Origin of the sequence: Saccharopolyspora ipomoeae (assembly GCF_029952525.1) — a bacterium.
GTDB classification, from domain to species: domain Bacteria; phylum Actinomycetota; class Actinomycetes; order Mycobacteriales; family Pseudonocardiaceae; genus Saccharopolyspora; species Saccharopolyspora ipomoeae.
On the sequence record NZ_JASAOF010000006.1, the window covers coordinates 57672 to 115342 of the forward strand.

The following is a 57671-nucleotide window of genomic DNA, read 5'->3' on the forward strand; positions in this document are numbered from 1 at the left end:
CGACGCGGGCGGCCAGGTCTACGTCGACGGCGCGAACCTCAACGCGCTGATCGGCCTGGCCCGGATGGGCAAGTTCGGCTCCGACGTCTCGCACCTGAACCTGCACAAGACGTTCTGCATCCCGCACGGCGGAGGCGGTCCGGGCGTCGGCCCGATCGGGGTGCGCGAGCACCTGGCGCCGTTCCTGCCCAACCACCCGCTGCAGCCCGCGGCCGGTCCGGAGACCGGTGTCGGCCCGATCAGCGCCGCCCCGTGGGGCAGCGCCTCGATCCTGCCGATCTCCTGGGCCTACGTGCGGATGATGGGCGCCGAAGGCCTGCGCCGCGCGACGCTGACCGCGGTCGCCTCGGCCAACTACGTGGCCCGCAGGCTCGGTGAGTACTTCCCGGTGCTCTACACGGGTGCGGGCGGCTTCGTCGCCCACGAGTGCATCCTGGACCTGCGGCAGATCAGCAAGACCAGCGGCATCACCGTCGACGACGTGGCCAAGCGGCTCGCCGACTACGGCATCCACGCCCCGACCATGTCGTTCCCGGTCGCGGGCACGCTGATGGTCGAGCCGACCGAGAGCGAGAACCTCGCCGAGCTGGACCGCTTCTGCGAGGCGATGATCGCGATTCGCGCCGAGATCGACAAGGTCGTCGCCGGTCAGTGGCCGGCCGACGACAACCCGCTGGTCGGGGCTCCGCACACGGCGGCCAGCCTCGCCCAGGAGTGGCGCCACTCCTACTCCCGCGAGGAGGCCGCCTACCCGCTGGGCACCGACGCGATCAAGGTGTTCCCGCCGGTCCGCCGGATCGACGGGGCCAAGGGCGACCGGAACCTGGTGTGCTCGTGCCCTCCGTTGGAGGCCTACCAGAGTTGAGTCGGCGGGTCGGTTTGCGCGCGCGGTCGCGGCGGTGACACGGTGGCCACTTCAACCGACCGGCTCCGAGAGGAGTTGAGCACCATGCTCACCATCAGTGAGAGCGCCGTGGAGGTCATCAAGCTCGTCCTCGTCGGCGGCGACTCTCCGGCCAGCTCGGGCTTGCGCATCGCGCCGGCCGGCGAGGGGCTGCAGGCGTCGATCGCCGAGGCACCCCAGGAGGGTGACGAGGTGATCGAGGAGAACGGGGTCCGGGTCTTCCTGGAGAAGGAGGTCGCCGAGCTCCTCGGTGACAAGACGCTCGACGCCGAGAAGGACAGCAGCGGCGAACTCGCGCTTGCCGTGCGCGACTGATCTGCTCGCGGGACGGGCCCGCAGAGGGCCTCAGTCCGGTTCTTGAGCCGTCGACCCGGGTGGTATGCCCGGGTCGACGGCTTTTTCGCACAGGATTGCGACGAGCGCCTCTTGCCAGCACCTGGTGATAGCGGGTGATCGGCAACTACCCTGGACCGGCGGTAGTCCCGGCGGGGGACGTCCGGTTCGGGGAGAGGATGGCCAGTGCCGACCACGACGCTCGCGATGCACATGAGCGACGGGCTGCTCAACGCTCGGACGGCGGTGCTGTTCGCCGTCGTGGCGATAGCCGGCCTCGCGGTGGCGCTGGTGCGCGCGCGGGCCGATCTCGACGACCGCACGGCCCCGATGGCCGGGCTGGTGGCGGCGTTCGTGTTCGCCGCCCAGATGATCAACTTCCCGGTGCTGCCGGGCGTCAGCGGGCACCTGCTGGGCGGGGCGCTCGCCGCGATCCTGGCCGGACCGTGGGTCGGCGCGCTGTGCGTGGCGATCGTGCTGGTCGTGCAATCGCTGCTGTTCGCCGACGGCGGCCTGACGATGCTCGGCGCGAACATCACCAACATGGCGCTGATCGGCACCGCGGTGGGCTACCTGGTCGCGCTGGCGCTGCGCCGCTTCGCCGCGCGCAGCCGGGCCGGGCTGCTGACCACCGCGTTCGTCGCCGCCTGGGTCAACACCGTGCTCGCCTCCTGCGGTTTCCTCGTCGAGTACGCCATCGGCGGTGACGCCGGGTTCAGCCTGCCCGCGGTGTCGGTGGCGATCGTCGGCGTGCACTGCCTGATCGGACTCGGCGAGGGGCTGATCACCGCGGCCACCGTCGGCGCCGTGGCCGCCGCCCGCCCTGATCTCGTGCACCTGCTGCGCGGTGCCCGCACCCAGGAGGTCGTCCGATGAAGCGGTTCCTGCTGATCTTCGCCCTGGTCGTGCTGGTCGTCGCCGGTGGCGTGGCCTACTTCGCCGACTCCGACCCGGACGGCCTCGACTCGGTCACCCAGCAGGGCTGCTCGGTCGTGCGGACCGAGCAGGGCGAGTCGCTGGAGGGCAAGTGCATCGCCCAGCACGCGGGCGACCACGCGCTCGGCGACGGCCCGCTGGCCGACTACACCGTGGGCGGCGACGACCGGTTCACCGGCGTCGCCGGGATCATCGGGGCCGCGGTCACGCTGGCCGCGGCCGGAGGCCTGTTCTGGGGGCTGCGCCGCCGATCCGGGTCGGGGGAGGCCTGAGATGGGTGCCGGGCACACCCACGCCCTGCACCTGCCCGGTGCCACGGCGCTGCACCGGCTCGACCCGCACGTCAAGATCACCGCCGCGTTCCTGCTGGTCCTGTGCGTGGTGGCGACCCCGCGCGAGCACTTCTGGGCCTTCGGCGGTTACGCGGTCGTGCTGGCCGCGCTGGCGGCCGCCGCCCGGATCCCACCGCGCTGGATGCTGACTCGGCTGCTCATCGAGGTCCCGTTCGTGGTGCTGGCGCTGCTGCTGCCGTTCACCGCGGGCGGTCCGACCACCGACTTCGCCGGGTTGGGGCTGTCCACCGAGGGGCTGCTGGCCGGGTTCAACATCCTGGTCAAGGGCACGCTCGGCCTGGGCACCTCGCTGCTGCTGGCGGCCACCACCGCGCCCCGCGAGATCGTGCTGGGCCTGCAGCGGCTGCGCGCGCCGAAGCTGGTGATCACCATCATCACGCTGATGCTGCGCTACGCCGAGGTGATCGTCGCCGAGGCCGGGCGGATGCGCGTCGCCCGGATCTCCCGGGGGCACGACCCGCGCTTCGCCTGGCAGGTCGGGGCGACCGCCCGGGGTGTGGGTAGCCTGTTCATCCGCTCCTACGAGCGCGGCGAGCGCGTGCACCTGGCGATGCTCTCGCGCGGCTGGAGCGGCGAGATGCCCGAGCTCGAACCGGCTCGCCGCACCTCGTGGAAGACGTGGAGCCTCGGTCTGACCGCGCCCGCCGCGGCGGCCGTCGTCCTGGGGGTGTCGTGGTGGACCGCGTGACCGAGCAGCCCGCTGCCGCGGAGCAGCCCGCCGTCGCGGGCGGATCGCCGGCCGCACCGGCCCTGGAGATCAGCGGCCTGGCCCACTCCTACCCGGACGGGCACCGCGCGCTGCGCGGCGTGGACCTGCGGGTGGAGCCGGGGGAGCGGGTCGCCGTGCTGGGGCCCAACGGCGCGGGCAAGACGACCCTGACGCTGCACCTCAACGGGGTGCTGCGACCCACCTCCGGGAGCATCCGCGTCGGCGGTCTGCCGGTGGAGACCCGGCACCTCAAGGAGATCCGGCGCCGGGTGGGCCTGGTGTTCCAGGATCCCGACGACCAGTTGTTCATGCCCACGGTCCGCGAGGACGTCGCGTTCGGGCCCGCCAACTTCGGCGCCCGGGGAGCCGAGCTGGAGCAGCGCGTCCAGCAGGCCCTCGACGCCGTCGGGATGGCCGAGCACGCGCACCGCTCGCCGCTGCACCTCTCCGGCGGCCAGCGCAAGCGGGTCGCGCTGGCGGCGGTGCTGGCCTGCGAGCCGGAGCTGCTGGTGCTCGACGAGCCCTCGGCGAACCTGGAACCGGTGGCGCGCCGCGAGCTCGCGGAGGTCCTGCTCTCGGTCGGCCGGACGATGCTCATGGTGACCCACGACCTGCCCTACGCGCTGCAGCTGTGCCCGCGCAGCGTGATCATCGACGACGGCCGGGTCGTCGCCGACGCACCCACCGCCGAGCTGCTGGCCGACGAGGACCTGCTCGCCGAGCACCGGCTGGAGCTGCCGTTCGGGTTCCGGGTGCCGTGAGCGCTTGACCCGAATCATCCGGCGGGCGACCGTGATCGCGGTCGCACCCGACGGGGAGGTCAGGCGATGTTCGACAAGTCCGGCATCGAACGCGACGAGCGGGGCATCGCCCACTACACCGGGCTGCCGGACTCGCTGGTCGACATGCTGCGCGAGAGCGTCGAGCGGTTCGGCGACCGCGAAGCGCTGGTGGAGGTCGGCGGCGGACGGCTGACCTACCGCGAGCTGTGGCGCCGGTCCGCCCGGGTCGCCGGCGGGTTGCGCGCCGCCGGGATCTCGCGCGGGGACCGGGTCGCCAACCTGCTTCCCGCGGGCGTGGACTGGGTGCTGGCCTTCCTCGGCACCCAGCTCGCCGGGGCGGTCGCGGTGCCGGTCAACACCCGCTTCGCCCCGCCCGAGGTCGACTACGTGCTCACCGATTCCGGTGCGGCGTTCACCTTCCGGCCCGAGGAGCCGCTCCCGGACGGCGAGCCGCACGTCGTCGACGACCTCTCCCGCGACGAGGTCGCGGCGATCTTCTACACCAGCGGCACCACCGGGCTGCCCAAGGGGGCGATGACCACCCACGAGAACTTCCTGTCCAACGTGGAGAACGTCTGCCGGGTCAAGGGAATCGATGCTGAAACCGGTTGGCAGACGCGCAATCTCGTGTCGGTGCCGCTGTTCCACGTCACGGGCTGCAACACGCAGCTGCTGCTGCAGCTGTCCTTCGGCGGGGCGACCGTGGTCATGCCCAGGTTCGACGTGCGGCAGTTCCTGGAGGTGATCGCGGCCGAGCGGATCACCATGTTCACCACCGTGCCCGCGATCTACGCGCTGGCGCTCAAGCAGCCCGACTTCGCCGAGTTCGACCTCAGCCAGGTCCGCCACGTCTCCTACGGCGGCGCGCCGATGGCGCCCGCGCTGGTCGAGCGGATCAAGGCCGCGTTCCCGCAGGCCCGCGTGGGGAACGGGTTCGGGCTCACCGAGACCTCGTCGATCTCCACGTTCCTGCCGCACGAGCACTCGGTGGAGCACGCCGACTCGGTCGGGTTCCCGGCGCCGGTGGTCGACGTGGCGGTGCGCGAACCCGACCCGGACACCGGCGTCGGCGAGCTGCTGATCCGCGGCCCCAACGTGGTGGCCGGCTACTGGAACAAGCCGGAGGCCACCGCGGCGACGTTCGTCGACGGCTGGCTGCACACCGGAGACCTCGCGCGCGTGTCCGACGACGGGCTGGTGCACCTGGTCGACCGCGCCAAGGACGTCATCAACCGCGGCGGCGAGAACGTCTACTCCGTCGAGGTCGAGAACGCGCTGGCCGCGGTGCCGGGCGTGGTGGAGGCCGCCGTGGTCGGCGTCCCGGACGACGTGATGGGGGAGAAGGTAGGTGCGGTGATCGTCGCCGACGAGTCCTTCGACGCCGCGCAGCTGCCCGCACGCCTGGCCGACCGGCTCGCGGACTTCAAGATCCCGCAGTTCGTTCACCTCAGCGACCAGCCGCTGCCGCGCAACCCCGGCGGCAAGCTGCTCAAGCGCGACCTCCGCGGCACCACCGACTGGCAGGGCCCGCTCTGGGGCCGCTGATCGTCTCGTGCGACGAACGACTCATCGCCGTCGTCGTCGGCCCCGGGTTACCGTGACAGTGGTTTGCGGGGCGAACGATCGAGGGTGGGGATGGCTGAGTCGTCGCGGGCGAAGTTCGCGCTGATCCTGGGCGGGATGTCGGCCTTCGGGCCGTTGTCGATGGACATGTACCTGCCCGCGCTCCCGGCGATCGCCGGTGACCTGCACGCCGGGGCCTCCCAGGTGCAGCTCTCGCTGATGGCCTGCACGACCGGTCTCGCGCTGGGGCAGCTGGTCATGGGCCCGCTGTCGGACACCTACGGCCGCCGCCGCCCGCTGCTGATCGGCGTCGTCGTGTTCGCCCTCGCCTCGCTCGCCTGCGCGCTGGCGCCGTCGGCCTACGCGCTGGCCGCGTTGCGGCTCGTGCAGGGGTTCGGCGGGGCGGCGGGCATCGTCATCGCTCGCGCCGTGGTGCGCGACCTGTTCTCCGGGGTCGCCCTCGCCAAGTTCTTCTCGCTGCTGATGCTGGTCAACGGCGTGGTCCCGGTGCTCGCGCCGGTGCTCGGCGGGCAGCTGCTGCGGATCACCTCCTGGCGCGGGGTGTTCGTGACGCTGTGCGCGATCGGCGCCGCGCTGCTGCTGGCCGCCCTGCTCGCGCTGCCCGAGACGCTGCCGCGCGAGCAGCGCAGGCCCGGCAGCCTCCCGCAGACGCTGCGCACCTTCGGGAGCCTGGTGCGCGACCGGGTGTTCATCGGCTTCGCCCTGTCCGCGTCCCTGGCCTTCGCCGCCATGTTCGCCTACATCTCCGGCTCGTCGTTCGTGCTGCAGGAGGTCCACGACCTCTCACCGCAGATGTTCAGCCTGGTCTTCGGCGTCAACTCGATCGGCATCGTGACGATGGGCCAGGTCAACGGCCTGCTGGTGGGCAAGGTCGACTCGCGGCGGCTGCTGGCGATCGGCCTGGCGGCCAACGCCGTCGGCGGGGTCTCGGTGGCGGTCTCGACCGTGCTGGGGCTGGGGCTCCCGGCGCTGCTGCCCGCGCTGTTCGTGACCGTGGCCAGCATCGGCCTGGTGTTCCCCAACGCCACCGCCCTGGCCCTGTCCGGTCATCGCGAGACGGCGGGGAGCGCCTCGGCGCTGCTGGGCGTGCTGCAGTTCATGATCGGCGGTCTCGTCTCGCCGCTGGTCGGCATCGCGGGCTCGGACACCGAGGTCCCGATGGGCCTGGTGATGGGAACGCTGTCGCTGTCGGCGGTCCTGGTCTTCCTCGTGCTGACCCGGCGCCGCAGCCCGGAGGCGCACCCGGTCGCACGCGCCGGCTGACCGTCCTGCCGGGCCGAGGTCACGCGGCCTGTCGCGAGCCCCAGGCGAGCAGGTCGCGGCAGGTGTCGATCAGGCGGGAGCGCAGGACCGACGCCTCGTCGGCGAACTCGCGCTGACGGCGGACGTACTCGGCGCGGCCCTGCGGGGTCTCGATCGCCACCGGCTCGTAGCCCAGCTCGCCGAGGTCGTAGGGGCTCGCGCACATGTCCAGCTCGCGCACCCGCACCGCCAGCTCGAAGCAGTCCGCGAGCAGCTCGCCCGGCACGAACGGGTCGAGCTTGTAGGCCCACTTGAACAGGTCCATGTTCGCGTGCAGGCAGCCCGGCTGCTCCAGCCGGACCTGATCGGCGCGCGAGGGCTGCAGCGCGTTGAGCGGGCGCGCCTGCGGGGTGAAGAACCGGAACGCGTCGTGGTGCGTGCAGCTGATCGGCATCGACTCCACGACCTCGTCGGTGCCCCGGTGCCCGAGCCGCAGCGGCCACCCGGCGTGCCGGACGTCGCCGGGCTCGGTCCGGTAGACCATCGCCCACTCGTGCAGTCCGAAGCAGCCCAACCGGGCCGGTCGGGACGCGGTGGCGCTGAGCAGGCCGAGGATGAACTCCGCCGAGTCGCGGCGCTTGTCGGTCAGCGCCGCCGGATCCAGCGCCACGCCCTCAGGTGTCTCGGCGAAACCCTTGCGGGACAAGAACTCCCGACCGTTCTCCAGCGCCACGCCCACCCCGGGCTGCCAGCGCTCCAGGCGGGCCGGGCGGAACGAGTAGTAGGTGAACAGGAAGTCCAGCACCGGGTGCTTGCGCTGGTGGTGCTGCCGTTGCCGGTGCGGTGCCGTCCACTGCGACACCCGCTCCCGGTGGGCGCTCCGCCGCTCCCGCCACTCCTGCTCGCTCAGCACCAACATCGCTGGTCAGGGTAGCGGTCTGCGCTCAGTAGTCGAACTGGACCCAGTCCAGCTTCAGCACCTCCTGGCCACCGACCTCCGAGCTGACGACGAAGTACACCGTGTGGAGTCCGGTGACCGGGTGGTCGAGGTCGAACGTGCGGATCTGCCAATCCTCCGCCCCCTCCGGGGAGGACGCCTTGAACTGGCCGATCTTCGTGCCGCTGGTGGAGTCCAGCCGGATCGAGACCGTCGTGTTGGCCGACTCGGGCTGCGCGGGGTAGAAGCGCGCGTTGATCTTGCGAGCGGATACCGGACCGAAATCCACCGCGTCGAACCTCAGCGCTTGCCCGGACACCAGCGGTCCGAGGAAGTTGACCCCGCGCTGGCTCGCCGTGCCGATCTCGGTGCCCACCCACCCCGCGGCCTCGGCCTGCATCACCTGGTAAGCACTGCCCATCGGGCGGCTGCGCTTGATCGTCCCGGAACCGCTGCTGTCGCCGAGCGTGTACCCGAACACCGCCGCCCCGAACACCGCCGCCCCGGTGGTCAGCACCACAGCCACCGCGCCCACGATGAGCGCGGTCCGCGCGCGGCGGCGTTGCGGCGCCGGAGATTCCTGCGATGGGCGGGCCGAATCGGGCCCGCTCGCGGGGTCCGGCCCCTGCCAGAGGCCGGACTGCGCGGGCAGGTTCGGTTGCGCGGCCCGCACCTGCTGGGGCGGGATCCACGGCCGGGAGCGCGGTTCTCCCGCCACCGGCCGCGGCTGGGACGGCGGTGCGGGGGTCACGCGCGGGATGGATTGACGCCGCTCGGCGGGCCGCGAGAACTCGCGTGGAATCACCGACGGGGGAGGGGGCGTGGGGTGGAACCGCTCGGTTGCCCCCGCGGTGTTGGGGTCCAGCAGCGGCTCGAACGGTTCCTCACCGGCCGAGCGGACGATCTCGTGCAGCCTGCGGCGCACCTCCACCAGCGGCATCCGCCGCTCCGGCTCCTTGACCAGCAGGCCGCCGAGGACCTCGCCGATCGGGCCGGTCTGGTGGTGGCGGGGGAGCGGGCCGTGCACGATCGCGCTGATGGTGATCAGCGGGTCGTTGCTCTTGTCGTAGGGCGGGCGGCCCTCCGCGGCCGAGTACAGCGTGGCGCCGAGCCCCCACAGGTCGGCCCAGGCGTCGAGGGTGCCCCGGCGGGCGATCTCCGGCGGCAGGTACGCGGGAGTGCCCAGGAGCACCTCGGAGCGGGTCATGGTCGTCTCGGCGACGTTGCGGGACAGCCCGAAGTCGGCCAGCTTGACCTGCCCGCGCGGCCCGAGCAGCACGTTGCCGGGCTTGACGTCGCGGTGCACGATCCCCACCTGGTGCGCGGCGTCCAGCGCGGCGGCGACCCCGTCGATCATCACGGCCAGCTGGTAGTGGTTGAGCGCGCGGTGCCGCTTGAGGATCGCCGACAGGCTCTGGCCCGGGACCAGCTCCATCACCACGTACGGGCTTCCGCCCTCGCGCGCCACGTCGTAGAGCATCACGGTGTTGGGGTGGTTCAGGGTGGCCATCGCGCGGGCCTCGCGCAGGGCGCGTTCGCGCAGGTCGGCGGCTTCTTCTTCGGGCACGTTCGCGGGCAGGTGGAGCTCCTTGACCGCCACCGGTCGTTCCAGGAGCTCGTCAGTCCCGGACCAGACGTAGCCCATCCCGCCCTTGCCGATGGTGCGGTCCAGCCGGTATCTGCCGCCGATCACGCGGCCCGAAGTCGATGTGTCCGCGTGGGACGGCGAGAGCTGATCATCTCGCACGCATGGACACTACCCAGTGAGCTCTCCCGCCCGCGCCGGGGGCATCCCCGGCGCGAACTGGGAAAACGGGATTTCGCGGCCGTTCGGGCGGGCCCGCTGCACCGGGGTTTCCGCCGAAGTTGGGCCATCTGGGCGAGGCGCGGTCCGCCGCGCCTCGCCCAGATGCGCCTCCGGCCGTCAGTGGACGTGCGTGCCGTCGCGGACCGTGCCGACGTACTCCTCGACGAGGTCCTCCAGCGCCACGACGCCGACCGCCGCGCCCCCGGCGTCCACGGCCGCGGCCAGGTGGCTGCCGGCCCGCCGCAGCGAGGTCATCGCCTCGTCCAGCCGCGCGGTGACCGGCACCGTCGGCAGATCGCGCCTGCGCGCGTCGGCGATCGGCGTGCGCGGGTCGTCGCCCGCCTGGTCCAGCACGTCCTTGATGTGCAGGTAGCCCAGCAGCCTGCCGTCGTCGCCGCGCACCGGGAAGCGCGAGAAGCCGGTGTCGGCCACCAGCCGCTCCACGTCGCCCAGCGTCGGCCGCCCCGGCAGCGTCGTGACCTCCCGCAACGGCACCAGCACGTCGGCGACGGTGTGCTCCGCCGACGACAGCGTCTGGGCGAGCCTGCGGTGCTCGGACTGCTCCAGCAGCCCCTCGCGCCGCGACTCCACCAGCAGCTCGGCCAGCTCGGTCGAGGTGTAGGCCGTCTCCAGCTCGTCCTTCGGCTCGATCCGCAGCAGCTTGAGCACCGCGTTGGCCATCATGTTGAACAGCGCGATGAGCGGTCGCGCCAGCTGCACGAAACCGACCAGCGGGGGCACCAGCCACAGCGCCATCCGCTCCGGCTCGGCCAGCGCCAGGTTCTTCGGCACCATCTCGCCGACCAGCACGTGCAGCACCACCACGATCGCCAGCGCGATCGCGAACGCCACCGCGTGCGTGATGGCAGCCGGGATGCCCAGCGCGGTGAACGGGCCCTCCAGGAGGTGGGCGACGGCGGGTTCGCCGATGCGGCCCAGACCCAGCGAGCACAGCGTGATGCCCAGCTGCGCGCTGGTGAGCATCAGCGAGCCCTCCTGGCTCGCCTTGATCACCGTGCGGGCCCGGCCCACGCCCTGGGCCAGCAGCGCCTCGAGCCGGTCGCGTCGGGACGACAGCAGGGAGAACTCCGCGCCCACGAACAGCGCGTTGAGCGCCAGCAGGACGACGCCGAGCAGCAGTGCGAAGGAGTCGCTCATCGGTTCGCCTCCGTCGCGTCGGCGTGCGCGGGCTGCTTGTTCAGGCGCAGCTCGGCGATGCGGTGCTTGTCCATGCGCATGACGGTCAGCCGCCAGCCGCCGGTGTCGAGCTGGTCCCCGACGGTCGGGATGCGGCCCAGCCGCCACAGCAGCAGTCCGGCGACCGTCTCGTAGTCGCCCTCGGGCATCGCGAAACCGGTGGCCTCGGCGAGCTCGTCGGGGCGCAGCAGGCCGGAGATCAGCCAGGAGTCGTCGCCGAGCCTGCGCACGGCGGCGATCTCCAGCCGGTCGTGCTCGTCGCGGACGTCGCCGATGATCTCCTCGACCACGTCCTCCAGGCTCACGATGCCTGCGGTGCCGCCGTACTCGTCGACGACCACCGCCAGCTGCAGGCCGGAACCGCGCAGCCGGTTGAGCAGCGCGTCACCGTCCAGAGTGGCCGGAACCGTCGGCACCGGGCGGGTCAGCGTCTCGACCCGCGCCGTCTCGCGGCGCTCGGCCGGGATGCCGAAGGCCTGCTTGACGTGCACGACGCCCTGGACGTCGTCGAGATCGCCGCCGTGCACCGGGAATCGCGAGAAACCGGTGCGGCGGGCCAGGTCCAGCAGGTCCACGACGGTCTCGCCGACCTGCAGCGAGGCGACCTTGACGCGCGGGGTCATCAGCTCCTCGGCGGTGCGATCGCCGAAGCGCAGCGAGCGGTCCATCAGCCGCGCCGTGGACTCGTCGAGCGTGCCGTGCGCGGCGCTGGAGCGCACGATCGAGCCGAGCTCGTCGGGGGAGCGCGCCGAGCGCAGCTCCTCCTGCGGCTCGATGCCGAGCCTGCGCACCACCCAGTTCGCGCTGTTGTTCATGGCGTCGATGAGCCACTTGAACACCTGCGAGAAGCGCGAGTGGTAGCCGGACACGGCGCGCGCGGTCGGCAGCGGGCGGGCGATGGCGAGGTTCTTCGGCACCATCTCGCCGAAGACCATCGACAGCGCCGTCGCCAGCAGGATCGCCAGCGCCAGCGAGATGCCCTCGGCCACGCCCAGCGGCATGCCCAGCACGGTCATCACCGGCTGGATCAGGTCGCCGATGAGCGGCTCGGCCACGTACCCGGTGATCAGCGTGGTCAGCGTGATCGCGACCTGCGCGCCGGAGAGCTGGAAGGAGAGGGTGCGGTGCGCTCGCTGCACGGCGCGGGCGCGCTTGTCGCCGACCGTGCGGACGTGGGAGTCCACGGTGGAGCGCTCCAGCGAGGTCAGCGAGAACTCCGCCGCCACCGCCAGACCCGTGCCCGTGGTGAGAACCGCGATGAACAAGAGGCCGGCAACGGCCAGCAGGACGTCGATCAACCCTCGGCCCGCCTCGTGCTCGCGACCGTGGGTCGGGGGGAGCCGGGTCTGCTACCCGGCTCGGTACTGCTTCCCTCAGGGGATTGTGCCGCAGGCACTGAAGTGCTCACTCCCGAAAATAGAGAAAGACCGCGTTGGAATTGGTCATAACGAGTATACCGGGAGTTCCGGTGTGCTCCCGGTAGCGCCACGATCACGATTCGCGGCTTTCCCGGAGTTGTCGGCAACGGTCAGGCGTGCGGCGCGACGTGGGTCGCGGCAGGCTCCTCACCAGGCGCGTTGGCGTCGCGGAGGGTCCGTTGTGGCCGGTCGGTGGCTGGTTCTCGCCCCGATGGTCTGATCCATCCTACCTCGAAGTAACCTGCGTCAAACGTCGTCGCGGCCACCGCCGCGCTGAACAATCACGAGAGGACGTGATCGTGAGCACACCCACGGTTGCGGACGCGCCGCAGAAGGGTTTCTTCGGACACCCGCGCGGTTTGTTGACGCTGTTCTTCACCGAGATGTGGGAGCGGTTCTCCTACTACGGCATGCGCGCCATCCTGGCGTACTACCTCTACTACGCGGTGTCCGAAGGTGGCCTGGGCATACCCGAGTCCACCGCGCTGTCGGTGGTCGGCGTCTACGGTGCCTCGGTTTACATGACCGGTGTCCTCGGCGGCTGGCTCGCCGACCGGATCATGGGTGCGCAGAAGGCGGTCCTCTACGGCGGCGTGATCATCATGCTCGGCCACATCGGACTGGCGCTGCCCGGTGGCATGACCACCGTGCTCATCGGTCTGGTGCTGCTGGTGATCGGTACCGGCCTGCTCAAGCCCAACGTCTCGGGCCTGGTCGGCACCCTCTACAGCGCCGACGACAACCGGCGCGACGCCGGTTTCTCGATCTACTACATGGGCATCAACCTCGGTGCCTTCGTCGCCCCGTTCGTCGTGGGCACGCTCGGCGAGAAGGTCAACTGGCACCTCGGCTTCGGCGTCGCCGCGGTCGGCATGGCGCTGGGCCTGATCCAGTACGTCGTCGGGCAGAAGCACCTCGGCAGCGGCGGCAGCGCCCCGGTCAACCCGCTGCCCGCCGAGCACAAGGGCCGCGTCCTGGGTCGCGCCGGCGGCATCGCGCTGGCGTTCGTGGTGGTGCTGATCGGACTGTCGGTCAGCGGCGTGATGGGCCTGGAGGGCCTGGTCAACCTGATCAGCATCATCTCGGCGGTGCTGCCGGTCGTCTACTTCGCGGTGATGCTCTCCAGCAAGGAGATCACCAAGGTCGAGCGGGACCGGCTGATCGCCTACATCCCGCTGTTCCTGGCGACCGCGCTGTTCTTCCTGCTATTCGAGCAGCAGCCGAACACGCTGGCGAACCTGGCCGAGGCCGACACCGATCTCAACGTCCTCGGTTTCGCGATCCCGGCGTCCTGGTTCCAGTCGGTGAACCCGCTGACGATCATCATCCTCGCGCCGGTCATGGCGACGTTGTGGATGAAGCTGGGCTCGCGCCAGCCGTCCACCCCGCAGAAGTTCGTCGGCGGCCTGTTCTTCGTGGCCGTGTCGTTCCTGTGGGTCGTGCTGTCGAAGTTCGTCGGTGCCGACGACGGCAAGCACCTGCCGATCATGCTGGCGCTGGTCTTCGTGATCATGACCGTGGGTGAGCTGATGCTCTCGCCGGTCGGCCTGTCGGCCACCACCAAGCTGGCGCCGAAGGTGTTCGCCTCGCAGATGATGGGCCTGTACTGGCTCGCCCCCGCGATGGGTCAGGGCCTGGGCGCCCAGGTGGTCAAGATGTACTCGGTGGAGAACCAGCAGATGTACTTCGCGATCATCGGTGTCGCCACGATCGCCTGCGCCGGACTGCTGCTGCTGTCGGCGCGCAGCATCAAGCGCTACATGCACGGCGTGCTCTGACGGTGCTCTAGCCACCAGGCGCCCGCGCGCGAAGGAGGCCGGTCCCCGAGCGGGACCGGCCTCCTCGCGTTCCGGCGGGGTCAGCGCAGGTCGTAGGTGCGGGACTCGCGCGTCTCCGGGGCCGACGGGTCGGGCTCCGGGTGGCCGGGGATCGCCACGTCCTCGCCCGGCAGCGTCCCGCGGACCAGGTAGTCGGCGCCGATCCGGTCGGCCTCGTCGTTGCCGGACAGCGCCCACACGCCGTGCTTGCCCGCGTCCCGCTCGGTGACCAGCACCGACGACGGCAGCGACCGGTGCATCTCGACGGCGCCGGCGTAGGGCGTGGCCACGTCGTGCTCCGAGTTGAACATGAGAACCGGGGGCAGTCCCTCGCCGGTGATCTTCGTGGGCTCCTGCCGGGGCGCCCGCCACGTGCGGCACGGGGCGACGGTCCAGCTGTTGAACCACGCGGCGAACGGGTGCTGGGCCGCGACCTGGCGGGAGTCGCGCTCCCACTCCGCGCGCCGGGCGGGCCACGGGGCGTCGGCGCACTCCACCGCGTTGTAGATGGCGTTGCCGTTCTCGGCCAGCGCGTCCTTCGGCACGACCATCGCCGCCAGCGCCCGGTCGTCGCCGCGCAGCTGGAAGTCCGCCAGCCCCTGGGCCAGCGGCTGCCAGTCGGACTCGCCGTAGAGGGCGTTGAAGCTGATCTCGATCAGCTCCGAGGGGCCCAGCGGGCCGCGCGGCGCCCGGCGCAGCTCGGCCTGCGTGCGCTGCCAGGCCGCCTTCACCTCGCGTCGGTCGGTGCCCAGGTGGAAGACCTGGTCGTGGCGGGCGACCCAGCCGAAGAAGTGGTCGAGGCGCTGCTGCGCGGCCACGTCCTGGGCGAGGTTGTTGCCGTACCAGATCTCCGAGGTGTCCGGGTTCACCGAGCTGTCCAGGACCATCCGGTCCACCCGCTGCGGGAACAGCTGCCCGTAGACCGCGCCCAGGTAGGTGCCGTAGGAGTAGCCCAGGAAGCTGATCTTCTGCTCGCCCAGCGCGGCCCGGATGGTGTCCATGTCGCGGGTGTTGGTGGGCGTGTTCAGGTGAGGCAGGTACTTGCCCGCGCGCTGCGCGCAGCCGTCGGCGTAGGTCTCGGCGCGCTGCCAGTTCGCCTCCCGGGCGGCGGGGGAGTCCGGGTCGGGCAACGGGTTGGTCCAGTAGCTCGCCGGGTCGACGCAGTGGATCGGGGCGCTGTGCGCGGTGTTGCGGGTGTCGAAGCCGATCAGGTCGTAGGAGTCGCGGACCTCCGGCGGGACCAGCCCGGCCAGCGTGCCCGCGAAGTCCACGCCCGGCCCGCCCGGGCCGCCGGGGTTGACCAGCAGCGATCCCTTGCGGGCCTGCGGGTTGCGGGCCGGCAGCTTGGAGACCAGCAGCGGGATCCGCTCACCGCCGGGGTTCGCGTGGTCCAGCGGGACCTCGACGGTGGCGCACGTCAGCTGCGGGTAGGGCGTGGCGACGTCCTGCGGGCACGGGCCGAACCGCGGGGCCGGTTGCGCGACGGCGGGGCCGGCCGTCGCGGGTGCGACGGCCAGCGCGGCCACCGCCGCCAGGCCGAGCGCGATCGAACGCTTCACGTGAGCTCCTCAGACGCGTGGAGGCAGTTGATCTCGCAGCCTAGGAGCGGCAGGGGAGGTGATCGGCGGACTCGGTGCCGTGTCGCCGGAAGGGGGTGTCAGCTTCGCCCGGCCAGGTGAGTCCCGGTGAGGTGGGAGTCGGTGCCCAGCTCGCGCGCCAGCTCGTCGAGGATCTGGGTCGTGCGGTCCAGGAACCGGACGCTGCGGTGCAGCGACGTGGGCCCGTCGGTGAGCGACTCGGACAGGTCGTGCAGCTCGTCGGAGCGGCGGTGCGCCGCGGCAAGCGCCTCGTCGAAGGGAACCTGGCCCTCGTCGGTGAGCGCGTCGGCGGCGTCGGCCAGCGCCCACAGGTGCTCGGCCAGCCGGTCCCGGGTGTCGGCGTCGACCATCTCGGCGGCGTCGCCCAGCGCCACCGACAGGTTGCGGACGTAGTACGCGCAGCCGCTGAGCTTGGCGGCCATCCGCTGGACCTGGCTGCGCCGCGACCGGAACCGGTAGACCGTCAGCGGGTTGGCGCTGGTGAGCACCTTCTGCAGCGCGTCGTCCAGGGCGCGGGTGGGTTCCTGCAGGCCGGAGGCGGTGCCGTGCTCGCTGAGCTCGGTGCCGGTGCTGCGCAGGAAGTCCCGCAGCGCTTCGAGGAACTCGGAGGTGTTGTTGCGGACGACCTCGCGGGTGCGGGTGGGCAGCACGAACACCGCCGCCAGCACCCCGGCCAGCGCGCCCACCGCGGTCTCGGCCAGCCGCGTCTCCAGCACCGAGGCGTCGAACGTGCCGAGCATCCCGTACAGCGCGCCGAGCAGCGTGGTGATGAAGAACGTCATCGCCGCGTAGGAGTAGCCGACGAAGTAGAACGCCAGGAACACGCACAGCAGGATCACCGACAGCTCCGCGGTGAGGTCGCCGCCGACCTGCGCGGCGACCAGGATCCCCGCCAGCACCCCGAAGATGGTGCCCGCCGTGCGCTGCCAGGCGCGCACCAGCAGCTCGCCCCGGCTGTTGGTGCTGATGAACACCACGAACGCGGTGATCACCGCCCAGTACCAGCGGTTCGGCGAGACGAGCTGGCCCAGCACGATCGCCAGCCCGGCCGCGACGGTGACCTGGATGGCGGTGCGCAGCTCCGGGCGGGCCAGCCCGGTCTGCTCGTCGGCGGGCTCCTCGGTCTCGTCGGCGACGTCGGCCTCGGTGTCGTCGGTGCGTTCGCCCAGCTCACCGGTCGCCTCGGCCAGCTCGGCCAGCTCGGTGCCGAGGCTGCGGATGGCCATCGCCACGTCGACCGAACCGCGGTCCTCGATCTGCTCGGAGACCCGGCGGGTCGTGTTGCGGATCTCGCGCGGACGGCTCTCCAGCACCGACAGCAGCGCGCCGACCGCGTGCGGCACCACACCACCACCGCTGGGGTGGTCGACCAGCCGCAGCAGCCGGGTCACCAGGTTCTCCGCGGCCAGCTCCACGTCGAGTATCCGCTGCCGCAGCACGGTGCGGCCGGCCTCGGAGAGCTCGTCCATCCGGCCGACGGTGCTCTCCAGCATCAGCGAGGTCTCGTTGAGCCGGGCGGAGCGGTTGTGCAGCTTGCGCCGCCGGGCCGCCGAGTCCGGCTGGTCGGCGACGTCGCGGACCGCGTGCAGCAACCCGTGCACCTGGGCGCGCAGCGTGCGCCGCCCGCGCGCGAGCACCCCTTCCGGGTCGTCGCGCAGCACCAGGAACCGCAGGCCCGCCGCGGCGAGCGTGCCCAGCAGCACGGCGACCACCAGCGCCGGGAACTGGGCGGGCTGCGGGCGCAGGAACATCGCGAAGAAGTAGCCCATGAACGCGACCATGCCCAGCGGGAAGAACCGGGGTCCGAACCGCCGCACGTAGACCGCGACGAAGATGACCGCCAGGAACACCGCGCTGTGCAGCGGTGGCGAGAACTGGGTGGCGATCGACAACCCGAGCGCCGCCAGCACCGGCAGCGGCAGCAGCGCGTAGGTGATCGCCTGGCCTCGCCGGTCCGGGTCGTTGACGCCCAGCGAGCCGTTGATCGCCACCACCGCGCCGATCATGGCGCTGGGCAGCGGCTGCTGCCACCAGGCCAGCAGCGGCACGGCGACCGCCAGCGTCAGGGCGACGGCCAGCGTCACGCGGATCGCGGTGCGCAGCCTTCGCAACGACGGGTCGGACGCGAGGAAGCGGTTCCACCACTCGCTGGCCACGCGCACTCCTTCACCTCGGCCGACCCGTGACGTGAGGCTACGCCGAACGGGACTCGCGCTGTGGGATCAGCGGCCCCGGTGGCGTCGCACGCTCTCCTCGACGACGTCGAGCACCGAGACCAGGTGCCGGTCGGGCAGACCCATCGCCAGGTGCGAGACCAGGCCCTCCAGAACCAGTTCCAGGTAGGCGGTGAGCACGTCGACGTCGACGTCGTCGCGCAGGTTGCCGGACTGGTGCTGCCACTGCAGACGTGCCCGGGTGGCGGCGGTGAGCGCCTCGGATCGCTGCGCCCACCGCTCCCGGAACTCGTGGTCGGTGCGCAGCCGGCGGGAGACCTCCAGCCGGGTTCCCAGCCAGTCCGCGCCTAGCGCGCGGGCTTCCGCACCGGCGGGTTCCTGGAGCAGGTTGCGCATCACCTGCACCAGGCCCTGCTCGGCGACGACGTCGGCCATCCGCGCCGCGTCGTCCTCCGCCAGGGCGAGGAACAGCGATTCCTTGTCCTTGAAGTGGTGGAAGATCGCGCCGCGCGACAGGCCGGTTGCTTCTTCCAGGCGCCGGACGGTGGCACCCTCGTACCCGAAGCGCGCGAAGCAGGACCGCGAACCGTCGAGGATCTGACGGCGTCGCGCGTCCAAGTGGTCCTGGCTGACCCGGGGCATGCCGTGAATCCTCGCAGGACGGTCCCGGCCATCGCAATCCGTACGTACGTTTTGTTGGCGTTTCGGGCGCATCGCACCCGAACAGGTCCGCTGTGGGCGGTTCTCGGCTCATCCGGACCGCCCGACGGCCGGGCGATAACAGCTGCGCGGGGGCAGAACAAGGCTCGCGACTGTCAGAGGTGGACGGTAGCGTCAGTAACCGGCCAATCACGGGCGGTGATCATCTTGCCGATATCTGCCGATCGTTCAGCCGATCCTTCAGCCGACGAGTTCCCGACCTCGCGAGTCCGCACCCGAGCGGAGGCCGAGGCCTACGTCGCCTCGGTGTGCTTCAAGCACGGCCCTCCGCGCCTGCTGGGCGTCGAACTCGAATGGACCGTGCACCACCGATCCGATCCGGGACGTGCCCTCGACGCCGCGACGCTGGTCGCCGCGCTCGGCCCGCACGCACCCCGCTCCCTGGTCCCCGACAGCCCCCAGCAGGCGCTGCCGAACGGCTCCGTGCTCACCGTTGAGCCGGGTGGCCAGGTCGAGATCTCCAGTCTTCCCACCACGTCGCTGCGCTCGCTGCTGAGCGTGGTCGCCGCCGACTCCGACTACCTGCGCCGCCTCGTCGAGCGCGCGGGCCTGGTCCTCGGCGACAGCGGCATCGACCCGCACCGGTACCCGCACCGGATCCTGCAGGTGCCGCGCTACCGGGCCATGGAGAACGCGTTCGACCGGATCGGCCTGGACGGCAGGCTGATGATGTGCAGCACCGCCGGCGTCCAGGTGTGCCTGGACGCCGGTGAACCCGACCGGATCGCCGCGCGCTGGAACGCGCTGCACGCCCTCGGCCCGGTGATGATCGCGGCCTTCGCGAACTCGCCCCGGCTGTTCGGCGAGGACACCGGTTGGGCCTCGACCCGCACCCGGGTGCTGCTCGACACCGACCCGCCGCGCACCAGACCCGGCCCCACCAAGGGCGACCCGGTCACCGGCTGGGCGCGGCGGATGCTGGACATGTCGCTGGTGTGCCGCAGGCGCGACGGCGACGACTGGTCGGCGCCGGCCGGGCTGAGCTTCGCCGAGTGGATCCACGGCGGGCTGCCGGACCCACCCACCCACGACGACCTCGACTACCACCTGACCACGGTGTTCCCGCCGGTCCGCGCCCGCGGCTACCTGGAGGTCCGCTACCTGGACGCGCAGTCCGGGACGAACTGGATGTTGCCGACGGCCGCGCTCGCCGCGCTGTTCGGCGACGAGTCCGTGGTGGACAAGGTGGCGGTGATGGCCGCACCCGCGGCTGGGCGTTGGGTGCACGCCGCCCGCTTCGGGCTCGCCGACCCGGTGCTGGCGCGCTGCGCCCGCGAGATCTTCGACCTGGCCTGCCGACTGCTCGACCGCCTCGGCGACGGTGTCGGCGACGGTTTGTCGGACCGCCTCGCCGAGCACCTGGCTCAACGGCTCGCCCGAGCCTGACCCGATCCCGTCACGACCTGGAGGAGTGCGCGGTGAAAGAACTGCAGGAACTGGGAACCGAAGACCTGCGCGAGCACGTCGCCACCGAGCTCGCCCGCACCCGCCGGCGCAGCGCTCGGCTCACCGACGCCGTCGACGACGAAGACCTCGTCAAGCAGCACTCGCCGCTGATGTCGCCGCTGGTGTGGGACCTCGCGCACGTCGGCAGCCAGGAGGAGCTGTGGCTGGTGCGCGACGTGGGAGGGCGCGAACCGATCCGGCCCGACATCGACGACCTCTACGACGCCTTCCAGCACCGCCGCGCCGACCGCCCCGAGCTGCCGCTGCTCGGCCCTCGCGAAGCGCGGGACTACATCGGCACCGTGCGCGAGAAGGTCTTCGACCTCCTCGACGACGCCCCGCTGGAGGGGCGCAGGCTCGTCGAGCAGGCGTTCGCGTTCGGCATGATCGTGCAGCACGAGCAGCAGCACGACGAGACCATGCTGGCCACCCACCAGCTCCGCGACGGCCCGCCCGCGCTGCACGCCGAACCGCCGACCGCCGCACCTGCCGAAGCGCTGCCCGGCGAGGTGTTCGTGCCCGGCGGACCGTTCACGATGGGAACCTCCACCGAGGCGTGGGCGCTGGACAACGAGCGCCCGGCGCACGAGGTGCACGTCGACGCGTTCTACCTGGACACCACGCCGGTCACCAACGCCGAGTTCGCGCGGTTCATCGACGCGGGCGGCTACCGGGATCCGCAGTGGTGGAGCGAAACCGGGTCGCGCTACCGCGCCAAGGCCTCGCTGGAGGCACCGAGGTTCTGGTTCCGCGACGGCGACCGGTGGTGGCGCCGCCGCTTCGGCCACGTCGAGGAGGTGCCCGGCGACGAACCCGTGGTGCACGTCAGCTTCCACGAGGCCGAGGCCTACGCGGCCTGGGCGGGCAAGCGCCTGCCCACCGAGGCCGAGTGGGAGAAGGCCGCCCGCTACGACCCCGCCACCGGCCGATCACGCCGCTACCCCTGGGGCGACGACGAACCCGACGAGACCCGGGCGAACCTCGGGCAGCGGCACCTGCGGCCGGCACCGGCCGGGGCCTACCCGCTGGGCGAGGCTCCGTGCGGGGCGCGGCAGCTCATCGGCGACGTGTGGGAGTGGACCTCCAGCGACTTCCTGCCGTACCCGGGCTTCGTCGCGTTCCCGTACCGCGAGTACTCGGAGGTGTTCTTCGGCTCCGATCACAAGGTGCTGCGCGGCGGCTCGTTCGGCACCGACCGCGCCGCGTGCCGGGGCACGTTCCGCAACTGGGACTTCCCGATCCGGCGGCAGATCTTCGCGGGCTTCCGCTGCGCCCGCACCCCGCTCCCGGACGAGCGCTGAGCATGTGCAGGCACCTGGGTTACCTCGGGACACCGGTGTCGCTGGCCGAGCTGCTGCTCGCCCCGGCGCACTCGCTGCTGGAGCAGTCGTGGGCGCCGAACGACATGCGCGGCGGCGGGACCGTCAACGCCGACGGCTTCGGCGCGGGCTGGTTCCGCCACGACGGCACCACCGGGACCTACCGCAACGGAGCGGCGATGTGGACCGATACGTCGTTCCCGGCCCTGGCCCGCGAACTGCGGGTCCCGGCGGTGGTGGCGGCGGTGCGCTCGGCGACCGTCGGCATGCCGGTCGGGCCCGAGCTGTGCGCGCCGCTGACCGACGGGCGGTGGCTGTTCAGCCACAACGGGAAGGTCGGCGGTTGGCCGGATACGCTGGCCAAGCTCGCGTCCCGGCTGGACCCCGCGGACCTGCTCACCGCCCAGCCCACCGATTCCGCCGTGCTGTGGGCGCTGCTGCGGCAGCTCCTCGACGACGGCGCCGCGCCCGAAGACGCCGTGCCCCGGCTGGTGCGGGAGGTGCACGCCGCCGCGCCCGAGTCGCGGCTGAACCTGCTGCTGTCCGACGGCACCCGGATCGTGGCCACCACCTGGACGCACTCGCTGTGGGTGCGCCGGGAACCGGGCGCGGTGACCGTCACGTCCGAACCCTTCGGCCCCGCGGACCCGTGGGTCGAGATCCCCGACCGCTGCCTGGTGGTCGCCGACGCCGAGCACACCGAAGTCGTCTCCCTGGGGGAGGATTCGTGCGACATCCCGAACTGACCGTGCGCTTCACCGAAGCCGACGCCGACCGCGAACTGCGGGCCGACGTGCGCGAAGGGCTCACCGATCACCCGAAGTGGCTGTCCCCCAAGTGGTTCTACGACGCCGAGGGCAGCGAGCTGTTCGAGCGCATCACCGAGCTCGACGAGTACTACCAGACCCGCGCCGAGCACCAGATCCTGCGGCGCACGGCGCTGACCATCGCCGAGCTCACCAACGCCGCGACCCTGGTGGAGCTCGGTTCCGGTTCGTCGGAGAAGACCCGGCTGCTGCTCGACGCACTCGGCAAGCACGGCACGCTGCGGCGGTTCGTGCCGCTGGACGTGTCCGAGTCGGCGCTGCGCGGCGCGGTCGCCGCGATCGAGGCGGATTACCCGGAGCTGGAGGTCTCCGGGGTCGTCGACGACTTCACCACCGGGCGCCTCGACGGGGGCGACGGGCGTCTGGTGGCGTTCCTGGGCGGCACCATCGGCAACCTGCTCCCGGAGGAGCGCGCCGGGTTCTTCGGAGCTCTGCACGCGGCGATGCGGCCGGGGGAGTGGCTGCTGCTGGGCACCGACCTGGTCAAGGAGCCTTCGCGGTTGATCCGCGCCTACGACGACGCCGAGGGCGTGACCGCCGAGTTCAACCGCAACGTGCTGCGGGTGCTCAACCGGCGGCTCGGCGCCGACTTCGACGCGGACTCGTTCGAGCACGTGGCGCGCTGGAACACCGATCAGGAGTGGATCGAGATGCGGCTGCGCGCGGTGCGCCCGATGCGGGTGCGGGTGCGCGAGCTGGCGCTGGACGTGGAGTTCGCCGAGGGCGAGGAGATCCGCACCGAGATCTCGGCGAAGTTCCGGCGTAATCGCATCGCCGACGAGCTGGCCGTGGCCGGGTTCGACCTGGGCAGCTGGTGGCTCGACGACGCGGCCGAGTTCGCGCTGTCGCTGTCGGTCGCGCGGTAGCCCGCCGCCCCGGCGCGGCGCAGCACCCGGGTCACCGCTCCAGCTCGGGGTCCGAGGGGCCGGGGAGTCGCGACATGCACCGCACGCACGGCATCCCGGCCGGCTGCTCGGACACCTCGGCCACGTACGAGGGGATCTGCAGGCCGCACAAGGTCCGCCACGCGGCCGGGAACGGCCCCTCCGGCCGGGCCGCCAGGTGCGTCTGACGGCGGGACTCCGCGACCACTCCTGCGGAGAACCGCACCGCGACCACTGTGCTCATCGTGTCGCCCCCGGTGGTTGTGCTGCGCCCGGCCGCAGGCTCGTGTCCACCGGGTCTCCCGGCAGGCCGTGGGCGGACGGGGCGTCGTGGTTCCGGTTGATCATTTTCCCCACCTCCGCGGACGGGACTCGTCCACGAGGCGGTCGTGACGCGAGGCTAGGCGGGTTGACCCGTTCGGCCCAACGGCCATGCGCGAAAACGACCAATTGATCACCCGAAGGGGTTGCCGGAGCGCTGGTGAGCACGCGTGGTGATCGGCATTCGGGGGAGCCGGGCCCGGAGAACGGGGCTGAAGCAGGGCCGGCCACGCGAGCGCCAGCTACTGGGGGGAGGTGCTGGTGCCGCGTGACCGGCGGGGCACAGGTTACACCCGGTGCCCGAGCGGTCATCGGGGGTAGCGGTGCGCGCCTCCTGCGGCGGGCTGATCGCACCCCATCGTGTTGATCACGTGGTCCGGACCGTGGCCGCGCGGCGCCCGACGCGACAGACTGGTCGGACCGCCACGAGGTCGCCTGAGCAGGAGGAAGAATGTCGGATTCGCTGTTGGCGCGGCACAAGGCCGTGATGCCGGACTGGCTGTCGCTGTACTACCAGGAGCCGATCGAGATCGTCAGCGGCTCGGGCCGTCACGTCACCGACGCGGACGGCAACACCTACCTGGACTTCTTCGCCGGCATCCTCACCAACGCCATCGGCTACGACATCGACGAGATCAGCGACGCGATCCGCCGCCAGGTCGACACCGGTGTGCTGCACACCTCGACGCTGTACCTGATCCGCCGGCAGGTCGAGCTGGCCGAGCGCATCGCCGAGCTGTCCGGGCTGCGCGACCCGAAGGTGTTCTTCACCAACTCCGGCACCGAGGCCAACGAGACCGCGCTGATGCTGGCCACCCAGAAGCGCCGCAGCAACCAGGTGCTGGCGCTGCGCAACTCCTACCACGGGCGCGCGTTCGCGACGCTGGCCGTGACCGGCAACCGGAGCTGGTCGGCGACGTCGCTGTCGCCGGTGAAGGTCAGCTACGTCCACGGCGGTTACCGCTACCGCAGCCCGTTCTCCGCGCTGTCCGACGCCGACTACATCGCGGCCTGCGTCGACGACCTGCGCGAGGTCATCGAGACCACCACCGCCGGGGACGTGGCCTGCATGATCGCCGAACCCATCCAGGGCGTCGGCGGGTTCGCCACCCCGCCCGACGGACTGCTGGGCGCGTTCGCCGAGGTGCTCGACGAGTACGGCATCCTGCTCATCTCCGACGAGGTGCAGACCGGCTGGGGCCGCACCGGCGAGCACTTCTGGGGCATCCAGGCCCACGGCGTCACCCCGGACGCCATGACCTTCGCCAAGGGGCTGGGCAACGGCCTGGCGATCGGCGGTGTCGTCGCCGAATCCGCGCTGATGGACGACATCGGCGCGAACTCCATCTCCACCTTCGGCGGCAACCCGGTCTCCACCGGCGGTGCGCACGCCGCGCTGGAGTACCTGCTGGCCCACGACCTGCAGGGCAACGCCGCCAAGCTCGGTTCCCAGCTGCTGCAGGGGTTGCGAACCCACGACAGCGCGCTGATCGGCGACGTGCGCGGCAAGGGCCTCATGATCGGCGTCGAACTCGTCGTGCCCGGCGGCAAGACCCCGGCGCCCGAGGCCGCCGCGCGGGTGATGGAACTGGCCAAGCAGCGGGGCCTGTTGATAGGGAAGGGCGGGTTGCACGGCAACGTCCTGCGCCTGGCGCCGCCGATGACGCTCACCGAGTCCGAAGCGGCGCACGCGCTGCAGGTGCTCACCGAAACCGTCTCGCTGGCCGAGCAGGAGCTGTTCTCATCATGACCGAGCTGATCGATCACTGGATCGCGGGCGCCCCGGCGGGCGCCACCCCGGAACGCACCGGGGCGGTGTTCAACCCGGCGACCGGGGAGCGGACCGGCACGGTCGCCTACGCCGACGGGTCCGATGTGGACGCCGCGGTGTCCGCGGCCGCCACGGCGCAGCGCGAGTGGAAGCGGGCGTCGCTGGCCAAGCGGTCCTCGGTGCTGTTCGCGTTCCGGGAACTGCTCAACGCCCACGCCGACGAGCTCGCCGCGATCGTCACCGCCGAGCACGGCAAGGTGCTCTCCGACGCGGCCGGGGAGGTGCAGCGCGGGCTGGAGAACGTCGAGTACGCCTGCGGCATCCCGAACCTGCTGCAGGGCGGGTTCTCGGAGAACGCCTCGACCAGCGTCGACGTGCACTCCACCCGGCAGCCGGTGGGCGTGGTCGGGGTGATCTCGCCGTTCAACTTCCCGGCCATGGTGCCGCTGTGGTTCGCGCCCAACGCGATCGCCTGCGGCAACTCGGTGGTGCTCAAGCCCAGCGAGAAGGACCCGTCGGCGGCGCTGTTCCTGGCCCGCCTGTGGCAGCGGGCCGGGCTGCCCGACGGGGTGTTCAACGTGGTCCAGGGCGACAAGGTCGCGGTCGACGCGCTGCTGGAGCACCGCGACGTCAAGGCGATCTCGTTCGTCGGTTCCACCCCGATCGCCCGCTACGTCTACGAGACCGGCACCGTGCACGGCAAGCGCGTGCAGGCGCTGGGCGGGGCGAAGAACCACATGGTGGTGCTGCCCGACGCCGACCTGGACCTGGCCGCCGACGCCGCGGTCTCGGCCGGCTTCGGTTCGGCGGGGGAGCGCTGCATGGCGGTCTCGGCGGTGGTGGCGGTCGACCCGGTGGGCGACGAGCTGGTCGCCAAGATCGCCGAGCGCATGGGCAAGCTCCAGGTCGGCGACGGCCACCGCTCCTGCGACATGGGCCCGCTGGTGACCGCCGCGCACCGGGACCGCGTCGCGTCCTACGTGGACGCCGGGCTGTCCGCCGGCGCGGAGCTGGTGGTCGACGGCCGGGGCGTCGATGTCGACGGCGCCGAGGGCGGATTCTGGCTCGGGCCCACGCTGTTCGACCACGTGCAACCCGAGATGTCGATCTACGCCGACGAGATCTTCGGGCCGGTGCTGTCGGTGCTGCGCGCGCCCACCTACGACGACGCTCTGACGCTCGTCAACGCCAACCCGTACGGCAACGGGACCGCGATCTTCACCGAGAACGGCGGCGCCGCCCGCAGGTTCGGCGAAGAGGTCGAGGTCGGGATGGTGGGCGTCAACGTCCCGATCCCGGTGCCGGTCGCCCAGTTCTCCTTCGGCGGCTGGAAGGACTCGCTGTTCGGCGACTCCCACGCCTACGGTCCGGACGGCATCCGGTTCTTCACCCGCACCAAGGTGATCACCACGCGCTGGCCCGATCCCTCGCACGGCGGTGTGAACCTGGGCTTCCCGCAGAACAGCTGACCCGCCCGCCGGTCGGCCCCGGGGACATTCCGGGGCTGGCCGGACGGGACCCCGGCGGATCTCCTACGCTGCCGGGCATGCCCGCACTGAGCCCGAAATCGGTTCTGGAAGGACGCAGCACCAACCGCGCGCCGGTGTCGCTGATCATCGGACTGGTGGTCTCCGGCGTCTGCCTGCTGCTGGCGCTGGCGTCCTACTTCGCGATGGACCCCGGTGCGCCGGGCAACGTCGTGATCGGCATGCTGCTGGCGCTGCCGACCGCGATCGTGCTGGTGGCGCTGATCCTGCTGGTCGACCGGCTGGAACCGGAACCGCGGCTGAACCTCCTGGTGGCCTTCGGCTGGGGAGCCGGGGTGGCGCTGCTGGGGGCGTTGATCGTCAACACGTTCGGCGAGTCGGTGCTGGCAGTCGTTCTGGGGCCGGAGCCCGCGACGGTGCTGACGGTGTCGGTGATCGCGCCGGTCGTCGAGGAGAGCTTCAAGGGTGCTCTGCTGCTGTTCCTGCTGCTGGTGCGGCGCAACGAGATCGACGGGCCGACCGACGGGATCGTCTACGCGGGGCTGTGCGGGCTGGGCTTCGCGCTCGTCGAGAACGTCCTCTACTACATGCAGGGCCTGGCATCGGTGCCCGGCGAGATCTGGGGCACCGTCCTGATCCGCGGCGTGGTGGCTCCGCTGGGACACCCGATGTACACGGCGATGACCGGTCTGGGCATCGCCTACGCCGCCACCCACCGCGGCGTCGGCCGGGTGTTCGCGCCGATCCTGGGCTGGTGCGCGGCGGTGTTCCTGCACGCGCTGTGGAACGGCGGCTCGGTGCTGTTCGGCTTCGGGGGCCTGGTGCTGGCCTACCTGATCGAGGCCGCGGTGCTGGTAGCACTGGTGATCGTGCTGGTCCGGGACCGCAGGCGCCTGGTGCACCTCATCGGCCGATACCTGCCCTCCTACATCCCCAGCGGGCTGGTGGCGCCCAACGACATCCAGATGCTCGGCACGATGCGGGGTCGCAGGCAGGCCCGGAACTGGGCCCGGCACCAGGCCGGTGCCGTGGGGGCGCAGGCGATGGGGGACTACCAGCTGGCGGCCACGGAACTGGCGCTGCTGCACGCCCAGGCCGAGCGCCGCACGATCGACCCGGAGAGGTTCTTCGCCCGCCGCGGGCAGATCGTGACCCTGATGGGCATGGCGCGCGAGGCGTTCTTCCGCCGCATGCCGCAGCCGAAACCCGCGCCGTGGGCGCGCAACCAGCAGTCGGGCTTCTTCACCGTGCCGCAGCAGCTCAACGACATGCCGACGCACAAGCTGCGCATCCCGCCCCAGCCGCCCCAGCCCCCGCAGCCGCCCCAGCCCCCAGGGCGGCCCGGTCCCTGGAGGTGAGGCGGTCGAGCGCTACAGCTCGGCGTTCTCGCGGGTGTCCTCGGACGCGGTGCGGCGCGCTCGCAGGAGATTGCGCACCAGCGGCAGGAGCACGACCACGGCCAGCAGAGCGAGCAGCGTGCCCGAGATGGGCCTGGTGAGGAAGCCGGTCGGGTCTCCTTCGAACAGCAGCAGCGACCGGCGCAGCGAGGTCTCCAGCAGCGAGCCCAGGACGAAGGCCAGCACCAGCGGTCCGGGTTCGAACGCGAACTTCTTCATCAGGTAGCCCAGCAGGCCGAAGGCGATGACCAGGGCGATGTCGAAGACGCTGTTGCGGACGGTGTAGACGCCGATGAGCGTGATCAGCACGGTGATCGGTGCCAGGATCGACTCGCGCACCCGCAGGATCTTCACGAACAGCCCGACCAGCGGGATGCTCATGATCAGCAGCAGGATGTTCCCGATGTACATCGAGTTCACCACGCCCCAGAACAGCTCGGGTTCCTCGTCCACGAGCTGAGGTCCCGGTGTGACGCCTTGGATCAGCAGGGCGCCGAAGATCATCGCCATCGTCGCGTTGGCCGGGATGCCCAGCGTCAGCAGCGGGATGAACGACGAGGTCGCGGCCGCGTTGTTGGCCGTCTCGGGCGCGGCGACGCCTTCGACGGCCCCGTTGCCGAAGCGCTCCGGCGTCTTCGACCGGCGCTTCTCCACCGCGTAGGCGGCCAGGGACGACAGCGTCGCGCCGCCGCCGGGCAGCACGCCCAGCACGAACCCGAGCACCGAGCCCCGCCCGATCGCCCCGGAGGACTGCCGCAGATCCGCTCGCGAGGGCCACACGTTGGCGACCCGGCCGGGCGCGGTCGCGGCCTTGTGGCGCTGTTCGAGGTTGTGCAGGATCTCGCCGAGCCCGAACAGTCCCATCGCGATGGGGACGAAGTCCAACCCGTCGGACAGCGACAGCACGTCGAAGGTGAACCGCTCGGAGCCGGTGAACGCGTCGCGGCCGACGGTGGCGAGCAGCAGCCCGAGGCACGCGGCGATGAGGGCCTTCACCTTGCCGCCGTTGCTGACGGTGGCGACCAGCAGGATGCCCAGCAGCGCCAGCGCGGTGTACTCGGGCGGGCCGAAGTCCAGCGCGAACCCGGCGATCAGCGGTGCCAGGAACGACAGCGCCACGATCGACAGGGTGCCGCCGGCGAACGACCCGATGGCGGCGATGCCCAGCGCGGTACCGGCTTTGCCCTGGCGTGCGAGGGCGTGCCCGTCGAAGACGGTCACCACCGAGGAGGCCTCGCCGGGCAGCCGAAGCAGCACCGAGGTGATGGTGCCGCCGTACTGCGCGCCGTAGAAGATGCCGGCGAGCATGATGATCGCGGTGACCGGCTCGACGTTGAACGTCAGCGGCAGCAGGATCGCTATCGTCGCCGCCGGTCCGAGCCCGGGCAGCACGCCGACGAGCATGCCGATGACGACGCCGAGGAAGCAGTACAGCAGGTTCGTGGGTTCGAGAACGACGCCGAACCCCTCGATGGCAGGGGTCAGGAAGTCCATCGCCGCTCCAAGGGATGCTGGTGGTGGGGAGCTCTAGAACATGTGGGGCACGGGCACGTTCAGCGCCCCGACGAAGATCGCGTAGAAGGCGACGACGATGCCGACGCTGCCCAGCGCCGAGACCCGCCACGACTCGCCGCCGAGGAACCGCAGCCACACGAACGCCAGCAGCGCGGACGGGATCTCGAACCCGATCACGCTGATCACGGCGACGAACCCGATCATGGTGGCGATCGCGGCGGCGACCCGCCAGGCCGCGGAGCTGAACAGCTCGGCATCGGTGGTGCGGCGGGACAGGACGGCGAGCGCGACGCCGAGCGCGGTGATCGCGACGCTGATCAGGAACGGCCAGGTTCCCGCGGCGGGCGCGGCGGCCGTGCCGAGCCCCAGCGCCAGCGAACCGACCAGCCCGCTGACGCCGACGGCCACCACGACCAGTGCCACCACGAGGTTCGACACCGCCCCGGCCGGAGCCGGGTGCTCGGCGGCCCTGGCTTCCGGCACGGCGCTCTCCTGCACGTTCCCGGGCTCGGTTCGGGTGTCGGGCGGGTTGCTCATTTCTCCCCGCCGAGATCGATCCCGTACTTCTGCACCATCGCCCGGTAGTTCTCGAGGGAGTCGGTCCACTCCTTGGCGACCTGCGGCCCGTCGATCTCGTGCGGCGTGAGCAGGTTCTCCTGGTTGAACGACTTGTAGGACTCGGTGGCGAAGGCGCTGCGGAACGCGGCGCGCAACCTGTCCACGGCCTCCGGCGGGGTTTCCTTCGGCGCGACGATCGCCCGGTACTGCGACACCTTGACGTCGAAGCCCAGCTCCACGGCGGTCGGGGTGTCCGGGAGGTACTGGTTGCGCTGCTCGGAGAAGGTGACCAGCGGGACGAGCTCGCCGGACTTGATCTGGCTGATCGCCTCGCCGAGCTGGACCGACGCCACGTCGACCTGCTTGCCCAGCACCGCGGTCATCGCGGGCGATCCGCCGTCGAAGGGCACGGCGGTGCCGGCGATCCCGGCGTGCTTGAACAGCAGTTCCTGCGACAGCTGGCTGCCGGTGCCGACGCCGGTGGTGCCGAACTTGAGGTCGCGGTGGGCGTCGACGAGGCTCTGCACGGAGTTGAGCCCGGAATCGGCGTTGGCGACGAGCACGTAGTCGTCGCGGGAGATGCCGGTGATGACCTCGAAGTCGTTGACGTCGACCGCTTCTTCCTCGCTGACGGCCAGCGGCGTGATGGAGGTCAGCGACGCGTTGAGGACCATGATGTTCTGGCCGTCGGGTTGCTTGCCCGCTAACTCCTTGGCGGCCAGCGCCCCGTTGGCCCCGGGCGTGTTGACCACGGGGATCGCGACGCCGAGGTCCTTGGCGGCCTCGTCGGCGAGGGCACGTCCGATGAGGTCCGTGCTGCCGCCCGGGTCCTGGCCGACCGCCATGGTGACCGGGCCGCTCGGGAACGATCCTTGCTTGCCGCTGGACAGGTTCCCGCCGCAGGCGGCGAGCGACAGCGAGAGCGCTGCCGCGACCACGGGCACCACCGCTCGGCGTACTGACCTCTTTGTCAACGCCTTCTCCTTCGATTCGCAGGGCAGCGACCGCATCGATGTGAGTGCGGTCACGGTGACGAATGCTCGGGGAAGCCTATGGTCGCCATTCCATGCGTGTCCAAGCCTGATTTGGCATCGGTCAATACCTTGGAGGAATCGACTCCGGAAATCCGGTACGTTTTCGCCCGAAGATCGATGCGACGACGGTATTGATCGATGTCCTATCGGTCTTGGACCGGCATCGTCGGGGGCTCTAGTGTCCTGATCACCGTCCCGACCCGTCGCCAGTCCCGGTTCCCCGGGAGCTGCGACCGGCGGAGCCAGCCGATGACGCCTGAACGGAGACGAATCCCATGACCGCGACCGATTCGGCCACGCTGGACCGCATCACCGGAGTCACGATCTCGTCGGTGATCCTGCCGCTGCCGACCGCCATCAGCGACGCGAAGGTCCTCACCGGGCGGCAGAAGCCGATGACCGAGGTCGCGATGCTGTTCGCGGAGATCACCACCGAGAGCGGTTTCGAGGGAGTCGGTTTCAGCTACTCGAAACGCGCCGGCGGTCCCGGCCAGTACGCCCACGCCCGCGAGATCGCCCCGGTGCTGCTGGGCGAGGACCCCAGCGACATCGCCAAGATCTGGGACAAGCTGGTCTGGGCGGGCGCCTCGGTCGGCCGCAGCGGCCTGTCGGTGCAGGCCATCGCCGCGTTCGACGTCGCGCTCTGGGACCTGAAGTCCAAGCGCGCGGGCCTGCCGCTGGCGAAACTCCTCGGTTCGCACCGGGATTCGGTCCGCTGCTACAACACCTCAGGTGGGTTCCTGCACGCCCCGATCGAGGAGGTCGTGGACCGTGCCGCGGAGTCGGTGGCCGGAGGCATCGGCGGCATCAAGATCAAGGTCGGTCACCCGGACAACGCCACGGACCTCTCCCGGGTTTCCGCGGTCCGCGAGAAGATCGGCGACGACGTGGCACTGATGGTCGACGCCAACCAGCAGTGGGACCGCCCCACGGCCCGGCGCATGTGCCGCGCCCTGGAACCGATGAACCTGGTCTGGATCGAAGAACCCCTCGACGCCTACGACTTCGAGGGCCACGCGGTCCTGACGTCGACGTTCGACACCTCGATCGCCACCGGTGAGATGCTCACCAGCGTCGCCGAGCACAGCGAGCTGATCCGCGCCGGCGGCGCCGACATCGTCCAGCCCGATGCCCCGCGGGTCGGCGGCATCACCCAGTTCCTCAAGGTGATGTCCCTGGCCGACAGCCGGAGCCTGCAGCTCGCCCCGCACTTCGCGATGGAGATCCACGTCCACCTGGCCGCCGCCTACGCCCGGGAACCGTGGGTCGAGCACTTCGAGTGGCTCGACCCGCTGTTCAACGAGCACCTCGAGATCGCCGACGGGCGCATGCACATCTCGAGTCGCCCCGGCCTCGGTGTCACGATCAGCGATCAGGCCCGCGCCTGGACGGTGGCCCGAGACCGGTTCCGCGCGTGACCCCGAGGCCGGGGGCTCCGGCCGCGTTGTTTTCCCACTCTGCAGTTGTCAAACAGCAATGCCGCTCACGGGCGTGCCGAGGTGTCCGGCCTGGTGCAGGTCGGTTCAGGCGGCGGGTTCTCGTGGTGCGGTCGTTCGTGGTGTGGGGACGAGTTCCCGGATCAGTTGTCGGTGCGTTCCCGGGCGTGAGGTCGAGCCGGGCCGGGGCTCGCGGTGCGGGTCGACGCGGTGCGGTGGTGTGAACGCGGTTCTCCCTTCGTCGACGGTGATCGTCCAGCGGTCGTTGTGGACGACCCGGTGGTGGAAGGCGCAGAGCATGACCATGTTCGACAGCGTCGTCTCGCCGCCGTGGAACCACTCCACGATGTGGTGCGCCTGCGATGTTCCGGGCGGGTGTTCGCAGCCCGGGAACGCGCAGATCCCGTCGCGCCGGAACAAGGCGGCCCGCAGCTGCGGGGGAGCGGTGCGCTCCTCGCGCCCGTAGTCCAGCGCGACACCGTCACCGCCGAGGACGACGGGCAGGATTCCGGCATCGCAGGCCATCCGCCGCACGGCGTCGGCCGTGATCGGAGTCCCGTCGGCGAACGAACCGGGCGCGACGCCTTCGGCGTGGGGGTCGAGGCTGCGCACCAGGTCGTCGTAGCCGACGGTGACCTGGACCTGCACCCGCTGGCCCCCGACACGCGGCATGTTCTCGGAACCGAGCGCGAGGTCGACCAAGGTCGCCAGGCCGTCGGCGTGACGCTGCGCGGGCGTGCGCGGATCAGGTGTCCCGTCGTGGGACGGAAGCGGTTTCGACAGCGGGCGGATCGCGGCGAGGAACTTCTGGCCGGTCTCCTTGTCGAGGCGCGCCTTGATCACGACCATCCCGTCGCCGGAGGTGACGTAGTGCAGCTCCCGCGACTCGTGCTGGGCCTGCTCGTCCCGCACGGCGAGGGAGCGGTCGTGCGCGGCGTTGATCCCCTCGGCCAGCTGCCGGAGGTCGCGAGGTCGGCACGTTCGCGCCTGCTCGACCAGCACGGCTTCCACCCGAGAAGTCTCGGCGGCATCGGGGAGCTTGTCGACGCACGAGGCGATGACCTGCGCGTGCTCCACGCTGATCGCCCCGTCGGCCAACGCCTTCCGCGCCACCGGGACGGCAGTGCTCGTGGCGACCTGGACCCGGCCGCGAGCCTGCCCGGGATCGGCCTTGAGCACGTCCTGCAACCACACACCGGTGTTCCGCGCCCCCGCGGAGCGCGCGATCTGGTGCTGTTCCGCCTCCTGAATCAACTCGGCCTGCACGGAATGCACGTACCGCGCAAGCGATTCCAACTCCCGAATCGCACCGGCCAACTCACCGGCACGCCTCGGTGACGCCACGGCACCCGCAAGAGCGGCCCGAGCCGCGGCCACGGCACCGGAAAACGACGTCATCGAACTCATGTTCCCCATTGTGCCGGGTGGGGTGCTCGAAAGCGAGGCTCATGGCATCGCTAAACCGGGTGAACACCACGGCAAAAACAGCAGAAACCAAGCGACTTTCACGAAATTGTCGAGATCGACCCGCCGTCGAGTCCCGAAAAGTTAGGCTCTCCCACGACTTCTGAGGACAGACGCGACGACAGGATGAGATACACGGTGAGCGCAGGGGCCGGCATCGCACAGAACGCCGCCGACCGGATGCTGATGTTCAGCTTCCCGAACGGAGTCCGCATCGACGGAAAACTAGCGGGCACGGTCACCACGAGCCTCCGCAAAGCGGTCATGAGCCGGACCCCCAACCCGCTCCCACCCGAGATCTCCGGTCACGAAGCCGAAGACCGCACCCACACCGCCTACCTCCCGGTGATCGAACCCGAGCACTCGACAACCCCGGGGCACATCCGCGGCGTGGCGATCCTCTGCCCGCCGGGCAATCCCGGCCTGGTGGAACTGCTCAAGAAATCGCTGCACACCACAGCGTTTCGACTCGAAATCCCAGGCGCCACCCTCCGGTTGAAACCGCAACCGTCCACAACGGCCACCGAGTGGACCGCCCCGTCGCGCACGTGGACCACGGTCACCCCCGTCGTCCTCGACCGCTTCCCGGGCAAGGGCAACGAATCCGCAGAACTCGCCCGAGCCTGCCGCACAGCAGGCCTGCCCGAACCCACGGAGATCCGCACGGCCCGAGGTCCCTTCACCACCGCAGCAACAGACCTCGCCCCCGCAGACCTACCCCGAAAAACCCGGCTTCCGTACACCCACGCCCACATCACATTCCCAGACGCGATCCCAGGCCCGGTCGTCCTCGGCTCTCAACGCTATTTGGGCATGGGTCTGTTCCGACCTGCTGCGACGACCGTGTAAGCCCAGACGCAATGGGGGTCGGCCGGAACGGCCGGTGATGGCTGCCGGAACCGGCATCCCTGCCGACCGGCTGATCGCTCAGTGGCAATGAGGACCGGCCGGAACGGCCGGTGACGGATCCGCGCGTTCTATGGGGTCTACGTGCTGTCAGTCTTGTGGCAATAAGGACCGGCCGGAGCGGCCGGTGACGGTGACGACGTCGATCTCAATGAGGAAGCGCTGTACTCGTGGCAATGAGGACCGGCCGGGACGGCCGGTAACGGGTGCGGCCAGCACAAGCTGCGCGCTGGTCGAGCGGAAGTCGTGGTGGCAATGAGGACCGGCCGGAACGGCCGGTGACGGAGCAGGACGTTCGGGACGTCGTCGTGCGTGAGATGTGGCAATGAGGACCGGCCAGAACGGCCGGTGACGGGAAGATCGATGACGCGAAACGACTTGCTGAACAGGTGTGGCAATGAGGACCGGCCGGAACGGCCGGTGACGGCCCTGGCCTACTCCGTGCCCTACGTCGCCGGATGGGCCACGTGGCAATGAGGACCGGCCGGAACGGCCGGTGACGGGGCTGTCCGAATGCGGTGGGTCTGAGCTGGGTTTTCAAAGATCAAGGCGAGCGGCCCCTCGTGGAGATCGCCACCAGAGCCAGATTCGATCTTAGCGCACCAAGCAAAACGAGATGACCTGCGGAAACGCCATGCGAGCGGCTCTGCCTGGCACTATCACCGCTGGACCGCTCGCATCGCGTTACCCCTGTCGCCTCCTGCGCACTCCAGCGACAGGAGCGCCCTACTCCCGCCGCCGGAGCCCGACGGCGACCCGGGGCGCGTACGTCACCGGCACGTCCACGGACTCGCAGAACCGAACCCCCTCCCGAACGTCCTCAGCCCCGACTTCGCCGTCCTCCTGGTCGAGCACGTTCACCCCGCTCAACTCGGGCGCTTCAACGCCGAGCAGCTCGAACCGCTCGACGCGGTCACCGACGAGCCCGCCGACGCGCTCATCGTCGTCGGTCTCCTCGGCCAGGGGAGCGGCGTCCCGCACAGCCGCGACGAACGACGCCTCGATCTGCGGATGATCCGGGATGAGGATCTTCGCAGGCAGCGGCGTCCCAGCAGAGTGCTCGGTCTCGGTCCGGCGCATGGCCCGCGCCATCATCTGCGCGATGAACAGCGGAGCGACGATGTTCGTCCCGTAGGCGATCGTCGCGACCTGCGGGCAGTCAAAGCCCTCGGTGACCATCCGTACGGTCACGATGGCGCACGGCCGGGGCTCTGCAGCGGCAAGCCGCAACGTCGAGATCGCCCCGGTCTCGTCCGAGACGACCAGCCGCGCGAAGTCGGTTCCGGTGAGCCTGTTGAGCTTGTCCTGCGCCAGACGTGCAGCCGGGATTGAGGGAGCCACGTACAGCAGCTTCAGCGGCTCGGCGTGACCGAGGGCGTCGAGCTGTTGGTCGTGCAGCGCGAGTGCTTCGCGAGCGAAGTTCTCGATCCACTCCGGGGAGGACAGGATCTTGAGCATGACCCCAGACCGCTCCTGATCATCGAGGTCCGCGATCAGCCGGTGCTGCGGAACAGCGTCACCGGTCAGGTCCACGCATTCCGCCCGCGCGGCGTAGCGGTACAGATCGGGTGCCCGAAGCACCGTCTTGATGAGCTGCTGTGTCGACACGGAGAAGTCCGCCACGGCCTGCAGTTTCGGCACGCGATCGACGAAGACCCGCCGGTACGGAACGGTCGGAATCCGATGCCGAGGATCGGACCGGAACAGGGTTCCGGTCATGTTCAGAACAGCCCGAGCCCGGAGCTGATCGGGACCACCGATCATCCGCTGCGCGGCCAAACCCCACGCCGCGTAGCTCGCGAGGTGATGCACCTCGTCGAACACCACGAACGTAGCTTGCTGCTGCTGCCGGATGAGATGCGTTCCGGCCGAGTTGGGCAGGGAGTGATACGTGGTGATTAACCCGGCTTGGCCGGTGCCCTCGACGGCTCCCACGACCGGGCTCGGGTCCAAGTGAATCCCGTGCTCGGCCAGCTGTGATTGCCACTGTCCGACCAACGCTCGGTTCGGCACGACGACGGTCATGCGTCCCACGTATCCCGCGTCTCGCAACTTCCGGAACATCAACGCGGCGAAGGTCGTTTTGCCCGCACCCGGTGCCCCATGAAGTGTCGCCATGCCCTCCTGGAAGAGCCGGTCGCCGATGACGGGCAGTGCCTCGGCCTGCCAGTCGCGCAACGACACTCCGGGCAGCGGGTGCGCGTCCTTGCCACCGAGCGCGAGGTTGCATCGAGAACACCAAGCCTCCATGTTCGCGAACGTCGTGCCTCCGCCGTTGCGGTGGGCGGCGAGGTGTGCGCACTGGTAATCCGCGTCGAGCTCGACCCCGCAGCGTTGGCACCTCCCGCGCGCGGCCTGGTAAAGCAATGCGCGCTGTTGACGTGTCGCGCCTCTCCGTCGATCACGTCCGATCGGTTCCATGACCCACTACTCCTCCATCGAGTTTTGCGAGGGGATGTCGTCAGCGAGGTCGTCCTGCCCAGTGCGGGACTGGTAGTCGTGGACGGCGTCGATGAGCTTGATGACGAATTCGCGGTCCTCGACGGAGAGCTCCAGGAGGTTGACGTCGACGCTGAGCGTGATGCTCCCTCCGGACTTGAGCCGGATCCGCGTCGCTCCGGAACTTCCCGTCGGCGCGGTCGGTTCCTCGGCCTTCGTCGTGCGGCGAGCGCGCCGGGTTCCCGGACTCCGCTTGCGGGAGGTCGTCGCGATGTGCTTCCACTCGGGACTCACCGGGATTCCCGCGTATTCAGCGGCGTGGAGGAAGAACGTGCTGGCCTTGCGCCGCGTGTCGCCGTGCTGTCCGAAGGTCTCCGTCCACTTGTCGAGGAGCTGCTGCGAGGTGGTGTGCTGACTACCGAACTCCACAATCGGCGCGTAGTGCCGCAGGATCAGTTCCTTGACCTTCTTCGGCCGTGAATCCGGGTCGTAGACCAACTCGCGGAGCAGGTCGGTGGGCGCGCCGTCTTCGTCGATGAGCCCGAACTGGCGGCACATCCCGAGATACCCGGTCTGGGTGGAGCCGGGCATCCAGCGCAGATAGCTGCGATCGATCGCCGCCGGGAGCGTGGGCTGCTGCGCCATCTTGTCCAGGCTGTTCAGGAAATTCCGGAAGGTGGCGTACGGTGGTGTGAAGGTTGTTTCCTTGTTCTGAGCCATGATCTTCTCCTTGTCATCACACGACACGGGCCCCGGTCGGAGGCAGCGGCCTGCGGTGCCCGAGGAATTCGAAGGTGACCTGTGACGGGATGCCCAGGTCGACGAACAGAACGTGATCCGCTGAGGTTTTGATGACCCGGTTCAACCGCCACTGCAGCTCGGCGAGATCCGCGCGCGAAAGATCGCAGAGGAACACCGAGTACTGGATGCGCTCGCCGTAGTCCTCGACGGTCTTGGCGACCCGGCGAAGCCGGACCGGATCGCTGATGTCGTAGGCGACGAGGTAGCGGTGCCGAGCCATGAGGTCACCTGCTGGTGAAGGGCCTGTACCTGGCGAACTCTTCGAGCAGGTAGGCGGCGAACAGCCGCGCCTGCAGTTCCAGAGCGCGCCGGTAGGTGACGGTGTACTTGAAGAGGGGATGGCGGATTTCGGTGGTCATGCGGTGCTCGTAGGCGTCGATGACGCGCCGCTTGCCGGACTGGGTCAAAGTCACCTGGTCCGGGCGCACGTGGAACAGCTCGGAGTCGGCTTGTCGTGTGTTGATGAGCGTCAACGCCGTGGAGTCCGCGATCTGCGGGCGGAACTCCTCCATGAGGTCGAGCGCGAGCGCCGGACGTCCGAACCGGTCCTGGTGATAGACGCCGGCGTAGGGATCGAGCCCCAGGCCGTAGCAGGCGACGGTGACGTCTTTGACCAGCAACGCGTAGAGGAACGACAGGAGGCAACTCACGGCGTCACGAGGCGGACGCCGAGTGCGACCGGAGTCGGCGAAACCTGGTCCCGGAAGCCGGTGATCAGGGCGGAAAAGGTGAGGAAGACCATCGAAGTAGGTGCGCGCGGCCGCCCCCTCGATGCCGCGGAGCATGGTCACGGTCTGGGCTCGGTCGGCACCGCGGATGGCGGTGTCGAGTCGCTTGAGTGCTTCGGTATCGGTGTGGTGGCTGTTGCGGCGGAGAAGAGTCCGGCAGTTGCGGATCTTCCCACCCACGAGTCGGCGGGAGAAGTCGACGGCCCGCTGGGGGCTGATGGTGTGCTGACGACGCCGCAGCTCGACGTTGCTGCCGAGGGACGGAATCGTGACGGCCTTCATCCAGCCCCCGGTGGTCGTCCACACCACAGGGGCGTCTTGCTCGGCCAGCGCGTGGATGGCCTGCGTCGTGACCTGCGAAGGGCCGGCTACCACCACGTGGAGGACGTCGCGCAGCTGGAGGGAGGCGAGTTCGTCCCGGGCACGCGTGACGTGCAGTCGTCCGCCGCGCACTCCGAGGCGGGAACCCGGTTCGACGATGTAGAGCGGCTGACTCTCGGGCGCCGCTGCCAGCAACCGTCGGGGCGGAGCCTCGTCTCGCCCTGACAGCAGGTTGATCTCATCCGGGAGGCACACCGGGAGCAAGGCGCACCGCTCGCACTTCTTGTTGTGCTGGAGAGGTGGCGGGAGGACCGAGCTGGTGGCGACTTCGCGGGCCTTGTGCAGAGATCGCCGGAGCTCGGTTTCGGCCTCGGCCGACCAGTCCACTCTCACGCGGGAGCGCGTCTCCGCGTACCAGAGAAACCCGTGATCGCAGGGGTAACCGCTGTGCCGGAGCACGACGATCTGACAGAGCAGCTGCATCCGGTCGCTGTGCCACGGTTCGCCGTCATTCCGCGGCGAGCCACGGCGGAACTCGACAGGACGAACTTTCCCCTGCTGTGCCACAACCACATCGCACACGGCAACAACACCGAGCTCATCGGAGAACACCTTCGTCGAAGTCGCTCTCCAGTTGCCGGACGCAACACGCTGACCAGCGTCCGGACCTTTCGGAACGTCAACTCGCGCGTGAACAAGACGTCCTAGCCGTGTCTCCTCCGTGTCCTGCCAATAGCCATCCACGTGCTCCAGGTGGAACAGGCGTTCGCAGAAGAAGAAATCACCTACGGCACGGGCACCGAGCGGTAAGTCGATATCCATCTCGGACGCTCCTCGGGAGAGGAAAGTTCTGACGCCCGGAGGATGCACCCAATCCGCCTGAACCGCGCGTCACCCGATTCGGTTCCCTTTTAGGACGACAGATCGGTGAATGAATCACGGTGTGGCGGAGGACGATTGGCGGTTCTCCTGAGTCGTCCGCTCGTTCGAACCGAAGTCTGAGCGTCCAGCCGACGTCGGCACGACCAGGTAGACCGCGCACTCGCGCGGCTACCACCACAACCCTAGAACCGGCACCACCGGAGACTCCCGCACACTGACGAGCCCCGGTTTCAGGCCCCCGCACTCGCGGGCCAGCAGAGAATAAGGACCGGCGGTGGAGGCCGGTGACGGGATCGGAACGGACAGTCCTACGTCCAGCTGAAGGCGTGGCAATGAGGACCGGCCCGCGGGACCGGTGACGACTGGCGATGGCGCTCCTGCACGGCACGGAACCCGTCATGTGGCAATGAGGACCGGCCCTGGGGCCGGTGACGACAGTTCGGACGAGGCGGAGCCAGCATCCGCATCAACAAGTGGCAATGAGGACCGGCCCTGGGGCCGGTGACGACCCGGATTCATGGGCTCCAGCCCCGACGCACGCTCCACCAGGTGGCAATGAGGACCGGCCCTGGGGCCGGTGACGACCTACTCGGGCGCGGCTCCGTACGACGACCAGGGCTTGGCGTGGCAATGAGGACCGGCCCTGGGGCCGGTGACGACATGCATGACACCCAGCTGATCCCGGCGATCAGCTGTGGCAATGAGGACCGACCCTGGGGCCGGTGACGACCAGTTCGACTTCACCACCCCCGGAGTCCTGGACGAGCGGTGGCAATGAGGACCGACCCTGGGGCCGGTGACGACCAGACCCACGAGGGTCAGATCAACAAGAGGGTGACGAAGCGTGGCAATGAGGACCGACCCTGGGGCCGGTGACGACCGTGAAACAGTGTCGCGATCGTAGCGGTGGCAGCAGTGGCAATGAGGACCGACCCTGGGGCCGGTGACGACCTGGGGATGGACACCGAAACCGAGAACACCGAGGTCGAAGTGGCAATGAGGACCGACCCTGGGGCCGGTGACGACAGCTGTCGAAATTACCCCTCTTGGAGATCGCTGCTGAAGGCGTTGCTGATCTTACCTTACTGTGATCAGGGTGGTGACCTGCGGAAACGGCGTGCGAGCGGTCCTGCCTGGCGGGGTCGTCGCTGCGCCGCTCGCATCGTGGGGTGGATGGTGCCCTGCGTGGTTGGTGATGCGACTGCGAGGGCTCATACCTGGGGCCCGGGCTTGGTAACCGGCTGAGAGCGGGTCGTAGCCGAGGGCGGTCCAGCGGCCTTGGTTGGTTGGCGAGGCGGGCGCCGAGTGCGATGGGGATCGCGACGAGGCGGTTGATGAAGAGCCGGTGCCAGCGGGTGTCTGCGGCAGCACTGAGTTCGGCTTCGTCCCGTCCCGGGGACGATGATCGAAGCTGCACTCTACGCCACTTCGGACGCCCCGGGTTACTGAATCCCGCTTCTCCGGTGCGTTGGAGGCCAGTGGGGGAATGGTCGGTAGGTGGCCGAGTCTCGGTCGTAGCCGAAGGCGGTCCAGCGGCCGTGGTCGGTGGCGGCGAGGCGGGCGCCGAGTGCGATGCTGATCGAGACCGGCCCGTTGATGAAGATGACGTGCCGGCCCCTCCGCGCCTCGGACGGTAGTTGTGTCTGTTTCCAGGTTTTGACGATCTGCTCCACCGTGTCGCTGAAGGTGTCCATGTTCTCGGGCAGGGTTGATTCCGTCCGCTTGAGGTGAAGGAGATGTCCGACGCCGAGATCGTGACAGGTTTGCCGAACGGGATGGGTGAATTGGTCGCCTTGCGCTTGGAGGTCCACGGCGAGTGCGGCGATGGCAGGGTCGCCTTCGTCAAATGACTGCAGGTCTTCAACGATGAGGGTGTCGCGGCGACTTCGCCGTTCGCGGAGCGTTGTCGCGGGGAAGTAGGTCGGGGAACCATCCGACCGGCGTATCGAGTGAACGGTGAACTCGCGTGGGTCCGAGTGGTTCATGTGCGCACCGAAGAAGAACCCCAAGGGAAGTGGCATCGTGGGGATCAGGTGGATCTTCGATGTGTCCGAGTTGAGTTCGGTGGCCAGTGAGGCAGCTCGCCGGGTTTCCGCCACGACCTCCTGGAGTATCTGGTAGTCGCGTTCGTTATCCCCTGTGAGCTCAGCGCTGACGCGCAGGGTCAGCGCGAAGTTGTTGCTCGAGTGGAGTTCCGGCTCTTGCCTTACCTCAGCTCGGACACGATTGCGGCTCTTGTCGACGATGGTGGGGACGACACCTACCTGGGTTCGTCGGCGTGTGTGGTGCCGCTGCATGAGTCCGATGCCGACGAGGAGAAGACCGACGAGCAACGCCAGCAGGAAGCCCCACCAACCCTTGGAATCTCGGGTGGCGAGAGACTTGATCAGCTCGTTCAGGAATCCGCCGGCCACCAAGCTTCCGATGGTGATGAGCAGCGTCCCGTCCGCGACCGCCTGGAGCCCTTGACTCTTCGGCGGACCCGCGGAACCGACCACCTCGAACCGGAGCGGCTCGTGCATGGTCTGATCACCCCTTCGCTAGCTCGGGGACGATTCTGAGCGCGACAGTGTGTCCGAGGTACCGATGAACGGTGCGGGAACTGCGACGTCCGGTACGAGCTGGATGCTGTCTCCACCCAGCAGGCCTGACGTGCCCCGGTACTGCTTTGTCCGCTTATCCCGCTTCTTCCAGTGGACAACCGCCTGGATGCTGGGCTCCGGGATGCTTCGAGTCGTCCATTCGGGCAGCACCAGGTTTTCGAGGGTGAGGACGGCGGCCCACCAGTGCGGCGTGTCGAGGCGGACGCGGAGCCAGGTTCCCGCTCGCCATCCCCACAGGTGGCTCGTGGCCGGTGGGTCTTCCGGGAAGGGCTCCTGGTGGAAGCCGTTGTTGTCCGCCCACGCCGCAGTGCAGCCCGAGGTGATCGTGACCAGGTCACGCCATTGGTCGTGCCGTCGTTTCCCGCTGCCGATGAGCTGCCAGTTCGTGCTCATGCTGCCTCCGAAGCGAAGATCGCCGTCAAGTCGGTGAGCGCGGGTGGACTGCCGTGGAGACGAACTGTGCCGTACCCGGCTGTTGTCCTGCCGCCAATGCCGATCAAGCCGTCGTGGAGGTCGCGTATCACCGCTTTGAGAAGTGCCTTGTCGAGCTCGTTGACCCGGTCGGAGCGACCTGAGTCGTGATCGGGTTCGAACTCCTCGATACGGACCTCAAAGCTTCCGTGTGTGACGACCTCGTCGGTGAAGAGCAGCTGATCGCGCGCTCCGCCGGTAAACCGGTCGAGAACGACGTGCTTCCGCTCCTCGGCGGGGTCTTGCTCAGCGGAGATCGGGGCGTCGTAGAAGACGATCTTCGACCGGCGCGCGTCCCGCGTTTTCCCGGCATAGCCGAACAAACGGCAGGGTCTGCAGCGCCCGCACATCTGGTCCAGGCACGCGTCGTGTCCGAGAACGCGGCAGATGTATTCGGCGCGCGACCGGAAAACGCCTTTGAGGGTGGAACCGGGGACCACGTAGGAATCACCGTCGCGGACAACGCTGTTGACCTTCGAGGACTCGCCGTCGTACTGCTCGCCGGTTCCCACGTGCAGAGGCTCGACGATCTTGAACACGACTTCTTCGTCGAGCAGTGGTCGGGGCTCGTACCGGGACGTGCCGAGATCACGCGGTTCCGGGTGCTGCGCTGCGGAGCTGTCCTGGATCCAGGCGAGAAGACCGTCCGGGTCGCCGAGGTCGTAGATCTGCTCGCCCAGACCGACGACGGTGCAGACGCCGGCGCCGACGCTGCTGCCGCGGCCGATCCGTGGCCGCCACCGCATGAGGTGCTCTTTGAAAGGCTCCCAACGTTCGTCGGGAGCGTCCCACCTCAGCACGATCTCGAACGTCGTGCCCCTCGGGAGGCGTTCGATGCCGTGCAGGTGGAGGTTGGCCGGTCCGCCGCGTTCCCTGTCGATCGCGGTGCGCCGGCGGGGCACCGCGTCCGCCGAGGGTGTGCAGGTTGTGCCGAGGATCTGGATGGCCGAAGCGGCCGGCTTCTCTTCGCCGGGTTCCCCGCCGAAGAGCGGGGCCGTGCCGTCCCCGGCGAACTCGGTTCGCGTGCGGCAGTGGGCGCGGAGACTTCCGGCCACGGTCGTCCCCGGGAGGTGCGGGTGCCCGTTGGTCAGTTTGCGCAAGGGGAGAATCTCGTCAGCCGTGGCGAGCGCCTCGGGTGCGGTGACACCACCAGAGGTTTCCAAGCGCAACTTGACGGAGATGATCGCTGTCTTCATCGGGCTCCCATGGTGCGGAAGGACTCCGGGTTGTACTTGTAGAGCGCACCGAACCCTTCTCGGCGGCGGAGGCCGACACCGCGGGCTGCGAGTTCTTCGCGTGCGGGCTTCGGAACCGCGGCCTCGAACCGGAGCCTGTAGGTGGATCCGGCGGCCACGGCCCGCTCGGTGGGTTTGGGAAGACCGCTGGCAGCGTGCCAGCCACCGGCATCGGTCCACCGGGACCAGTAGTCCACCAAGGTGATCTCCTTCATGCCCAGCACCGAACGGATCTCTTCCAAGTCCGGGATCTCGGTGGGCATGCCGAACTCGTCGACGAACAACCCGGGAGAGGCGAGCCGGAGAATCACCTCGTTGCCGCTGGCCTGGACAGCGGTTGCCCGGGTTCCTCTCTCGAACGAGATGGTCGCGGCACCGCGCACGCCGCGACGGGATCCGAGCAGCAGTTCCTTCACTCGAACCGCATCATCGGTAAGCGCACCAACAGCGGGGCCGTACAGCCATCCCTCGAGCTGCAGACCCGCATCGAGCTCCTGCTGACTGAACAGGTAGCCGTCTTCGGCCACGCCGTTGGTGTCGAGTCTGGTCATCGTGCGCGACGTGATCGAGACGGAGCCGTGAGCCTGTCCCTTGCTTGCCTCGTACTCGCTACCGCAGTGGGAACACCTTTCCGGGTGCACTTCTTCTGGATCGGCGGCGTCCCAGCTGAGCGTGCAGTCCTCGAGCGGTACGTGTTTGTGGAGGTGGACCGAGATCGGGATCGGCAAGCTCTGCGAACTGTGCAGCGGTCCGAAGCTGCCCTCGCCTTCGAAAACGTCGAGGAACTTCTCCGAGGTCGGGTCGATGCCTTTTTGCCGCCACACCGCGGCGATCGCCCCGCGCAGAACCGAACCAGGGATGTGGTCGTAAACCTCCTGCCGGTAGTCCGGGCGAGCGTACTTGACCGGAGCGACCGGCTCATCCAGCTTGATGTTGACTTTGACGTAGTCGCTCATTCCGCCTCCTGCGGGGAGAGTTGCGCGCGGAGTCGCAGGAACGTCTCAACAGCGTCGCGGTCCAGCGGGTGATCGCACGACAAGGAGACCCAGCCGAGCCCACGACGCCGGTTCGCGCCGAGGGACCGCGTCGCCTGCGCGGAGATCGCCAATACCCGCAGGTGCGTTTCGAGCTCGTCGGGATCGATGTGTCCGCGCTGGGTGATGCTGAAGGCGGCCGTGGTTGCGCCGGTCTGCTCGCTGATCCCGAGCATGTCCGGACGTGCCGTATGGGTCGCCGGGTCGATCGCGACGCGTGCCGCCGCCGTGGTGGGCTGCCAGTCGGCGGTGGCCGCGGACCAGCGCCACGGGCATTCGTAGGTGTGCGAGCCGAACACCTTCTCGACCCAGAGCGCGTTCTCACCGAGCAGGAGTTTCGCCGTCCCCCGCATCACACCCTTGAGACTCGTGCTGGGAAGCGGGTTCTTGGCGTCGATCGCCGCATCGATACCCGCACGGGCGTGGCCGGTCGAGACCCGGAACGGGCCGTGGAACGTGATGGTGAGATCAAGCCGGTTCATCGGACCTCCACCAGCGAACGATGCTCAAGGCCTGCGCGATGCGGAGCGGGCCGGTGATGAACGGCTCGATCACGTCCCGGTGGTCCAACCGCTGCGCCTGCTGCAATAGCAGGTCCTCGTTGGCCTGCGCGTAGTCCAGCAACGTGAGTCGTTGCGAGGCGCTGAGCCCGAAGAGCTTGTTCAGAGGCCCGAAGCAGTCCTGGAAGTCCTCGAGCGTCAGGAACGGCTGGCCCGGTAGCATTTCTGGTCCTTCATGCGTGATGTCGTGCCACGCCAAGGCTGGTTTGGCACGTCCGTGACGTTTGGAGTGCTTGAGCAGCGCGTCGGCGAGCTCGATGACGTCCGCGAACGGTGTGGTGTGGTGGTGGATGACCACACCGGCTGAAATGGACGGGGTTTCGAGGTGGCCGAGTCCTGCCTCATTGAGAGCGGTACCGAGGTGTTCGCTGAACTTCTCCAGCAAGGTTCGCGTGAACCGCCACGCCTTGTGAGCGGGCACGCTCACCAGCACGTCGTCGCCCCCGACGAGGTGCGCGATGATCGGGAGAACAGGCGTGTCCCCGGTGTCAATGCTGGTGACAGCGTCAATGAGTGAGGACCACGTGGCCGAACTGATCGCTCCCGGAAGTTCGAAGGTCGTCGCGTCAGAATCCGGTTCCTGCAGTTTGCGAAGGGATCTGCCGAGACGGCCGATGGCGTTGCCGTCCGCGTACACGGTGGCGAGGTGGGTGTTGTCCTGGACCTCACCGAGCTCGGCGAGGGACTTGGTCCTGTCCGGAACCTTGCGACCGGGGAGCAGTTCGAGCAGATCCTTCTCCGGGCCGGGTTCCTCGCCGGGTTTGCCAGTCGAATAGCCCCCGTCAGGAAGTCGCTGGATGCACCCGATGCACAGGTCCTTGAACGGGGTCTGACCGCTGTCGTCGGGTACCCTGATCGCCTCGTGCGTGGCGGGCAACCGGTGGCACCAGTCGCAGACCTTCGCCATCGGCCATTCCAACACCACCGCCGGCCATTCGAAACTCTGGGACGATCCCGCACTGTGGTGCGCCGACAACCAGTCCTTGCCCTCGCAGTGCTGAGTTTTCAGCGACGCGCCCGGAAGCTTCGCCTGCAGGTGGCGGACGACATGCCGTTCGACGTCTTTCTTCTTCGAGTCATCGAGGATGCGGAGCGGGATGACGCCGTCGATGTGCCCGGCCTCGTCGCAACGCAATGCTGCGGACTCCAATCCCAGTTCGCGCAGCATTTGCCGAACGGCCTCGGGTTCGGTGGCTTTGCGGATCATGGTGGAGGCGCCCCGGCGGGCGTGGAGGTTGGGAGCGAGAGTCAGCCAGGATTGCACTCGGATGACACCGACGTCGAGGAATGTCTTCATCGCTCCCGCTTCTTCGCCTGTGCAGCCTCGTCATTGGCATCGGTGATGGCCGGAAGGGTCTGGTCGCCCGAGTCGAGCTTCGGCAATGAGGTGAGTGGGAACTCGCGGGCGGGTTGGTATTTGGTGGCTTTCAACGAGATCCCGCTGGTGTAGGTGAAGAATTCGAAAGGGGTCGCTGAATCGGCTGCTTCGGATCTCGGACCCGGTGGGTACGAGACCTTGCGCGGATCGCTGATCGTGTCAGGCGAGAGCACCTTGCTGATCAGGGGATCCCACTGCTCGACGACTGACGGGATGGTGGCCTGCGCCCACGCGCGGAAGGCGGAGACATAGGCGGACTGATCGACAGATTGCGGCTGCGGGGCCGGTCCGTACCTGCTGCTGGAACGCCAGACGACGCTGGACTGCTCGTCAACTTCGACCGTGCACGAGCCATACCCGACCGGACGGCCACCCCCGATGTGTTGCCACGCCTCCGTCCCGCCCAGGCAACCGGGTTGCAGCGCGGCGAGCAGGCTCCCGAGCTGCTGTTCGTCGATGTCGGTGAAGGACAACCTCGCGGTGTACACGGCACCTTGGTCGACCACGTGCGCGGACCGCGACATGTTCTTGTTGCTGGGCACTCTTTCGTCACCGCGAGCCGGTGTCGCTCGTCCGTCGGGAAGTTTCGTGTGCCAGTAGTACTTCCGTCCGCGAAGCATTCTGGGGCTGTCGGCATCAGCCTGAGACCCCCATTCGCGGAGCGGCCGACCTCTCGTTGTCCGGCTCTCGAACGCGTCGTTGACGAGGTAGAACTGTCCGGTACCGGGACGCGGTGCACCCAACGGTGGCAGTACGACCTTCCGGGTGGTGACTTCGCCTTGGGCGGTCGCATCACCGAAGCGGACGTGCCCCCGGTAGGAGTGTTGCTCGGCCCGTTCGCGGGTGTCTCGCTCGGTCTCCGCTGAACCGAACAGGCGGCAGCTGGGGCAGAGGTCATCGCTCTTGGTGCAGGGACGCAGTCCCGGGGGAATCCGCTCGCTCGCGGGCTCTCCTTGGAGGTGACGCCAGATCATCCCCAGCCGAAGGGCGACGATCTCGTTCCCGTTCATCACAGCCCACACCGGCTGACCTGGAGTCAACTTCCGGCTCGCGAGGTACCGGTGACCGACGGTCTTGTTGCCGAGCTGCACCGGCTCGGTCTGCTGACCGGGCGTCCTGTTGACCAGCTGCGCGGTACGCAGGTCGTCAGCGCCGGCCACTGCCAAGAGATAGCGGTTCCAGACCTCGGGCGACACCGTGACCAGGTCCGCTTGACTCGTGGGCTTGAGCGGTGCCCGCCGGATCTGGGCGGAGTAGGGCTTCTTCGAGCTTCCCGGACGCGCTGCGGTGATGAACACGACCCAATCGCCTTGAGGATTGTGGTTCGCCTCGATGACGGCACCAGAACCGGGATCGAACTTGACATCAAGCCGGGCACCGGAGGTGAGCGCCTTCTCGTCGTTCAGCTGCACCAGCTTGTCCTGTTTGACGCGCAGCCGGAGCGAAGCGTTCTTGCCCGACTTCTCGCACAGGCGCAGGACTGGGGGAGAGTTCTCGTCCGCGTGCTCGTCCACGATGGCCATGCGCACGTCGCCGATCTGCTCACCCGACGAAGAATCCCGGTATGCGGGGCAGAAGTCGCTGTTGAAGACTCGGAGGCACCCGCCGACAAGTGTCTCGTGCAACGAGCGGATCGCGCCTTTGAGGGCGGACCCGGGGATGAACGGCGTTCCGTCGGAACGGCGCGGTACGTCGGTCTGCCGGGAGGTGATATCTCGTAGCAGGAGTGGCGTCCGCGTCGTGATGGTCACCTGGAGGAAACCGGAGAGGAGGTCACCGTTGCCAGCGTGACCGTGCGGTGTACCGCGGGGTGCGGGTTCATCCGGGAAAGGAACGAACGTATAGGGATTGATGAAGGACCCCTCGGCCAAGTACTGCCTCCCGCAAGAGTGTCGAGGACACCGGACGCACCGCAACGCCCGCTCTCGAACGCGGAAGGTTACCGAATGAACCCCGAGCGTGATGGCCTTTCCTCAAAACTTGATCAAAGTCCCTGGTTAGGGAAGCGGACCGTGTGCAGTCACCGGGTGCCGCGGCGGTGAACGACCGCCTCAGCTGGGTTCGTGTTCGGCAAGCTGGACGGCAAGGTCGGCGATGTCGCGGGCGATCACGTCCCACGGGCCCGTTGCGTGGAGGTCTTCGCGCTGGTCCGGGCCGTACTCCGTCGGGCGGGGGACGAATGCCGTCCGCAGCCCGGCCTTCTTGGCGGCTTCGAGGTCTGCGTTGTGGGCGGCGCACAGCATCACGCGCTCGGGTGGCAGGTGGAGGAGGTCGGCGGTGCGCAGGTACGCGCCCGGGTCGGGCTTGTAGGTGCGGGTGATGTCGGAGCCGATGATCACGTCCCACGGCAGGCCCGCGTGCTTGGCCATGTTGGTCAGCAGGGCGGTGTGGCCGTTGGACAGCGGTCCGATGATGAAGTCCCGCTTGATCTCGGTGAGGCCTGGAACGCTGTCGGGCCAGGCGGGAACGCGGTGCCACGCCCGGTTCAGCCAGTCCACATCGGACGGTTCGCGGTCCAGGGGGAGGCCGAACTCGGCTGCGGTGGCTTCGAGGTTCTCGCGGTGCAGCACGTCGAGGTCGACGAAGCCTCGCTCGCCGCGGCGGACCGGTGCCATCGACGGCAGGTACCGGCCTCGCCAGGCGAGGGCGAACGCGTTCGCGTCGACGGCGTCCCCGGCGAACTCGGTGACGGCTTGCGCGATGCCGGTTCTCCAGTCGACGACGGTGCCGAAGGTGTCGAACAGCACCGCGTCCACCAGGCGTTTCGGTCGCATCGTCGCCCTCCCGGGTCGTGGTCAACGGTCGCAGGTTACGAGCTCGTCGGCGCTCCCGGAAGGGCGACGCGGCGGTCAGCTGCGGGACTTCGGCGCGTTCTCCGCGGTTTTGCCGGGATCGGTGACCACGACCGGCGCGAGGATCTCGTTCATCTTCGCCACCAGGTCCGCGTCCAGCCGCACTCCCGCGGCCACGGCGTTCTCCGACACCTGCTCGGGCCGGGAGGCGCCGATGATCGCGGCCGAGACGTTGTCGTTCTGCAGCACCCACGCCACCGCCAGCTGGGTCAGCGTCAGGCCGGCTTCCTCGGCGAGGGGTTTGAGCAGTTGGACGCGTTCCAGGACCTCGTCGCGCAGGTAGCGGGCCACGAAGGTGGAGCCGCGCTCGTCGGTGGCGCGCGAACCCTCCGGCGGCGCGGCGCCCGGCAGGTACTTGCCGGTCAGCACGCCCTGGGCGATGGGGGAGAACACGATCTGCCCGATTCCCAGCTCGCGGGACGCGGGCACGACCTCGCCCTCGATGACCCGCCACAACGCGGAGTACTGGGGCTGGTTCGACACCAGCGGGATCCGAAGCTCCCGGGCCAGCTGGTGGCCTTCGCGGATCTGCTCGGCGGTCCACTCGGAAACACCGATGTAATGGGCTTTTCCGCTGCGGACGACGTCGGCGAAGGCTTCCATCGTCTCCTCCAGGGGAGTCTCCGGATCGTAGCGGTGCGCCTGGTAGAGGTCGACGTAGTCGGTCTGCAGCCTGCGCAGCGAGTTGTCGATCGACTCCATGATGTGCTTGCGGGACAGCCCGCGGTCGTTCTTGCCCTCGCCCATCGGGTGGTAGACCTTCGTGAAGATCTCCAGCCCCTCGCGGCGCTCCGAGCGCAACGCCCGCCCGAGGACTTCCTCGGCGCGCCCACCTGCGTAGACGTCAGCGGTGTCGAAGCTGGTGATGCCGTTGTTCAGCGCGGCCCGCACGCACGCCACGGCGGCGTTCTCCTCGACCTGGGAGCCGTGCGTGATCCAGTTGCCGTAGACCAGCTCGCTGATGATCATGCCGCTGCTGCCCAGATGCCGGTACTGCATTCGCGTCCTCCTGGTTGCCTCGAAGCGCAAGCCGCCGTTCGCAGCATAAGCCGTTGCTCCACCCGATCGGCTAACTCGCATTCGATCATCGCAGGTCAGGCGCCTATTTGCGATCAACGGAGGGTGTTCGGCGGGAGAAATCCCTTGCGTAAACGCCAGGTAACCGCCAAGGTATCGATCGCAGCCCGTGCTTCGGCCGGGTGTGCGGCCTGGCGAGACAACGGAGTCCCGCCAGGCGTCGAAAGTTCCAGGGCCGATGTGCGACGACGCCCGGCCCTACGGAGTCGAAGAGGATTTTTCCTGGTGCGCAACATCCGCCGGCAACGGACCGCCGACGAAGACAGGGCGGGCACCACCCGCCTCCTCCTCCGAGCCGCCTGGCTACAACTCTTCACCTCCTTCGTACGCTGACCACCTGGACGAGGGGTGTCCAGTTCTTCGAGGTGCGTGTCTGATCGGCATCGTTGAACCCTCGCGAAGTCCGTCCGCTCGGTGCGCGTTGCGCCTGGTCCTCTGCGGTCCTGCTGATGCGCGGTCGCCGTACGAGCGGACGGCTTCGCGAGCGGTCCAGCGGTGACCGTCCCAGGCGTAGGTGCTCGCATGTCGAATTCCTAGGTCAAGGCGTTGGTGGCTGAGTGTAAGATCGTCTAGGTTGGTCGTGCGCGATCTCCAATGGGGGTCGCTCGCCTTGATCTTTGAAAACCCAGGTCAGACCCGGTGGATTTGGACAGCCCCGTCACCGGCCTCCCCGGCCGGTCCTCATTGCCACTCTTGGGTTCGAGGTTGGTGCGGCGGTAGTGGCTGTTGGCCGTCACCGGCCTCCCCGGCCGGTCCTCATTGCCACCAGATGCAGTGAGTTCGACCAGCTCAGAGCTCGCGGCCGTCACCGGCCGGTCCTCATTGCCACATCACTTCCTCGGGCGACCACGACCCGCCTCCCACTCCTGTCACCGGCCTCCCCGGCCGGTCCCCATTGCCACAAGTCGGGAATTGCCACGGAGTGGCCGAGTATGCGTCTGTCACCGGCCTCCCCGGCCGGTCCCCATTGCCACTCCGGGCGGACAACGGTGGGTAGGAGGTCGGTGTCCCGGACCGTCACCGGCCTCCCTGGCCGGTCCCCATTGCCACTCGACCAGCGGGTGTTCGGGGTAGCCGCATGTCCTGATGCCGTCACCGGCCTCCCCGGCCGGTCCCCATTGCAACGTTGCCAAGCCGGACCCGGGTTCTCTGCTCGGTAGGTTCACTCGGCGTCATCTGTCGGTGTCTTCGCCTACGCTCTATTCATGTCTTCCTCGGTGGGAGCAAGGATTCGGTTGGCGCGGGAGCGCGTCGGGATGAGTCGTCGTGTGCTGGGTGGGCTCGTTGAGCGGTCGGCCGAGTGGGTGAAGGCGGTCGAGACGGGCCGGTTGCAGACGCCGAAGTTATCGATGCTCGCCAAGATCGCGCACGCGCTCGACGTGCGGGACCTGGCCGAGCTCACCGGAAACGGGGACGCGGTCTCGGTCTCCAAGTACGGTCCGGCCGCGGCCCACGCCGCGCTTCACGACGTTCAGGAGGCGTTGACGGAATATCGGCTGAAGCCGGAGTCGCGCGCGGTGGATCTGGCGCATCTGCGGGAGCGGCTGGCAGGTGCGTGGAAGGTTCGGCACGCTTCGCCGGATCACCGCACGCGCCTCGGCGAACTGCTGCCCGCGTTGATCCGCGACGCCCCAACCGCTGTCCGCGCACGTCAAGGCCCGCAACGACGCGAGGCGCGACGCGTCCTGGCGGGTGTTTACCGGCTCGCGGACTTCTACGTGGCGTTCCAGCCCGCGCCGGAACTGGTGTGGCTGGTCGCGGACCGCGCCGTCACCGAGGCGCAGGAAACCGACGACCCGTACGAGATGGCGGCGAGCGCGTGGGCGCTGGTGCAGGCGTTGCGCGAGTCGGGGCGCTGGGAGGAGGCGATCAGCGTGGCCACCGACGGCATCGCCCAGGTCGAACCCCACCTCGACTCGTGCCCGGACGACTGGCGGGGCATCGTCGGCGCGCTGCACGCGGAGAACGCCCTCACCTGCGCCCGTCAAGGCCGGCACGGTGAAGCCTGGCGGCACTGGGAAGCAGCGAACCGGTTCGCCCAACGGCTCGGAACCGAATACCGCCATGTGCAAACGAGTTTCGGTCTGCCCGTGATGAAGGCCAACGCCGTCACCCTCGGCGTGGAACTCCGCCGCGCGGGAGAAGCGCGACGCGCAGCCGACTTCGACCCGGCCGACATCGCCTCCGTTCCACGTCGTGCCCGGCACCTCATCGAGGTCGCCAGGGTGCACGACCTGCAAGGAGATCGGGACACCACGCTCGCGATCCTCGACCGCTCGGTGCGAACCGCTCCCGAGACGGCCCGCTTCAACGGATGGGCGCGCGAACTCACGCACTCCCTGCTCGCCCAACCACCCACGGGCCAGGCCGCGGTCGTCCGTTCCCTCGCCACCCGCATCGGCGTCCACTGATCGGGTGGAGGTACGAAACGTACCCGATTCCCCCTGCGGCGGGCCGATGTTGAGGGCATGACTGGAACAACTCTGGGGGCGGTCGCGCGGCGGTGGCTGCCGTCGCCGTCACTGCGAGACGTCGAAACCCACCTCGTCGTGGAAGGCGAGCCGACCGCCGCGTGCGGACAACCGGTGATGTGGGCGGAACCCGGGCACCCCACGACCCGACGCCCCCGCTGCAAGACCTGCGAGCGCCCACGATGACCACTCGCGAAGCGGCACTGGCTATCGCTCTCCGCCAAACCCAATGGCTCCTCGACGAAGCAGCCTATGACGCCGGGGGCGGACGCCTCACCGGGCAGGACTGCCAACAACTCGGCCAACACCTCCGAGACCTCGCGGAGGTTCTCGACACCTACCCAGCGCCCGCAATCCCGACGAAGAGGCTCACGCAGTGACGCTGGCTCGCGCTCAGCTCAAGCCAGCAGAACAGGCGATCGAGCTGTGCGAGCGGTCCAGCGGTGACCGTCCCAGGCGTAGCCGCTCGCACGCCCTTTTCGCAGGTCAGGAGCCTGGTGGCTGGGTGTAAGATCGTCTAGGTTGGTTGTGCGCGATCTCCATTGGGGGTCGCTCGCCTTGATCTTTGAAAACCCAGGTCAGACCCGGTGGATTTGGACAGCCCCGTCACCGGCCTCCCCGGCCGGTCCTCATTGCCACACTCGCGCGAGAACCCAGGTCTTGAGCTCTGTTTTCGTCCGTCACCGGCCTCCCCGGCCGGTCCTCATTGCCACCCTCTAGGGGGCGCCAACGCTGCGCCGGTAGATCATTCCGTCACCGGCCTCCCCGGCCGGTCCTCATTGCCACTAGAAGAGCGTGCCCTTCTTGTCGTGCATCACGGCGCGCTGTCACCGGCCTCTCCGGCCGGTCCTCATTGCCACATGACTTCGTTCGTCTTGCCAACGCCACCTTTGTTCTGCCACTGGCATATCCGACCGGTGCTCGTTGCCGCGTGACTGCCGCAGCCTTCTTCTGTTCGTGCTTGGCGGGCCGTCTGTCGCCATCCCGACGACTCAGGTGGGTGCATTTTGCCTGGTCGAGGGGCATCAGCTGATCGTGTGATGGCTAGGCTGGGTGGTTCTTGGTGGTGGAATGAGGTGGTTCCTCGTGTCTGACAAGGCTCTTGGTAAGCGGGTTCGGGAGTTGCGGGGGCGGTTGTTCAGCCCGCCGGGCTTGTCGGTGTACGGATCGTTGGTGCTCACCGCAGCGACCGCGGCCGCACGTGCGCGGAAGAACGGGCGTGCGCGGAGCCTGCTTGCCGAGAGTTCCGAGGTCGCGCACCGGATCGACGAGGATCGGCAGGGCTACCAGACCGCGTTCGGTCCGTCGCAAGTTGCGATGCAGAGTGTCGATGTCGGTGTGCAGACCGAGGAATTCGGCGACGTTCTCACCGCCGCTCGCGGCATGCCCAACGCGGGAGCAGCCCTGTCTCTGGCAGCCAGGGCTCGGCACCTCACCGACCGGGCACTGGCGCACACCCGGCTGGGACAGTACGACAAAGCCGCCAACTTCGTCCTCACCGCTGAGCAGATGGCGCCGGACTGGGCCAAGCATCAGACGCTCCTCAAATCCGTCACCCGCGATCTGCTCGGCACCCGCGAGTCCCGGACACCCCGACTCCGCAGCATGGCCGGACGCATCGGCGTCCGATAGTCGAACGTCAGGCCGCTCCATGCGAGCGGCCCAGCGGTGACCGTTCCAGGCGTGGCCGCTCGCTTACCGTTTTCACAGGTCATGGCGTTGGTGGTCGGGTGTAAGATCGTCTAAGTTGGTTCTGCGCGATCTCCAAGAGGGGTCGCTCGCCTTGATCTTTGAAAACGCAGGTCAGACCCGCTGCATTTGGATAGCCCTGTCACCGGCCTCCACGGCCGGACCTCATTGCCACCAGGGTCTCGGCTGCCGGGTCTTGGGTGCCGACACCCTGTCACCGGCCTCCACGGCCGGACCTCATTGCCACACCGCTGGCGCGGTGTCGATGGTCGGTGTGCTCAAACGGCTGTCACCGGCCTCCACGGCCGGTCCTCATTGCCACGCGGGCGTCGGGGCGGTGCTTGTCCAGTGTGCAGAACTGTCACCGGCCTCCACGGCCGGTCCTCATTGCCACCCAAGCGGTTCGTGCTCGTTTTCTGGATTGAGCGCCACGACTGTCACCGGCCTCCACGGCCGGTCCTCATTGCCACCCGGCTGCTGAGGTCTTCGGTCCCGGTGTGGCCGCAGCTGCTGTCACCGGCCTCCACGGCCGGTCCTCATTGCCACGGGATGATCTCGGCGATCAGGTTGACGGCGTGCTCGCTGGCGTCTGTCACCGGCCTCCACAGCCGGTCCTCATTGCCACGAACTTCCTCAGTTGAGCTGCTGATGATGTCGTCGGCTGCTGTCACCGGTCTCCTCGGCCGGTCCTCATTGCCACCTCAGCAACTCGGGCGCGACGGCCTCCAGCGGCTCCCAACTGTCACCGGCCTCCCCGTCCGGTCCCCATTGCGACGACTTGGTCCCGTGCAGGTCGTAGATCCGGATGTGCGGCTGTTACCGGTCTACCGGGCCGGTTCTTGTCGCGAGCGCAGGAAGCCGAGTACTTTGCGCATCGCGTACAGCAACGGCCATTGTCGGTTTTTGCGGTGATGCTTTCGGCACAAAGAAATCCCCTGGCCACCACGTGGTGACCAGGGGATTTCCAGAATCGTCAGGTCAGTACGTCAGGCCGAAGCCGTAGGGGAACAGGGGTTTTTGGCCGTCTCCGTCGTTGATGGGTTGTTGGTCTGCCGAGGTCATCCACGTCATGGGGAGGGTGGCCGTCGGGTTGTGGTCTCCGAAGAGGACGTCGGCGACGCCGGCTCCTTCGGTGCCGGGGAGCCAGGAGGCGAGGAGGGCGTCCCAGCGGGGGAGGTGTTCGGCGATGTCCAGGGGGCGGCCGGAGACCGTGACGGCGATGACCGGGACTCCGCTGTCCTCCAGCTTCTTCAACGTGGCCAGGTCCTCCTGGTCGAGGCCCATGCCGGAGGGGCGGTCGCCCTGGCCTTCGGCGTACGGGGTTTCGCCGACGACCGCGATCGCGGCGCGGTAGGAGGAGTCGATGCCTTCGCCGTTGCGGTCGTAGGTGACTTCCGTGCTCTTCGCGGCGTCCCGGATGCCTTGCAGGATCGTGCTTCCCGGGGTGATGGGGCCGCTCTCGCCCTGCCAGCTGATGGTCCAGCCGCCGGACTGGTTGCCGATGTCGTCGGCGTTCTTGCCCGCCACGAACAGCTTTCCGCCGTCCTTGGCCAGCGGCAGCACGCCGCCGTCGTTCTTGAGCAGGACCTGGGACTTGCGGACCGCGTCGCGGGCCAGGGCGCGGTGCTCGGGGCTGCCGACCGTGCCGGTGAACTGGCGGTCCGTGTAGGGGTTCTCGAACAGGCCGAGCTCGAACTTCTTGGTGAGGATGCGGCGATTCGCGTCGTCGATGCGCGACATCGGGACGTTGCCGTTCTCCACCTCGCCGCGCAGCAGCTCGGTGAACTTCTGCCAGTCGTTCGGCACCATGATCATGTCGAGGCCGGAGTTGATCGCGGTGGCGACCTCCTCGGCGGTGAAGCCCAGCTGGCCGTCGATCTGGTCGATCGCGTCGTAGTCGGAGATCACGAAGCCCTGGAAACCCAGCTCGCCCTTGAGCACGTCGTTGATCAGGTACGAGTGGGCGTGCAGCTTCAGGCCGTTCCAGCTGCTGTAGGAGATCATCACCGAACCGACGCCGCGGTTGATCGCCTCCTGGAACGGGGGCAGGTGGATGCGGCGCAGCTCCTGCTCGTCGATCTCGGTGTTGCCCTGGTCGTCACCGCCCGTGGTGCCACCGTCGCCGATGTAGTGCTTGGCCGTGGCCAGCACCGAACCCGGGGCGTTGAGCGCCTCGCCCTGCAGGCCGTCGACGGCCGTCGCGTTTGCCGTGGGCCGCTCCGGGGTTTCGCCGAAGGACTCGTAGGTGCGTCCC

46 protein-coding genes and 2 CRISPR repeat arrays (2 of these 48 cut by a window edge) are annotated in these 57671 nt (G+C 69.1%); of the genes, 20 read left to right on the plus strand and 26 right to left on the minus strand.

What is annotated here, in order from left to right:
• The 8 genes from gcvP to QFW96_RS12710 form a co-directional block, all read left to right on the plus strand.
• Window positions 1-865, plus strand: partial view of an aminomethyl-transferring glycine dehydrogenase gene (gene gcvP / locus QFW96_RS12675; RefSeq protein WP_281455805.1) — the 3' portion only. It extends 2021 nt beyond the left edge of the window; only the last 865 of its 2886 coding nucleotides appear in the window; the start codon falls outside the window, past its left edge; the stop codon is at window positions 863-865.
• Window positions 866-949: 84 nt separating this feature from the next.
• On the plus strand, window positions 950-1219 hold the full coding sequence (locus tag QFW96_RS12680; RefSeq protein ID WP_281455806.1) for a HesB/YadR/YfhF-family protein: 270 nt from the start codon (window positions 950-952) through the stop codon (window positions 1217-1219).
• Between the two features lie 225 nt (window positions 1220-1444).
• On the plus strand, window positions 1445-2113 hold the full coding sequence (locus tag QFW96_RS12685) for an energy-coupling factor ABC transporter permease (RefSeq protein ID WP_281455952.1): 669 nt from the start codon (window positions 1445-1447) through the stop codon (window positions 2111-2113).
• Complete coding sequence (locus QFW96_RS12690) at window positions 2110-2445, plus strand: PDGLE domain-containing protein (RefSeq protein ID WP_281455807.1); 336 nt, start codon at window positions 2110-2112, stop codon at window positions 2443-2445. Before QFW96_RS12685 ends, QFW96_RS12690 begins: the two co-directional genes overlap by 4 nt.
• A gap of 1 nt (window position 2446) precedes the next feature.
• Window positions 2447-3214, plus strand: a complete 768-nt coding sequence (cbiQ, locus tag QFW96_RS12695) for a cobalt ECF transporter T component CbiQ (RefSeq protein WP_281455808.1) — start codon at window positions 2447-2449, stop codon at window positions 3212-3214.
• Window positions 3211-3996 carry an energy-coupling factor ABC transporter ATP-binding protein gene (locus QFW96_RS12700; protein ID WP_281455809.1) on the plus strand — a complete coding sequence of 262 codons (786 nt, stop codon included), beginning with the start codon at window positions 3211-3213 and terminating at the stop codon, window positions 3994-3996. Before cbiQ ends, QFW96_RS12700 begins: the two co-directional genes overlap by 4 nt.
• A gap of 66 nt (window positions 3997-4062) precedes the next feature.
• A complete protein-coding gene (locus QFW96_RS12705; protein ID WP_281455810.1) occupies window positions 4063-5562 on the plus strand; it encodes a class I adenylate-forming enzyme family protein in 1500 nt (499 codons plus the stop codon).
• 90 nt (window positions 5563-5652) lie between these two features.
• On the plus strand, window positions 5653-6864 hold the full coding sequence (locus QFW96_RS12710; protein ID WP_281455811.1) for a Bcr/CflA family multidrug efflux MFS transporter: 1212 nt from the start codon (window positions 5653-5655) through the stop codon (window positions 6862-6864).
• Window positions 6865-6883: 19 nt separating this feature from the next.
• Here the strand turns inward: QFW96_RS12710 and QFW96_RS12715 are convergent, their stop codons facing one another.
• The 4 genes from QFW96_RS12715 to QFW96_RS12730 all read right to left on the minus strand — a co-directional run bounded on the left by QFW96_RS12715 (window position 6884) and on the right by QFW96_RS12730 (window position 12082).
• Window positions 6884-7762 (minus strand): 3-methyladenine DNA glycosylase, encoded by an 879-nt coding sequence (locus QFW96_RS12715; RefSeq protein ID WP_281455812.1) that lies wholly within the window; start codon window positions 7760-7762, stop codon window positions 6884-6886.
• A gap of 25 nt (window positions 7763-7787) precedes the next feature.
• On the minus strand, window positions 7788-9473 hold the full coding sequence (locus tag QFW96_RS12720) for a protein kinase domain-containing protein (protein WP_281455813.1): 1686 nt from the start codon (window positions 9471-9473) through the stop codon (window positions 7788-7790).
• A gap of 231 nt (window positions 9474-9704) precedes the next feature.
• On the minus strand, window positions 9705-10745 hold the full coding sequence (locus tag QFW96_RS12725) for a hemolysin family protein (RefSeq protein ID WP_281455814.1): 1041 nt from the start codon (window positions 10743-10745) through the stop codon (window positions 9705-9707).
• Window positions 10742-12082, minus strand: a complete 1341-nt coding sequence (locus tag QFW96_RS12730) for a hemolysin family protein (protein WP_281455815.1) — start codon at window positions 12080-12082, stop codon at window positions 10742-10744. Before QFW96_RS12730 ends, QFW96_RS12725 begins: the two co-directional genes overlap by 4 nt.
• Window positions 12083-12501: 419 nt before the next feature.
• Between QFW96_RS12730 and QFW96_RS12735 the strand changes: the two genes are divergently transcribed.
• Window positions 12502-13980, plus strand: coding sequence for a peptide MFS transporter (locus QFW96_RS12735; protein WP_343231374.1), 1479 nt, complete (start codon window positions 12502-12504; stop codon window positions 13978-13980).
• Between the two features lie 80 nt (window positions 13981-14060).
• Here the strand turns inward: QFW96_RS12735 and QFW96_RS12740 are convergent, their stop codons facing one another.
• The 3 genes from QFW96_RS12740 to QFW96_RS12750 form a co-directional block, all read right to left on the minus strand.
• Window positions 14061-15578: an alpha/beta hydrolase gene (locus QFW96_RS12740; protein WP_281455816.1), complete on the minus strand. Its 1518-nt coding sequence runs from the start codon at window positions 15576-15578 to the stop codon at window positions 14061-14063.
• A gap of 98 nt (window positions 15579-15676) precedes the next feature.
• Window positions 15677-17773, minus strand: a complete 2097-nt coding sequence (locus QFW96_RS12745; RefSeq protein ID WP_281455817.1) for an FUSC family protein — start codon at window positions 17771-17773, stop codon at window positions 15677-15679.
• A 66-nt stretch (window positions 17774-17839) separates the two neighbouring features.
• Entirely contained in the window at window positions 17840-18433 is a 594-nt protein-coding gene (locus QFW96_RS12750; protein ID WP_281455818.1) for a TetR/AcrR family transcriptional regulator, read from the minus strand.
• Window positions 18434-18664: 231 nt separating this feature from the next.
• Between QFW96_RS12750 and egtA the strand changes: the two genes are divergently transcribed.
• From egtA to egtD, 4 genes are read left to right on the plus strand one after another with little or no spacing between them, the layout of a single operon-like run.
• Window positions 18665-19897: an ergothioneine biosynthesis glutamate--cysteine ligase EgtA gene (gene egtA / locus QFW96_RS12755; RefSeq protein WP_281455954.1), complete on the plus strand. Its 1233-nt coding sequence runs from the start codon at window positions 18665-18667 to the stop codon at window positions 19895-19897.
• Window positions 19898-19929: 32 nt separating this feature from the next.
• Window positions 19930-21258: an ergothioneine biosynthesis protein EgtB gene (egtB, locus tag QFW96_RS12760; protein WP_425524751.1), complete on the plus strand. Its 1329-nt coding sequence runs from the start codon at window positions 19930-19932 to the stop codon at window positions 21256-21258.
• Between the two features lie 2 nt (window positions 21259-21260).
• The gene (egtC, locus tag QFW96_RS12765) at window positions 21261-22022 is read left to right on the plus strand and encodes an ergothioneine biosynthesis protein EgtC (RefSeq protein WP_281455819.1); all 762 of its coding nucleotides are present in this window, start codon (window positions 21261-21263) and stop codon (window positions 22020-22022) included.
• Window positions 22004-22969: an L-histidine N(alpha)-methyltransferase gene (gene egtD / locus QFW96_RS12770; RefSeq protein WP_281455820.1), complete on the plus strand. Its 966-nt coding sequence runs from the start codon at window positions 22004-22006 to the stop codon at window positions 22967-22969. Before egtC ends, egtD begins: the two co-directional genes overlap by 19 nt.
• A 31-nt stretch (window positions 22970-23000) precedes the next feature.
• On the opposite strand, the gene QFW96_RS12775 is transcribed toward egtD, so the two are convergent.
• Window positions 23001-23231 carry a hypothetical protein gene (locus tag QFW96_RS12775; protein ID WP_281455821.1) on the minus strand — a complete coding sequence of 77 codons (231 nt, stop codon included), beginning with the start codon at window positions 23229-23231 and terminating at the stop codon, window positions 23001-23003.
• Between the two features lie 528 nt (window positions 23232-23759).
• Between QFW96_RS12775 and QFW96_RS12780 the strand changes: the two genes are divergently transcribed.
• The 3 genes from QFW96_RS12780 to QFW96_RS12790 all read left to right on the plus strand — a co-directional run bounded on the left by QFW96_RS12780 (window position 23760) and on the right by QFW96_RS12790 (window position 27924).
• Window positions 23760-25058 (plus strand): aspartate aminotransferase family protein, encoded by a 1299-nt coding sequence (locus tag QFW96_RS12780; RefSeq protein WP_281455822.1) that lies wholly within the window; start codon window positions 23760-23762, stop codon window positions 25056-25058.
• Entirely contained in the window at window positions 25055-26548 is a 1494-nt protein-coding gene (locus QFW96_RS12785) for a CoA-acylating methylmalonate-semialdehyde dehydrogenase (RefSeq protein ID WP_281455823.1), read from the plus strand. The genes QFW96_RS12780 and QFW96_RS12785 overlap by 4 nt, the downstream gene beginning before the upstream one ends.
• Before the next feature lie 77 nt (window positions 26549-26625).
• A complete protein-coding gene (locus tag QFW96_RS12790) occupies window positions 26626-27924 on the plus strand; it encodes a PrsW family intramembrane metalloprotease (RefSeq protein ID WP_281455824.1) in 1299 nt (432 codons plus the stop codon).
• 12 nt (window positions 27925-27936) lie between these two features.
• On the opposite strand, the gene QFW96_RS12795 is transcribed toward QFW96_RS12790, so the two are convergent.
• The 3 genes from QFW96_RS12795 to QFW96_RS12805 are packed head-to-tail and all read right to left on the minus strand — an operon-like array spanning window position 27937 to window position 30974.
• Entirely contained in the window at window positions 27937-29457 is a 1521-nt protein-coding gene (locus QFW96_RS12795) for a tripartite tricarboxylate transporter permease (protein WP_281455825.1), read from the minus strand.
• 33 nt (window positions 29458-29490) lie between these two features.
• Window positions 29491-30015, minus strand: coding sequence for a tripartite tricarboxylate transporter TctB family protein (locus QFW96_RS12800; protein ID WP_281455826.1), 525 nt, complete (start codon window positions 30013-30015; stop codon window positions 29491-29493).
• Complete coding sequence (locus QFW96_RS12805) at window positions 30012-30974, minus strand: tripartite tricarboxylate transporter substrate binding protein (protein ID WP_281455827.1); 963 nt, start codon at window positions 30972-30974, stop codon at window positions 30012-30014. Before QFW96_RS12805 ends, QFW96_RS12800 begins: the two co-directional genes overlap by 4 nt.
• A 371-nt stretch (window positions 30975-31345) precedes the next feature.
• Here QFW96_RS12805 and QFW96_RS12810 point away from each other — a divergent pair, with 371 nt between their 5' ends.
• Window positions 31346-32488 carry an L-talarate/galactarate dehydratase gene (locus QFW96_RS12810; protein ID WP_281455828.1) on the plus strand — a complete coding sequence of 381 codons (1143 nt, stop codon included), beginning with the start codon at window positions 31346-31348 and terminating at the stop codon, window positions 32486-32488.
• Between the two features lie 105 nt (window positions 32489-32593).
• Here QFW96_RS12810 and QFW96_RS12815 read toward each other — a convergent pair whose 3' ends face one another.
• Entirely contained in the window at window positions 32594-33922 is a 1329-nt protein-coding gene (locus QFW96_RS12815) for an HNH endonuclease signature motif containing protein (RefSeq protein ID WP_343231375.1), read from the minus strand.
• 186 nt (window positions 33923-34108) lie between these two features.
• Between QFW96_RS12815 and csb2 the strand changes: the two genes are divergently transcribed.
• Window positions 34109-34819, plus strand: a complete 711-nt coding sequence (csb2, locus tag QFW96_RS12820; RefSeq protein WP_281455829.1) for a type I-G CRISPR-associated protein Csb2 — start codon at window positions 34109-34111, stop codon at window positions 34817-34819.
• A 783-nt stretch (window positions 34820-35602) separates the two neighbouring features.
• Here the strand turns inward: csb2 and QFW96_RS12825 are convergent.
• The 13 genes from QFW96_RS12825 to QFW96_RS12885 form a co-directional block, all read right to left on the minus strand.
• Window positions 35603-37297: a DEAD/DEAH box helicase family protein gene (locus QFW96_RS12825; RefSeq protein ID WP_281455830.1), complete on the minus strand. Its 1695-nt coding sequence runs from the start codon at window positions 37295-37297 to the stop codon at window positions 35603-35605.
• A 6-nt stretch (window positions 37298-37303) separates the two neighbouring features.
• On the minus strand, window positions 37304-38035 hold the full coding sequence (locus QFW96_RS12830) for a DUF5343 domain-containing protein (RefSeq protein ID WP_093422635.1): 732 nt from the start codon (window positions 38033-38035) through the stop codon (window positions 37304-37306).
• A gap of 16 nt (window positions 38036-38051) precedes the next feature.
• Window positions 38052-38336 (minus strand): CRISPR-associated endonuclease Cas2, encoded by a 285-nt coding sequence (gene cas2 / locus QFW96_RS12835; protein WP_281455831.1) that lies wholly within the window; start codon window positions 38334-38336, stop codon window positions 38052-38054.
• A gap of 4 nt (window positions 38337-38340) precedes the next feature.
• Entirely contained in the window at window positions 38341-39987 is a 1647-nt protein-coding gene (gene cas4g/cas1g / locus QFW96_RS12840) for a CRISPR-associated endonuclease Cas4g/Cas1g (protein WP_281455832.1), read from the minus strand.
• Between the two features lie 460 nt (window positions 39988-40447).
• A CRISPR array of direct repeats spans window positions 40448-41073; the repeat unit is 36 nt; unit sequence GTGGCAATGAGGACCGGCCCTGGGGCCGGTGACGAC.
• Between the two features lie 416 nt (window positions 41074-41489).
• Window positions 41490-42569 carry an SAVED domain-containing protein gene (locus QFW96_RS12845; protein ID WP_281455833.1) on the minus strand — a complete coding sequence of 360 codons (1080 nt, stop codon included), beginning with the start codon at window positions 42567-42569 and terminating at the stop codon, window positions 41490-41492.
• Window positions 42570-42587: 18 nt separating this feature from the next.
• A complete protein-coding gene (locus QFW96_RS12850) occupies window positions 42588-43043 on the minus strand; it encodes a hypothetical protein (RefSeq protein ID WP_281455834.1) in 456 nt (151 codons plus the stop codon).
• Entirely contained in the window at window positions 43040-44317 is a 1278-nt protein-coding gene (locus tag QFW96_RS12855; RefSeq protein WP_281455835.1) for an RAMP superfamily CRISPR-associated protein, read from the minus strand. The genes QFW96_RS12850 and QFW96_RS12855 overlap by 4 nt, the downstream gene beginning before the upstream one ends.
• Complete coding sequence (locus QFW96_RS12860; protein ID WP_281455836.1) at window positions 44314-45312, minus strand: type III-B CRISPR module-associated Cmr3 family protein; 999 nt, start codon at window positions 45310-45312, stop codon at window positions 44314-44316. The genes QFW96_RS12855 and QFW96_RS12860 overlap by 4 nt, the downstream gene beginning before the upstream one ends.
• Window positions 45309-45872: an RAMP superfamily CRISPR-associated protein gene (locus QFW96_RS12865; RefSeq protein WP_281455837.1), complete on the minus strand. Its 564-nt coding sequence runs from the start codon at window positions 45870-45872 to the stop codon at window positions 45309-45311. Before QFW96_RS12865 ends, QFW96_RS12860 begins: the two co-directional genes overlap by 4 nt.
• A complete protein-coding gene (locus QFW96_RS12870) occupies window positions 45859-47247 on the minus strand; it encodes a Cas10/Cmr2 second palm domain-containing protein (protein ID WP_281455838.1) in 1389 nt (462 codons plus the stop codon). The genes QFW96_RS12865 and QFW96_RS12870 overlap by 14 nt, the downstream gene beginning before the upstream one ends.
• Entirely contained in the window at window positions 47244-49199 is a 1956-nt protein-coding gene (locus QFW96_RS12875) for a TIGR03986 family type III CRISPR-associated RAMP protein (RefSeq protein ID WP_281455839.1), read from the minus strand. Before QFW96_RS12875 ends, QFW96_RS12870 begins: the two co-directional genes overlap by 4 nt.
• A 180-nt stretch (window positions 49200-49379) precedes the next feature.
• Window positions 49380-50102: a haloacid dehalogenase type II gene (locus QFW96_RS12880; protein ID WP_281455840.1), complete on the minus strand. Its 723-nt coding sequence runs from the start codon at window positions 50100-50102 to the stop codon at window positions 49380-49382.
• Between the two features lie 75 nt (window positions 50103-50177).
• Entirely contained in the window at window positions 50178-51179 is a 1002-nt protein-coding gene (locus tag QFW96_RS12885) for an aldo/keto reductase family protein (RefSeq protein ID WP_281455841.1), read from the minus strand.
• Between the two features lie 1283 nt (window positions 51180-52462).
• On the opposite strand from QFW96_RS12885, the gene QFW96_RS12890 reads away from it, so the two are divergent.
• Both QFW96_RS12890 and QFW96_RS12895 read left to right on the plus strand, forming a co-directional pair.
• Window positions 52463-53668, plus strand: a complete 1206-nt coding sequence (locus QFW96_RS12890) for a helix-turn-helix domain-containing protein (RefSeq protein ID WP_281455842.1) — start codon at window positions 52463-52465, stop codon at window positions 53666-53668.
• A 1146-nt stretch (window positions 53669-54814) separates the two neighbouring features.
• On the plus strand, window positions 54815-55360 hold the full coding sequence (locus QFW96_RS12895; protein ID WP_281455843.1) for a hypothetical protein: 546 nt from the start codon (window positions 54815-54817) through the stop codon (window positions 55358-55360).
• Window positions 55361-55556: 196 nt separating this feature from the next.
• Window positions 55557-56192: a CRISPR direct-repeat array (repeat unit 36 nt; unit sequence CTGTCACCGGCCTCCACGGCCGGTCCTCATTGCCAC).
• Window positions 56193-56395: 203 nt separating this feature from the next.
• On the opposite strand, the gene QFW96_RS12900 is transcribed toward QFW96_RS12895, so the two are convergent.
• Window positions 56396-57671 carry the 3' portion of a glycoside hydrolase family 3 protein gene (locus tag QFW96_RS12900; protein WP_281455844.1) on the minus strand. The gene runs 548 nt beyond the window's last position, so 1276 of the gene's 1824 nt are visible here — the last part of the coding sequence; its start codon lies off the right edge, out of view; it ends in the stop codon at window positions 56396-56398.

Excerpts from the sequence above, each read along its gene's own strand:
- QFW96_RS12860 (WP_281455836.1), bottom strand. The coding sequence starts at position 45,312 with ATGAGCGACTACGTCAAAGTCAACATCAAGCTGGATGAGCCGGTCGCT.
- QFW96_RS12815 (WP_343231375.1), bottom strand. The coding sequence starts at position 33,922 with ATGGGGAACATGAGTTCGATGACGTCGTTTTCCGGTGCCGTGGCCGCG.
- QFW96_RS12725 (WP_281455814.1), bottom strand. The coding sequence starts at position 10,745 with ATGAGCGACTCCTTCGCACTGCTGCTCGGCGTCGTCCTGCTGGCGCTC.
- QFW96_RS12785 (WP_281455823.1), top strand. The coding sequence starts at position 25,055 with ATGACCGAGCTGATCGATCACTGGATCGCGGGCGCCCCGGCGGGCGCC.
- egtC (WP_281455819.1), top strand. The coding sequence starts at position 21,261 with ATGTGCAGGCACCTGGGTTACCTCGGGACACCGGTGTCGCTGGCCGAG.
- QFW96_RS12685 (WP_281455952.1), top strand. The coding sequence starts at position 1,445 with ATGCACATGAGCGACGGGCTGCTCAACGCTCGGACGGCGGTGCTGTTC.
- QFW96_RS12790 (WP_281455824.1), top strand. The coding sequence starts at position 26,626 with ATGCCCGCACTGAGCCCGAAATCGGTTCTGGAAGGACGCAGCACCAAC.
- QFW96_RS12855 (WP_281455835.1), bottom strand. The coding sequence starts at position 44,317 with ATGAAGACAGCGATCATCTCCGTCAAGTTGCGCTTGGAAACCTCTGGT.
- QFW96_RS12690 (WP_281455807.1), top strand. The coding sequence starts at position 2,110 with ATGAAGCGGTTCCTGCTGATCTTCGCCCTGGTCGTGCTGGTCGTCGCC.
- QFW96_RS12845 (WP_281455833.1), bottom strand. The coding sequence starts at position 42,569 with ATGCACGAGCCGCTCCGGTTCGAGGTGGTCGGTTCCGCGGGTCCGCCG.
- QFW96_RS12750 (WP_281455818.1), bottom strand. The coding sequence starts at position 18,433 with ATGCCCCGGGTCAGCCAGGACCACTTGGACGCGCGACGCCGTCAGATC.
- QFW96_RS12795 (WP_281455825.1), bottom strand. The coding sequence starts at position 29,457 with ATGGACTTCCTGACCCCTGCCATCGAGGGGTTCGGCGTCGTTCTCGAA.
- QFW96_RS12830 (WP_093422635.1), bottom strand. The coding sequence starts at position 38,035 with ATGGCTCAGAACAAGGAAACAACCTTCACACCACCGTACGCCACCTTC.
- QFW96_RS12780 (WP_281455822.1), top strand. The coding sequence starts at position 23,760 with ATGTCGGATTCGCTGTTGGCGCGGCACAAGGCCGTGATGCCGGACTGG.
- QFW96_RS12850 (WP_281455834.1), bottom strand. The coding sequence starts at position 43,043 with ATGAGCACGAACTGGCAGCTCATCGGCAGCGGGAAACGACGGCACGAC.
- QFW96_RS12710 (WP_281455811.1), top strand. The coding sequence starts at position 5,653 with ATGGCTGAGTCGTCGCGGGCGAAGTTCGCGCTGATCCTGGGCGGGATG.
- cas2 (WP_281455831.1), bottom strand. The coding sequence starts at position 38,336 with ATGGCTCGGCACCGCTACCTCGTCGCCTACGACATCAGCGATCCGGTC.
- cbiQ (WP_281455808.1), top strand. The coding sequence starts at position 2,447 with ATGGGTGCCGGGCACACCCACGCCCTGCACCTGCCCGGTGCCACGGCG.
- QFW96_RS12715 (WP_281455812.1), bottom strand. The coding sequence starts at position 7,762 with ATGTTGGTGCTGAGCGAGCAGGAGTGGCGGGAGCGGCGGAGCGCCCAC.
- QFW96_RS12705 (WP_281455810.1), top strand. The coding sequence starts at position 4,063 with ATGTTCGACAAGTCCGGCATCGAACGCGACGAGCGGGGCATCGCCCAC.
- QFW96_RS12880 (WP_281455840.1), bottom strand. The coding sequence starts at position 50,102 with ATGCGACCGAAACGCCTGGTGGACGCGGTGCTGTTCGACACCTTCGGC.
- QFW96_RS12775 (WP_281455821.1), bottom strand. The coding sequence starts at position 23,231 with ATGAGCACAGTGGTCGCGGTGCGGTTCTCCGCAGGAGTGGTCGCGGAG.
- QFW96_RS12865 (WP_281455837.1), bottom strand. The coding sequence starts at position 45,872 with ATGAACCGGCTTGATCTCACCATCACGTTCCACGGCCCGTTCCGGGTC.
- QFW96_RS12870 (WP_281455838.1), bottom strand. The coding sequence starts at position 47,247 with ATGAAGACATTCCTCGACGTCGGTGTCATCCGAGTGCAATCCTGGCTG.
- cas4g/cas1g (WP_281455832.1), bottom strand. The coding sequence starts at position 39,987 with ATGGATATCGACTTACCGCTCGGTGCCCGTGCCGTAGGTGATTTCTTC.
- QFW96_RS12680 (WP_281455806.1), top strand. The coding sequence starts at position 950 with ATGCTCACCATCAGTGAGAGCGCCGTGGAGGTCATCAAGCTCGTCCTC.
- QFW96_RS12825 (WP_281455830.1), bottom strand. The coding sequence starts at position 37,297 with ATGGAACCGATCGGACGTGATCGACGGAGAGGCGCGACACGTCAACAG.
- QFW96_RS12885 (WP_281455841.1), bottom strand. The coding sequence starts at position 51,179 with ATGCAGTACCGGCATCTGGGCAGCAGCGGCATGATCATCAGCGAGCTG.
- QFW96_RS12800 (WP_281455826.1), bottom strand. The coding sequence starts at position 30,015 with ATGAGCAACCCGCCCGACACCCGAACCGAGCCCGGGAACGTGCAGGAG.
- QFW96_RS12890 (WP_281455842.1), top strand. The coding sequence starts at position 52,463 with ATGTCTTCCTCGGTGGGAGCAAGGATTCGGTTGGCGCGGGAGCGCGTC.
- QFW96_RS12810 (WP_281455828.1), top strand. The coding sequence starts at position 31,346 with ATGACCGCGACCGATTCGGCCACGCTGGACCGCATCACCGGAGTCACG.